This is a genomic window from Pseudomonas sp. Larv2_ips, from assembly GCF_963879675.1.
Taxonomy (GTDB): domain Bacteria; phylum Pseudomonadota; class Gammaproteobacteria; order Pseudomonadales; family Pseudomonadaceae; genus Aquipseudomonas.
In genome coordinates this window covers 19,103-66,892 of sequence record NZ_CAWOAW010000043.1, presented here as the reverse complement: position 1 = coordinate 66,892, position 47,790 = coordinate 19,103, and the positions used below count along the sequence as shown (strand labels likewise).

Annotated in this window: 42 protein-coding genes; 19 read left to right on the top strand and 23 right to left on the bottom strand. The window is 60.9% G+C overall.

Translation table 11 applies throughout. From position 1 onward, the window contains the following. Positions 1–147: 147 nt before the first annotated feature. From pvdO to pvdM, 3 genes are read right to left on the bottom strand one after another with little or no spacing between them, the layout of a single operon-like run. The gene (pvdO, locus tag AACV02_RS30350) at positions 148–1,020 is read right to left on the bottom strand and encodes a dihydropyoverdine dehydrogenase (RefSeq protein WP_119735959.1); all 873 of its coding nucleotides are present in this window, start codon (positions 1,018–1,020) and stop codon (positions 148–150) included. A gap of 29 nt (positions 1,021–1,049) precedes the next feature. After that, positions 1,050–2,330, bottom strand: coding sequence for a pyoverdine-tailoring periplasmic protein PvdN (gene pvdN, locus AACV02_RS30345; RefSeq protein ID WP_119735957.1), 1,281 nt, complete (start codon positions 2,328–2,330; stop codon positions 1,050–1,052). Between the two features lie 18 nt (positions 2,331–2,348). Beyond that, positions 2,349–3,698 (bottom strand): pyoverdine-tailoring dipeptidase-like protein PvdM, encoded by a 1,350-nt coding sequence (pvdM, locus tag AACV02_RS30340; protein WP_119735955.1) that lies wholly within the window; start codon positions 3,696–3,698, stop codon positions 2,349–2,351. Between the two features lie 142 nt (positions 3,699–3,840). Between pvdM and pvdP the strand changes: the two genes are divergently transcribed. Beyond that, on the top strand, positions 3,841–5,460 hold the full coding sequence (pvdP, locus tag AACV02_RS30335) for a pyoverdine maturation tyrosinase PvdP (protein ID WP_119735953.1): 1,620 nt from the start codon (positions 3,841–3,843) through the stop codon (positions 5,458–5,460). Here pvdP and AACV02_RS30330 read toward each other — a convergent pair. Next, complete coding sequence (locus AACV02_RS30330; protein ID WP_119735950.1) at positions 5,453–6,400, bottom strand: DUF1853 family protein; 948 nt, start codon at positions 6,398–6,400, stop codon at positions 5,453–5,455. The genes pvdP and AACV02_RS30330 overlap by 8 nt on opposite strands. Before the next feature lie 144 nt (positions 6,401–6,544). On the opposite strand from AACV02_RS30330, the gene AACV02_RS30325 reads away from it, so the two are divergent. Genes AACV02_RS30325 through pepN form a run of 6 tightly spaced genes read left to right on the top strand, consistent with a single transcriptional unit; the run spans position 6,545 to position 13,045 of the window. After that, positions 6,545–7,435 (top strand): NAD(+) kinase, encoded by an 891-nt coding sequence (locus AACV02_RS30325; RefSeq protein WP_010210870.1) that lies wholly within the window; start codon positions 6,545–6,547, stop codon positions 7,433–7,435. Continuing rightward, complete coding sequence (locus AACV02_RS30320; RefSeq protein WP_164487985.1) at positions 7,432–8,406, top strand: metallophosphoesterase; 975 nt, start codon at positions 7,432–7,434, stop codon at positions 8,404–8,406. Before AACV02_RS30325 ends, AACV02_RS30320 begins: the two co-directional genes overlap by 4 nt. Beyond that, positions 8,403–9,272, top strand: a complete 870-nt coding sequence (locus AACV02_RS30315) for a rhomboid family intramembrane serine protease (protein ID WP_119735946.1) — start codon at positions 8,403–8,405, stop codon at positions 9,270–9,272. The genes AACV02_RS30320 and AACV02_RS30315 overlap by 4 nt, the downstream gene beginning before the upstream one ends. Before the next feature lie 14 nt (positions 9,273–9,286). Further along, positions 9,287–9,547, top strand: coding sequence for a YeaC family protein (locus AACV02_RS30310; protein ID WP_017138108.1), 261 nt, complete (start codon positions 9,287–9,289; stop codon positions 9,545–9,547). Beyond that, on the top strand, positions 9,544–10,374 hold the full coding sequence (locus tag AACV02_RS30305; RefSeq protein ID WP_119735944.1) for a DUF2797 domain-containing protein: 831 nt from the start codon (positions 9,544–9,546) through the stop codon (positions 10,372–10,374). Before AACV02_RS30310 ends, AACV02_RS30305 begins: the two co-directional genes overlap by 4 nt. Positions 10,375–10,387: 13 nt before the next feature. Beyond that, positions 10,388–13,045 (top strand): aminopeptidase N, encoded by a 2,658-nt coding sequence (gene pepN / locus AACV02_RS30300; protein WP_119735942.1) that lies wholly within the window; start codon positions 10,388–10,390, stop codon positions 13,043–13,045. A gap of 46 nt (positions 13,046–13,091) precedes the next feature. Here the strand turns inward: pepN and AACV02_RS30295 are convergent, their stop codons facing one another. Beyond that, complete coding sequence (locus AACV02_RS30295) at positions 13,092–14,138, bottom strand: aldo/keto reductase (protein WP_119735940.1); 1,047 nt, start codon at positions 14,136–14,138, stop codon at positions 13,092–13,094. A 160-nt stretch (positions 14,139–14,298) separates the two neighbouring features. Here AACV02_RS30295 and AACV02_RS30290 point away from each other — a divergent pair, with 160 nt between their 5' ends. From AACV02_RS30290 to zapE, 3 genes are read left to right on the top strand one after another with little or no spacing between them, the layout of a single operon-like run. After that, positions 14,299–15,015, top strand: coding sequence for a helix-turn-helix transcriptional regulator (locus AACV02_RS30290; protein WP_119735938.1), 717 nt, complete (start codon positions 14,299–14,301; stop codon positions 15,013–15,015). A 51-nt stretch (positions 15,016–15,066) separates the two neighbouring features. After that, entirely contained in the window at positions 15,067–15,402 is a 336-nt protein-coding gene (locus tag AACV02_RS30285) for a nuclear transport factor 2 family protein (protein ID WP_119735936.1), read from the top strand. Between the two features lie 15 nt (positions 15,403–15,417). Continuing rightward, positions 15,418–16,524, top strand: coding sequence for a cell division protein ZapE (gene zapE, locus AACV02_RS30280; protein WP_119735934.1), 1,107 nt, complete (start codon positions 15,418–15,420; stop codon positions 16,522–16,524). Between the two features lie 172 nt (positions 16,525–16,696). Here the strand turns inward: zapE and AACV02_RS30275 are convergent, their stop codons facing one another. The 4 genes from AACV02_RS30275 to AACV02_RS30260 form a co-directional block, all read right to left on the bottom strand. Continuing rightward, on the bottom strand, positions 16,697–16,918 hold the full coding sequence (locus AACV02_RS30275; RefSeq protein ID WP_106579740.1) for a hypothetical protein: 222 nt from the start codon (positions 16,916–16,918) through the stop codon (positions 16,697–16,699). Between the two features lie 143 nt (positions 16,919–17,061). Then, positions 17,062–19,299, bottom strand: a complete 2,238-nt coding sequence (locus AACV02_RS30270) for a TonB-dependent siderophore receptor (protein WP_119735932.1) — start codon at positions 19,297–19,299, stop codon at positions 17,062–17,064. A gap of 127 nt (positions 19,300–19,426) precedes the next feature. Further along, entirely contained in the window at positions 19,427–21,169 is a 1,743-nt protein-coding gene (locus tag AACV02_RS30265; RefSeq protein WP_119735930.1) for a phosphoethanolamine transferase CptA, read from the bottom strand. 151 nt (positions 21,170–21,320) lie between these two features. Then, positions 21,321–21,497 (bottom strand): DUF6026 family protein, encoded by a 177-nt coding sequence (locus AACV02_RS30260; protein WP_177413662.1) that lies wholly within the window; start codon positions 21,495–21,497, stop codon positions 21,321–21,323. A gap of 269 nt (positions 21,498–21,766) precedes the next feature. Here AACV02_RS30260 and gnd point away from each other — a divergent pair, with 269 nt between their 5' ends. Genes gnd through AACV02_RS30245 form a run of 3 tightly spaced genes read left to right on the top strand, consistent with a single transcriptional unit; the run spans position 21,767 to position 25,091 of the window. Next, positions 21,767–22,750: a phosphogluconate dehydrogenase (NAD(+)-dependent, decarboxylating) gene (gnd, locus tag AACV02_RS30255; protein ID WP_119735927.1), complete on the top strand. Its 984-nt coding sequence runs from the start codon at positions 21,767–21,769 to the stop codon at positions 22,748–22,750. Next, positions 22,747–24,270, top strand: a complete 1,524-nt coding sequence (gene zwf / locus AACV02_RS30250) for a glucose-6-phosphate dehydrogenase (protein ID WP_106579744.1) — start codon at positions 22,747–22,749, stop codon at positions 24,268–24,270. Before gnd ends, zwf begins: the two co-directional genes overlap by 4 nt. After that, the gene (locus tag AACV02_RS30245) at positions 24,267–25,091 is read left to right on the top strand and encodes an HAD family hydrolase (protein WP_119735925.1); all 825 of its coding nucleotides are present in this window, start codon (positions 24,267–24,269) and stop codon (positions 25,089–25,091) included. Before zwf ends, AACV02_RS30245 begins: the two co-directional genes overlap by 4 nt. A gap of 84 nt (positions 25,092–25,175) precedes the next feature. On the opposite strand, the gene AACV02_RS30240 is transcribed toward AACV02_RS30245, so the two are convergent. Continuing rightward, complete coding sequence (locus AACV02_RS30240; protein ID WP_106579746.1) at positions 25,176–25,436, bottom strand: hypothetical protein; 261 nt, start codon at positions 25,434–25,436, stop codon at positions 25,176–25,178. Between the two features lie 343 nt (positions 25,437–25,779). Here AACV02_RS30240 and AACV02_RS30235 point away from each other — a divergent pair, with 343 nt between their 5' ends. Beyond that, positions 25,780–27,105, top strand: a complete 1,326-nt coding sequence (locus AACV02_RS30235) for a sigma-54 dependent transcriptional regulator (protein ID WP_106579747.1) — start codon at positions 25,780–25,782, stop codon at positions 27,103–27,105. Between the two features lie 61 nt (positions 27,106–27,166). Here the strand turns inward: AACV02_RS30235 and AACV02_RS30230 are convergent, their stop codons facing one another. The 7 genes from AACV02_RS30230 to AACV02_RS30200 all read right to left on the bottom strand — a co-directional run bounded on the left by AACV02_RS30230 (position 27,167) and on the right by AACV02_RS30200 (position 33,139). Next, a complete protein-coding gene (locus AACV02_RS30230; protein ID WP_119735923.1) occupies positions 27,167–28,477 on the bottom strand; it encodes a transporter in 1,311 nt (436 codons plus the stop codon). Between the two features lie 49 nt (positions 28,478–28,526). Continuing rightward, positions 28,527–29,276 (bottom strand): hypothetical protein, encoded by a 750-nt coding sequence (locus AACV02_RS30225; RefSeq protein WP_119735921.1) that lies wholly within the window; start codon positions 29,274–29,276, stop codon positions 28,527–28,529. A gap of 37 nt (positions 29,277–29,313) precedes the next feature. Continuing rightward, positions 29,314–29,991 (bottom strand): C39 family peptidase, encoded by a 678-nt coding sequence (locus AACV02_RS30220; protein WP_106579750.1) that lies wholly within the window; start codon positions 29,989–29,991, stop codon positions 29,314–29,316. A gap of 62 nt (positions 29,992–30,053) precedes the next feature. Next, positions 30,054–30,749 carry a heme utilization protein gene (locus AACV02_RS30215; protein WP_106579751.1) on the bottom strand — a complete coding sequence of 232 codons (696 nt, stop codon included), beginning with the start codon at positions 30,747–30,749 and terminating at the stop codon, positions 30,054–30,056. Between the two features lie 66 nt (positions 30,750–30,815). Continuing rightward, positions 30,816–31,379 carry an adhesin gene (locus AACV02_RS30210; protein WP_119735919.1) on the bottom strand — a complete coding sequence of 188 codons (564 nt, stop codon included), beginning with the start codon at positions 31,377–31,379 and terminating at the stop codon, positions 30,816–30,818. Beyond that, on the bottom strand, positions 31,376–31,828 hold the full coding sequence (locus AACV02_RS30205) for a hypothetical protein (protein ID WP_119735917.1): 453 nt from the start codon (positions 31,826–31,828) through the stop codon (positions 31,376–31,378). Before AACV02_RS30205 ends, AACV02_RS30210 begins: the two co-directional genes overlap by 4 nt. A gap of 315 nt (positions 31,829–32,143) precedes the next feature. Further along, a complete protein-coding gene (locus AACV02_RS30200; protein WP_119735915.1) occupies positions 32,144–33,139 on the bottom strand; it encodes a FecR family protein in 996 nt (331 codons plus the stop codon). A gap of 154 nt (positions 33,140–33,293) precedes the next feature. Between AACV02_RS30200 and AACV02_RS30195 the strand changes: the two genes are divergently transcribed. Continuing rightward, a complete protein-coding gene (locus tag AACV02_RS30195) occupies positions 33,294–33,563 on the top strand; it encodes a PepSY domain-containing protein (protein WP_106579755.1) in 270 nt (89 codons plus the stop codon). A 19-nt stretch (positions 33,564–33,582) separates the two neighbouring features. Here the strand turns inward: AACV02_RS30195 and AACV02_RS30190 are convergent, their stop codons facing one another. Then, positions 33,583–38,739: a dermonecrotic toxin domain-containing protein gene (locus tag AACV02_RS30190; protein WP_119735913.1), complete on the bottom strand. Its 5,157-nt coding sequence runs from the start codon at positions 38,737–38,739 to the stop codon at positions 33,583–33,585. Between the two features lie 169 nt (positions 38,740–38,908). Here AACV02_RS30190 and AACV02_RS30185 point away from each other — a divergent pair, with 169 nt between their 5' ends. Next, positions 38,909–39,946, top strand: coding sequence for an Ldh family oxidoreductase (locus AACV02_RS30185; protein ID WP_119735911.1), 1,038 nt, complete (start codon positions 38,909–38,911; stop codon positions 39,944–39,946). Positions 39,947–39,995: 49 nt separating this feature from the next. Here the strand turns inward: AACV02_RS30185 and AACV02_RS30180 are convergent, their stop codons facing one another. Then, entirely contained in the window at positions 39,996–40,316 is a 321-nt protein-coding gene (locus tag AACV02_RS30180; protein ID WP_106579758.1) for a DUF883 family protein, read from the bottom strand. Between the two features lie 163 nt (positions 40,317–40,479). Here AACV02_RS30180 and AACV02_RS30175 point away from each other — a divergent pair, with 163 nt between their 5' ends. Further along, positions 40,480–40,734 (top strand): hypothetical protein, encoded by a 255-nt coding sequence (locus AACV02_RS30175; protein ID WP_003190904.1) that lies wholly within the window; start codon positions 40,480–40,482, stop codon positions 40,732–40,734. Here the strand turns inward: AACV02_RS30175 and AACV02_RS30170 are convergent. Then, positions 40,706–41,626, bottom strand: a complete 921-nt coding sequence (locus AACV02_RS30170) for a LysR family transcriptional regulator (RefSeq protein ID WP_119736112.1) — start codon at positions 41,624–41,626, stop codon at positions 40,706–40,708. The genes AACV02_RS30175 and AACV02_RS30170 overlap by 29 nt on opposite strands. Before the next feature lie 90 nt (positions 41,627–41,716). Here AACV02_RS30170 and AACV02_RS30165 point away from each other — a divergent pair, with 90 nt between their 5' ends. Continuing rightward, the gene (locus AACV02_RS30165) at positions 41,717–42,643 is read left to right on the top strand and encodes a carbon-nitrogen hydrolase family protein (RefSeq protein WP_119735909.1); all 927 of its coding nucleotides are present in this window, start codon (positions 41,717–41,719) and stop codon (positions 42,641–42,643) included. Positions 42,644–42,679: 36 nt separating this feature from the next. Here AACV02_RS30165 and AACV02_RS30160 read toward each other — a convergent pair whose 3' ends face one another. The 3 genes from AACV02_RS30160 to AACV02_RS30150 are packed head-to-tail and all read right to left on the bottom strand — an operon-like array spanning position 42,680 to position 45,138. Then, the gene (locus AACV02_RS30160; protein WP_119735906.1) at positions 42,680–43,237 is read right to left on the bottom strand and encodes a GNAT family N-acetyltransferase; all 558 of its coding nucleotides are present in this window, start codon (positions 43,235–43,237) and stop codon (positions 42,680–42,682) included. Further along, the gene (locus AACV02_RS30155; RefSeq protein WP_119735904.1) at positions 43,237–43,698 is read right to left on the bottom strand and encodes an LEA type 2 family protein; all 462 of its coding nucleotides are present in this window, start codon (positions 43,696–43,698) and stop codon (positions 43,237–43,239) included. Before AACV02_RS30155 ends, AACV02_RS30160 begins: the two co-directional genes overlap by 1 nt. A gap of 12 nt (positions 43,699–43,710) precedes the next feature. Continuing rightward, on the bottom strand, positions 43,711–45,138 hold the full coding sequence (locus AACV02_RS30150; protein WP_119735902.1) for a nucleobase:cation symporter-2 family protein: 1,428 nt from the start codon (positions 45,136–45,138) through the stop codon (positions 43,711–43,713). A gap of 232 nt (positions 45,139–45,370) precedes the next feature. On the opposite strand from AACV02_RS30150, the gene AACV02_RS30145 reads away from it, so the two are divergent. Next, positions 45,371–46,996, top strand: a complete 1,626-nt coding sequence (locus AACV02_RS30145) for a methyl-accepting chemotaxis protein (RefSeq protein WP_119735900.1) — start codon at positions 45,371–45,373, stop codon at positions 46,994–46,996. The last annotated feature ends 794 nt before the right edge of the window (positions 46,997–47,790 follow it).

Genomic DNA, 47,790 nt, shown 5'->3' with positions numbered 1-47,790 from the left:
ACCATTGCCGCGAATTTTTACCTGATGTACGCAAGGCAAAATGTGGGAGCGGGCTTGCCCGCGAAGGCGGTGGCCCTGCCGATACAGGGGTGACTGACACACCGCTATCGCAGGCAAGCCAGCTGCCACCTGTGAACGGTGCCGCGCCTAAAGCTCGCGCACTACCCGAAAGCCAATCCAGTCGCCGCGCGTTTGCGGGTAGATGTTGTTGCGGTTGCCCGAGCGCGAAAACACGGGCGCTTCGCCCCAGTCGTTGCCGCGAATCTGGTAGCTCTCGCAGTTAGGTTCCACCCAGGCGCTGCCGTCGGTGGGGGCGCCGATGTAGTTGGGGTGCTCGCAGTCGGCGACCCGCTCATAGACATTGCCATGCATGTCGTACATGCCAAACGCATTCGGCGGGTAGCTGCCGACCGGCGAAGAGTAGCTGTAGCCATCCGCCGGGCCGTAGGTGTTGGCATGTTCGGCGATGCTGTAACCCTTGCCCTCATCGAAAGGAAACGGAAACGGTCCGGCGGTGCCGGCACGCGCCGCATATTCGCGCTGCGCTTCGCTGACCATCTGGTACGTCTGCCCGGTCTTTTTCGACAGCCAGGCCACGTAATGTTTGATGTCGTCCATGTCCATGCACACCGCCGGCTGGCGCGGCCCTTGTGGGTAGCGTGGCTTGCTGGCGATGCATTCGCGCCCAGGGCGGGTGTCGCCGTCGGCGATCTTGACGCCGGTCTGGCGGATATAGCTGTCCCATTCACCGGCGGTGATATGGAAACGGCTCATGGCGAAGGGTTTGGCGAAGGTCACCTCATGCATCGGGCCTTCGTCGGGCTCGCGGCCGACTTCGTCTTCCGGGGTGCCCATGGTAAAGGTGCCGGCCGGCAGCACGACCATTTCCGGGCAGTCCTTGCAGTCTTTGAATACTTTGCCCGGTTGCGCGGTGGCGGCCTGGGCCAGGCCTGGCAACAGCGCGCCGCACAGGGCGGTCAGCGCCAGGGCAGTGAGGGGCTTGAGTCGGGATGGAGTCATGTGGGCATCTCGTTCAAAGGAAAAAGGGGTCACAGCCGTTGGCTCAGCAAGCTCATGAAACGCTGGATTTCATCCGAGCTGTTAAGCAGGCCAGGGGAGGTGCGAATCACGGGGCCGACATCACGGTCCACCGCATCGATCACCACACGGTTTTTCATCATGTGGGCGACCACGGCCTCGCTGTCCTGGCCCTTGACGCGGAAGAAGGTAAAGCCGGCTGAGAGAGCAGGGCTGCGCGGCGTCACCAGCTCGATTTGCGGGTGGCCCAGCAAACGGCCCTTCAATTCGCTGTTGAGCGCGTGAATACGCGCCTGCACTTGGGGCTTGCCCAACTGCAAATGCAACTTGAAGGCTTCGTCCACTGCCCAGCGATGCTCAAAAGCGTGGAAACCGCCGGGCGTCATGGTGGTGGCGAAATTGGTGTCTTCGGAGAAGGTCGGCACCATCGGCGTCACGTATTTGTTTTCGGCGTCGCGGGCGCACACCAGGCCGGTACCGCGCGGGCCGAACATCCATTTATGCGTGCCGGCAATAAAGAAGTCGCAGTGCATATCGGGGAAGTCGAGGTTTTCCACGCCGAAGCCGTGCACGCCGTCCACCACGTAGAGAATGCGGTCGTTTTCATCGCGGTTACGGTTGAGTGCGTCCACCAGCCTGCCGATCTCGCCAATCGGTAGTTTCACGCCGCTGCCCGACTGCACCCAGGTCATGCCCAGCACGCGGGTGTTGGGGCGAATACTGCGCTGGATATTGCCGAGGATTTCATCGGCAGACACGCGACTGGCGTCTTCGAACAGCGTGAACCTGCGCACCTGCGTGCCTTGCTTGAGCACGCGAAAATCCAGGGCGTTCTGGGTAGCGTAATGCTCGTGTACGGTGGTGAGAATTTCCTGGTCGGGCCGCAGCTTTATCCCGCCGTAGATCATCGCCAGCCCTTCGGAGGTGCTGCCGGTGAGGGCAATTTGCGCCGGCTTGGCGTTCAAGTAGCGACCGGCCCATTCCCGTACCTGGCCTTCGCGTTTCCAGGTTTCCTCAAGGCCCCAGTCCATCGCCAGCCCTGGGTTGCGGTCGATCTGCTGGCGGTAGCGGTCGATCGCCTCGCGCACCGGCTTGGGGTGCGAGGCCACCAGGAAATTGGAGAAGTGCAGGTAGTTCGGGTCCTGGTTGAACAGCTGTTTCAATCCCGTCCATGGGGCGTTCGCAGCGGGTGCCGGGCTGTCGGCCAGTGCTTGAGGCATCAGCGCAGCGCCCAGTGGCAGGCTGGCGGCGAAGACACCGGCCTGTTTGAGAAATGTACGGCGATCAGTCATGGACGTGCTTCTAGGTGGTTAGCGGTTGGCCAAGGGCTTGGCGGCTTTTTGTACCTGGTCCCATACGCGCAGGAAGTTGCCTCCCCACAGCTTGGCGATATCGGCTTCGGAGTAGCCACGCTGGATCAGCTCGGCGGTGACGTTGCGCACCTCGCCGACGTTCTCCCAGCCCTGGATGCCGCCACCGTCGTTGAAGTCCGACGAGATGCCGACGTGATCAATGCCGATCTTGCGCACGGTGTAGTCGATGGCGTCGCCCCAATCCTTGAGGGTGGCCTTGGGTTCTTCTTCGAGAATGCCGTACAGGCCTTGGGCGTACTGGCCGAACTTCTGCTCGGGCCAGGCGGCAATGATTGCGTCGCCGGGCATCAGGGCCATGGCCAGGTTGGGCAGCGGCGGCAAATCGAAACGCGCGCGCAGGGTGTTGAGCTTGTCCTGGGTCGGTTGGCTCAGCGGACGCAAATAGGCGGGAAAGCCCACCACTTGAACCACGCCGCCGCTGTTCTTGATCAGTTGCAGTTCTTTGTCGCTGAGGTTGCGCGGGATATCCACCGACGCCCGCGGCGCGGAGTGGGACGCCACCATCGGCGTACGGCTCAGCTGTGCCACTTGCTCCAGCGCCTTGGTCGACATTTGCGACACATCGATGATCACGCCCAGGTCATTGAGGCGATGCACCGCCTGCTGACCGATGGGCGACAGCCCTTCGAGGGCGTCGGTCGAATCGTTGAAAAACGGCAGTGGGCGCGACGAGTCTGACCAGGCGTTGTTGCCGATATAGCTGAAGCCGAACATGCGCATGCCGCGCGCCGCCCACAGGTCCAGTTGGTTCAGGTCATCGCCCAGCGGGTAGGCGTTGAGCATGCTGATAAACACCGCAAATTTGCCCTCACCGTGCAGGCGGCGGAAATCGTCCGGGGTGTAGGCGATGCCGACCTGGTTGGGAAAGTCGCGCACCATGCCGGAGATGATCTTGTAGCGCACCTCTTGCTCGTGGCGGGCCTCCTCGACAAAACCGTCGGTGGGCTTATGCGGCGCGTTGGTGCCGTTCCAGATTTCCGGCCAGCCGAAAATCGTCAGGGCGGCGCCCGACAAGCGCCCGCGTGCTGCCTTGGCCAGGTCGAACTGGCCGCTGCCATCTTTGTCGGCCTCATTGCCGGCCGTGCCGAAATCCATCGGCACCGTGATGTGGCTGTCGAACGACAGCAAGCGGTCCTGCATTTCATTGGCTTGCTTGATCACCTCCAATGGGTAACCGGCATTGCCGCGAAACCAGTGGTCCCAGACCAGAAAGCCAGCCCCGGCGCCGATGGCCAATGCCAGCGGCAGGCCGATCAACAGCGCCTTTTTCGAACGTGGTTTTGTCATTGCCATCTCAGTCAGTTGAGGCCTTTGCTATCAGGGAGGAACGAGCCATGGCCGGGGAAATTTAGGCCCGCTTCGCGCGGCGGTAAATTTGCGAAGGCTGCAAACGTTCTAGCTCTGATTAAGCCGTTTCCTAAGGTAGACAATGACGATCTCTCGACGTGGGTTCATCGCAGGCCTGGCGCTGACGGGCGCCGCCGTGCCGGCGGCCTTTTATGCCCATCGCGAGCTGACGCGCGAAGAAGAATTCCCCATCACCCCGGGCGAGGCCACGGTGGATTTGGCCGACACCGATGGCCAGCACTTGGCGAACATTTTGCGCGGTGTGTGGAGCCTGCGCCTGGAAGGCCGCGACGCCGGGCTAAAGGGCTTGCCGCTGCAAGGCCTGGAACTGCTGCTGGACATCGCCCCGCGTGGCCGTGGCCTGCGCGGCTACCTGGACACTACTGAAAACCTGCGCGCCGAAGGTGAACCGCGTTACCGCGTACTCGGTGATGTGCTGACAGGCGAGGGCGCCTTGCTTTACTGGCGCCTGATCGACCGCGAGGCGGCCGACGGCGCACCGGCCTATGAATTCAAGATGACACTCGATGAAGTCTGGGCCGACTTCGCTAACGCCGGCAGCAGCACCCTCAGCGGGCAGATCCTCAACCTCGACCGCCCCTTGGCATTCACCGAGCGTGACAACCGCTTTATCGCCCACAAACAGCTGTTTCCCGAAGCGCGCCAACGCATCGGCCTGAACTCGACACTGCTGGCCTGGCTGATTTCGCCGGAGCACCGCCTGTTTCACCAACTCTGGCACGCCACCCGCGACCAGTGGCACAAGCTCTCGGAGGAAAAGCGCGACGCCTTGCGCGGCATCGGCTGGCAGCCCGGCCCGCGCGGCCAGGAACGCGACGCACGCGGCAAACGCAAAGATCGCAACGGCTCGGGCATCGACTTCTTTTTCATGCACCGGCATATGCTCGGCAATGCGCGTTCCATGCAAGATTTGCCGTCGTGGCCGCAATTCCCCGAGCCACAGCCGGCGCTGGAACGCGACCGTCTGGGCTTTATGCGTTACTTCGATAACCACGACGGCTTCGCGCTGCCGCCCTGTTGGTCGGCGCCGGATGACAGCGAATACACCCAATGGGTCAGCGATATCAAGGCGGCCCAGACGTACCACAGCAACTTTCAGGTCTGGGAGTCCCAATACCGCGACCCACGTTACCTGGCCAAGCTGAGCCTTGGGCAATTGGGTTCCGAGATGGAGTTAGGCCTACACGACTGGCTGCACATGCGCTGGGCCTCGGTGCCGCGTGATCCGTCCAACGGCGCGCCGGTGCCGTTCGCCCGCGACCCGTCGGACTTTGCCGCGCGTTGGTATGCGCCGGAGAACGACTTTCTCGGTGATCCGTTTTCATCCCATGTAAACCCGGTGTTCTGGCATTTCCACGGCTGGATTGATGACCGCATCGAAGATTGGTTTCGCGCCCACGAGCGCTTCAACCCCGGTGAGGTCAGCCGGCTGCAAGTCAATGGCGTGAACTGGTTCGCGCAGGGGCGTTGGGTGGAAGTCGGCGATCCGTGGCTGGGGCCGGACACCCACGGCTGCAGCACCACGCCGGGGTTGCAGATGGGCAGGTCGATGGAGATGGACCCGGAGACCATGAAGCTGGCGCTGCGTATTACCTTTGCCGCTGAGGACGAAGGCTTGCAGGCATTGTTCAAGCGTGTGCCGAGGCGGCCCTGGTACGCACGGCACTTGAAGGTCAAGTAACGCCTGGGACGTTGGGCCAGAGATCGGCCACCAGGAACAGGCGTTCGGCTTCTTCCCAATCCTCGCCATTGCGCACAAGGCGCACCAACAACTGCGCGGGTGCCATCGGGTCCAGCGCTGCCAGCCAGCCCTGCATCTGCTGCTCACTCCAGACCTCAGCCTGCGCGTAGTGCGCCGGTGCCAGCCAGGCATGCCTGGGCAGCGGTTGCCAGCGCCCCGGCGGGCTAGCACTGACCAGCGCCGGCCAATCGCGCTGATGCAGCCAGCGCCCCCGCAGATGCTGCGGATGGGCGCCATGCGGTGGCTCGGCCTGGCCGGGCCACGGATAGAGCAAATACCCGCCAAGCCACAAATGCGCATCGAACTGCTGGATATCCAGCGCCGCCAGCGCCTCGCGGCTTTCCGCGCGTGCCGAAATCGGCAGTTGGTGCTGGGCCAGATGCGCCAGCTTGCGGTCCAGCCGGTCATGGCATCCCGGCCCCAGCCATTGCGCGGTATCCAGACCGTTGCCGTCCTGCGGCCCGAGATACAGTTTGATCGCCAGTTCCAGGTGGTGCACGCCATCGCGGTCGCGCAGCAGCATGTCCAACTCGCCCAAGGTATGCCCGGCGCGGCGGATCGGCAGGTTGGCGGCCAGCAATTCCACGCCCGGCGCATGCTGCACAGCGAATTGCCACAGGCGCTCGTAGTACAGGCCCAAGCGCCGTGTGCGGGCAAGGCTTAGCCAATGCTGCAAAGCGCTGCTGTCTTGGTCGAGTGCGCGCAACCACTGCTCCAGCAGATGCGGGGCCTGCACCCAATCGCTGCCGGCCAGCGGGTGGCGCTGAGGCCAGGGCGTTTGCGCGAGCATTGGCGGGGCGAGCATCACCCACGCCAAGTCGCGCACTTCGGGGTGGCGCAGTTGGCGGGGCAGGTTGTGCAAATCCGGGAACACAGTCATGGTCCGAGCATAGCCGTTTAACGTCTGTTGGGGTGGCTGAGAACCATTGTCATCAAGGGTTCACGGCGACAAAGGATTTTGCCTGACGCGGCCTTTCGCCCATAATCGTTGTTTTTGCCACACCCCACATCCCGCAGGAGCCCCATGGAGCAATTTCGCAATATCGGCATTATCGGTCGCCTGGGCAGTACCCAGGTGCTGGACACCGTCCGCCGACTGAAAAAGTTTCTGCTCGAGCGCCACCTGCACGTGATCCTCGAAGACACCATCGCCGAAATCTTGCCGGGCCATGGTTTGCAAACCTCATCGCGCAAAATGCTCGGTGAAGTCTGCGACATGGTGATTGTGGTCGGCGGCGACGGCAGCCTGCTCGGCGCAGCCCGGGCGTTGGCGCGGCATAACGTGCCGGTGCTGGGGATTAACCGCGGCAGCCTGGGCTTCCTGACCGATATCCGTCCCGATGACCTTGAAGTTGAAGTGGCCAAGGTGCTCGACGGCCATTACCTGGTCGAAAACCGCTTCCTGCTGCAGGCCGAAGTGCGCCGCCACGGCGAAGCCATCGGCCAGGGCGACGCGCTCAACGACGTGGTGCTGCACCCCGGCAAGTCGACGCGCATGATCGAGTTCGAGCTGTATATCGACGGCCAGTTCGTGTGCAGCCAGAAGGCCGACGGCCTGATTGTGGCCACGCCGACCGGTTCCACGGCGTACGCGCTGTCGGCCGGCGGGCCGATCATGCACCCCAAGCTGGATGCCATTGTGATCGTGCCGATGTACCCCCATATGTTGTCCAGCCGGCCAATTGTGGTCGATGGCAACAGTGAGCTGAAAATCGTGGTGTCCAAAGACATGCAGATCTACCCGCAAGTCTCCTGTGACGGGCAGAACCATTTCACTTGCGCCCCCGGTGACACCATCACCGTGAGCAAAAAGGCGCAGAAGTTGCGGTTGATCCACCCGCTGGACCACAACTACTACGAAGTGTGCCGCACCAAGTTGGGCTGGGGCAGCCGCTTGGGGGGTGGAGGCGACTGATGCTCGATCCCGCGCGTAGCTACGACCTGATTGGTGACGTGCACGGGTGCGCTCATACCCTTGAGCACTTGCTCGACCGGCTGGGCTACCACAAACAGGGCGGCACCTGGCGCCATCCGACGCGAATGGCGGTGTTCCTCGGCGATATCATCGACCGTGGCCCACGCATTCGCGAGGCGCTGCATATTGTCCACGACATGGCCGAGGCCGGTCAGGCGCTGTGCATCATGGGCAATCATGAATTCAACGCGCTGGGCTGGAGCACGCCCGCGCCGCCGGGCAGTGGCAAGCAGTTTGTGCGCGAGCACAACCCACGCCACGCGCGGTTGATCCACGAGACCCTGACCCAGTTCGAGCACCACCCGGCCGACTGGCACGACTTTCTCGGCTGGTTCTATGACATGCCGCTGTTTGTCGATGCCGGGCGTTTCCGTGTGGTGCACGCGTGTTGGGACGAGGGCTTTATCCAGCCGCTGCGCGCGACCTTTCCGGATGGCTGCATCGACCAGCACTTTTTGCAGGCCGCCGCCGTGCCGGGCAGTTTTGCCTGCAACGCCTTCGACCGCTTGCTGCGCGGCACCGACATGCGCCTGCCGGACGGCCTGACGCTGACCGGTGGCGATGGGCTGACGCGCTCGTTCTTTCGCACCAAATTCTGGGAAGACGACCCGAAAACCTACGGCGACATCGTGTTCCAGCCCGATGCGCTGCCGGAACCGGTGGCACGTACGCCGCTGTCGTCGACTGAAAAAAATTCCCTGCTGCGCTATGGCATCGACGAGCCGTTGCTGTTCGTCGGCCACTACTGGCGCAGCGGCAAACCCGCGCCGATCCGGCCGAACCTGGCCTGCCTGGATTACAGCGCCGTGCTGTACGGCAAGCTGGTGGCGTATCGGCTGGACCAGGAAACCCAGCTGGATCCGCGTAAATTTGTATGGGTCGACGTTGAGCGCCCTGAGGTTATTTCATGAGCACCGTAGCTGTTTTGCGCTTGCCGCTGAGTGTCGATCTGGCGGGTTTCGTCAAGTTGCTGCAACGCATGCAAGTTCCCCATCGTGTCAGCGAAGAGGCCGGCGAGCAGGTGTTGTGGGTGCCCGAAACCATCAGCGAAGACGTGCGCGTGTTGTACCAACGCTTTCCCGCCGGTGACCCGGACCAGCAACTGGACATCCCCGAGCGGGCGCCCGTTACGCGCCCCAGTTTTGTTCAGCAGGTGCGCCACAGCCCGGTGACGGCGCTGGTACTGTTGGCGAGCATCATTGTCGGCGCGGTGACGTTGCTGGGTGAAAACCTGCAAACCATGAGCTGGCTGACGTTTCTGCCGTTCCATGTGACGGGCGAGTACCTTCAATTCACGCCCTTTGCCGAGACCATGGCGTCGGGGCAATGGTGGCGGTTGGTCACGCCGATGCTGATCCACTTCGGCATCCTGCATTTGGCCATGAACGGCATGTGGTACTGGGAACTCGGCCGGCGCATTGAGGTGCGCCAGGGCAGTATCAACCTGCTGGGCCTGACCCTGCTGTTCAGCCTGGTGTCCAATTACGCGCAATACGCCTATGGCGGCCCGAGCCTGTTTGGCGGCCTGTCCGGCGTGTTGTATGGCTTGCTGGGGCATTGCTGGATTTTCCAGTTGCTGTCGCCCAACCCGGCTTATCGCCTGCCTCGCGGGGTGCTGGCGATGATGCTGATATGGCTGGTGCTCTGCATGTCGGGGCTGATCTCGATGATCGGTTTCGGCGAAATCGCCAACGCGGCTCATCTGAGCGGCTTGGTCATCGGTTGCCTGACGGGTTTGCTGGGTGGGTTGTACAACCGCCGCAAAACCTCCATTTGATAAGGAAGAGCCTAATGTCCTCTTTTGCTGAAATGATCGAAAACATCACCCCGGACATCTATGAGAGCCTCAAGCTCGCCGTGGAAATCGGCAAGTGGTCCGACGGCCGCAAGCTCACCGCCGAGCAGCGCGAGCTGTCGCTGCAAGCGGTGATCGCCTGGGAAATCCAGAACCTGCCCGAAGAGCAGCGCACCGGCTACATGGGCCCGCAGGAATGCGCGTCGAAATCGGCACCGGTGCCGAACATTCTGTTCAAGTCGGATGCGATCCATTGATTGAAATTGGTCGCGGTGCAGTCAGCAAAATGTCGGCGCAACTCGGTGAGCCGACCGTTCAATACGCGTTTCGCCTTGGCGATACCGAGGTGCCGGTCAACCCGTTGATCGGCACGCACGTGCGCCTGGAATACCTCGGCGCCATCCATTGCAGCCATTGCGGGCGCAAGACCAAAACCAGTTTCAGCCAGGGTTACTGCTACCCATGCATGACCAAACTGGCCCAGTGTGACCTGTGCATCATGAGCCCCGAGCGTTGCCACTACGACGCCGGCACTTGCCGTGATCCGGGCTGGGGCGAGCAATTCTGCATGACCGACCACGTGGTCTACCTGGCCAATTCGTCTGGCATCAAGGTCGGCATCACCCGCGCCACCCAGCTGCCGACACGTTGGCTGGACCAGGGCGCCAGCCAGGCGCTGCCGATCATGCGCGTGGCGACCCGCCAGCAATCCGGCTTCGTCGAAGACCTGTTTCGTAGTCAGGTGGCCGACAAGACCAACTGGCGCGCGCTGCTCAAGGGCGATGCGGTGGCGGTGAACCTGACCGAAGTGCGCGATGCGCTGTTTGCCTCGTGCGCCGAAGGCCTGCAGAGTTTGCAGGAACGCTTTGGCCTGCAGGCCATCCAAACGATTGCCGACATTGAACCGATCCAAATCCGCTACCCGGTCGAGCAGTATCCGACCAAGATCGTCAGCTTCAACCTGGACAAGAACCCGATTGCCGAAGGCACGCTGTTGGGGATCAAGGGCCAATACCTGATCTTCGACACCGGCGTTATCAACATTCGTAAGTACACGGCCTACCAGCTCGCCGTGCATCAGTAAAAGGATGCCACCCATGCGCACCGAACAACCGAAGATGATTTACCTGAAGGACTATCAGGCGCCGGACTACCTGATCGAAGAGACGCACCTGACCTTCGAGTTGTTCGAGGACCACAGCCTGGTCCACGCGCAGCTGGTGATGCGCCGCAACCCCGAGCGTGGTGCGGGCCTGCCGCCGCTGGTGCTCGATGGCCAGCAGCTTGAACTGCTGACCGTCAACCTGGGCGACCGTGAGCTGAGCGAAGCCGACTACCAGTTGACCGACAGCCACCTGACCCTGCACCCGACCAGCGAGACCTTCACGGTCGACACCAGCGTGCGCATCCACCCGGAAACCAACACCGCGCTGGAAGGCCTGTACAAATCCAGCGGCATGTTCTGCACCCAGTGCGAGGCCGAAGGTTTTCGCAAGATCACCTATTACCTCGACCGCCCGGACGTGATGAGCACCTTCACCACCACGGTGATCGCCGAGCAACACAGCTACCCGGTGCTGCTGTCCAACGGCAACCCGATTGCGAGCGGCCCGGGTGAAGACGGGCGCCACTGGGCGACCTGGGAAGACCCGTTCAAGAAACCGGCCTACCTGTTCGCGCTGGTGGCCGGCGATTTGTGGTGCGTCGAAGACACCTTCACCACCATGACCAGCCGTGAAGTGGCGCTGCGCATCTACGTCGAGCCGGAAAACATCGACAAATGCCAGCACGCCATGAACAGCCTGAAAAAATCCATGCGCTGGGACGAAGAGACCTACGGCCGCGAGTACGACCTCGACATCTTCATGATCGTGGCGGTCAACGACTTCAACATGGGCGCCATGGAGAACAAGGGCCTCAATATCTTCAACTCCAGCGCCGTGCTGGCGCGCGCAGAAACCGCCACTGACGCCGCGCACCAGCGCGTCGAGGCGATCGTCGCGCACGAATACTTCCACAACTGGTCGGGCAACCGCGTGACCTGCCGCGACTGGTTCCAGCTGTCGCTGAAGGAAGGCTTCACGGTGTTCCGTGATTCCGGCTTCTCCGCCGACATGAACTCGGCCACGGTCAAGCGCATCCAGGACGTGGCGTACCTGCGTACTCACCAGTTCGCTGAAGACGCAGGCCCGATGGCGCACGCCGTGCGCCCGGACAGCTTCATCGAAATCTCCAACTTCTATACCTTGACCGTGTACGAAAAGGGCTCGGAAGTGGTCGGCATGATCCACACCTTGCTCGGCGCTGAAGGCTTCCGTAAGGGCAGTGATCTCTATTTCGAGCGCCATGACGGCCAGGCCGTGACGTGCGACGACTTCATCAAGGCCATGGAAGACGCCAACGGCGCGGACCTGACCCAGTTCAAACGCTGGTACAGCCAGGCCGGTACACCGCGTCTGGCGATGAGCGAGTCCTACGACGCCGCTGCCAAGACCTACAGCCTGACCTTCCGTCAAAGCTGCCCGCAAACCCCGGACAAAGTTGAAAAGCTGCCGTTCGTTATTCCGGTGGCGCTGGGCCTGCTGGACGCCAACGGCGCCGGGATTGCCTTGCGCCTGGCCGGTGAGGCCAGCGCTGGCGCCACGTCCCGAGTGATTTCGGTGACCGAAGCCGAGCAGACCTTCACGTTCGTCGATATCGCCGAACAACCGCTGCCGTCGCTGCTGCGCGGCTTCTCGGCGCCGGTGAAACTGAGCTTCCCGTACAACCGCGACCAACTGATGTTCCTGATGCAACACGACAGCGACGGGTTCAATCGCTGGGATGCCGGCCAGCAACTGTCGGTGCAAGTGCTGCAGGAGTTGATTGGTCAGCATCAAGCGGGTCAGCCGTTGAAGCTGGACCAACGCCTGATCGACGCGCTGCGCACGGTGTTGAGCGATGAAAGCCTGGACCAGGCTATGGTCGCCGAGATGCTCTCGCTGCCAAGCGAGGCCTACCTGACTGAAATCAGTGAAGTGGCGGACGTCGAGGCCATCCACGCCGCCCGTGAGTATGCGCGCAAGCAACTGGCCGACAACCTCTACGAATCGCTGTGGCTGCGCTACCAGGCGAACCGCGAGCTGTCCAAGCAGACACCTTACGTGGCGGCGGCCGAGCACTTTGCCCGTCGCGCCCTGCAGAACATTGCGCTGTCGTACCTGATGCTCAGCGGCAAGCAGGAAGTGCTGGCGGCAACGCTGGACCAGTTCGACACCAGCGACAACATGACGGAGCGCCTGACGGCGCTGGCCGTGTTGGTCAACTCGCCGTTCGAGTCGGAAAAGGCGCAGGCGTTGGCGGTGTTTGCCGAGAACTTCAAGGACAACCCGCTGGTCATGGACCAGTGGTTCAGCGTGCAGGCCGGCAGCACCTTGCCGGGCGGCTTGGCGCGCGTCAGGGCGTTGATGGAGCACCCGGCGTTCACCCTCAAGAACCCGAACAAGGTGCGGGCGCTGGTCGGCGCGTTTGCCGGGCAGAACCTGATCAACTTCCACGCCGCCGATGGCTCGGGCTATCGTTTCCTGGCCGATTTGGTGATCCAGTTGAACGGGTTCAACCCGCAGATCGCTTCGCGCCAATTGGCGCCGTTGACCCGCTGGCGCAAATACGATGGTGCGCGCCAGGCGCTGATGAAGGCGGAGCTGGAGCGCATTCGTGCCTCCGGTGAACTGTCCAGTGATGTATTCGAGGTGGTCAGCAAGAGCCTTGCGTAAAGTCTGCGATTAAAAAAACGGCCTGCTCAGGCCGTTTTTTTTCGCCTTAGATAACCGGTGGGCGAGGGGCGTCCAAGCCGGTGTCGATTGGGAAACGCTCGGCAATGATGGTGTGCGGAACGCCCAGCGGCTGGGCACTGGCGCCATCCAGGCGGGTCACGTGTTCGGCCGACAATTGCACGTTCAGCGCACCCAGGGTTGCATCGAGCTGCGCGCGGGTGCGTGAGCCCAGGATCGGGATCAGCGCGGTGGTCGAGCGCCGGGCTTTTTCGCGCAGCCAGGCAATGGCGACGTGGGTTGGGCTGGCGTCGAGTTCGCCAGCGACTGCCAGCAGGGTGTCGAGTACTGCGGTTTCGCGGGCGCTCTTTTCCGAGTGGATCAGCATGCCCAGTTTGTTGGCGCGGTTGTCGTCCTGCGTTTCACGGTATTTGCCGGTGAGGAAACCACCGCCCAACGGCGACCACAGCGTGGCGCCCAGGCCCAACGCTTCGGCCATCGGCAGCAACTCGCGGTCGGCGCTGCGCTCGGCCAGGCTGTATTCCACCTGGACGCCGATGATCGGCGCGAAGCTGCGCACTTCGGCCAACAGATCCGCGCGGGCAATGCGCCAGGCGGGAAAGTTGGACAGGCCGGCGTAGTGGATTTTGCCGGCACGCACCAAATCATCGAAGCCGCGCAGGATCTCTTCCATCGGCGTGACGTTGTCGCTCATGTGCGCCCAGAGCAGGTCGATGCGGTCGGTGTTCAAGCGCTTGAGACTCTCTTCGACGGCACGCACCATGTTTTTGCGGTTGTTACCGAGCTTGAGCGTGCCTTCATCGGAAGGCTGGGTGCGCAGGCTGTATTTGGTGGCGACCACCAGGTTGTCGCGCTCGGCGGCGATAAATTCCCCCAGCAGTTTTTCGGCCTGGCCGAACTGGTAACCGTTGGCGGTATCCAGGAAGTTGCCTCCTGCTTCGAGATAGCCATCGAAGATCTGCCTGGCTTCGTCGCGCTCGGCGCCATGGCCCCAGCCTGTGCCGAAATTACCGGTGCCCAGGGCCAGTTCCGATACCTGCAGGCCGCTGCGGCGACCAAAGACTTTATTGCGCATACAAAGACTCCTGTGGGGTGATTTTTTACATGTCTTGAAACATGTATTTAATATGATTCGCGTAATTTATTCGGTCAAGAGGCTTTTTTACTGCTGACGTTTTCTGACAGGGGGCTCTGTTAAGCTGCGGCACTTTTTTCCCTTTCTCGGCGGGTTTGACGTGTCGCGTACCACACGGTTGCTGACGTTGTTGCAGGCCCTGCGGGGCAAGAAACGCCCGGTGACTGCCGCCGTATTGGCGGCGCAACTGGAGGTGTCCGAGCGCACGCTGTATCGCGATATCGCTGAATTGACAGCGCTGGGCGCACCGATTTTTGGCGAGGCCGGGGTAGGGTACGTGCTGCGTAGCGGGCTGTTTCTGCCGCCATTAATGCTGAACGCCGAGGAAACCGAAGCGATCGTGCTGGGCCTGCGTTATGTCGATCAACGTGGCGACGATGTGCTGAGCCGCGCCGCGGCCAATGCGTTGGCGAAAATCGCCGATGTGCTCGATCCCGCCGCCCAGGAAGCGTTGCGCAACCCCACGCTGCTACCTGGCCCTCCGGGGTTCGGCTACCCGGAAAACCGCGCGCCGCTGAATGTGTTTCGCGAGGCGATCCGCAATCAGGCCAAGCTGCACATCGATTACGCCGACGCCAGCCAAACCCAGAGCCAGCGCCTGATTTGGCCGCTGGCCCTGGGGTTTCTCAATGAAGTGCGCGTGATTGTGGCGTGGTGCGAGTTGCGCGGCGCTTATCGCACCTTTCGCACTGACCGAGTGGCCGCGGCCGACGCTCAGGGTGATCGTTACCCTGGCCGACGCAGCGACCTGTTGCGAGCCTGGCGCAAGCTGATGGAGCAGAACGAGTCCGGGCCGTTTACTCCTGACAAAAACTGACACAACCCTGGCTTAGCATGGCGTCATACATCATTAAAAAGGAGCTGCGCCATGTCCCTTCCTGAATTGGCACCCGCGATTGTGGCCTACATCGCCGCGACCAATACTCGCAACACTTCAACCATTGACCAGTGTTTTGCCGCCGATGCCAATGTATTTGATGAGGGTGAGCATCAAGTCGGCACCGCCGCGATTGTGCGCTGGATGGAGGACACCGGGCGTCGCTATCAGCCCCGGGTTGAAGTGCTGAACGTGCAGCATCGCACCGGCAAAGTGTTGGTGAGCAATGTGGTTTCCGGTAATTTCCCCGGCAGCCCGCTGGCGCTGCGCTATACCTTTCGACTGAACGAGCAGGGCAAGATTTCACGGCTGGATATCTCTGTGTAAGTCATACTGGCGCGCATGACGTTCGACTCGCCACTCGCCGCTTATCAACACGCCACCACCCAGCAAGGTTTCGTGCCAGACGAGGCCCAGTGCCGTGCGGTTGAAACCCTGCAACTCTGCCACGAAGCCCTGCACCAGGGCCGTTCGCCCGTGACCGGTGTTTACCTGTGGGGGCCGGTGGGACGGGGCAAGACCTGGTTGATGGACCAGTTTTATCAAAGCCTGCGGGTGCCAGCACGCCGTCAGCATTTTCATCATTTCATGGGGTGGGTGCATCAGCGTCTGTTTCAACTCACGGGTATCCAGGACCCGCTGCAGGCATTGGCCCGCGAGCTGAGCCAGGAAGTCCGCGTGCTGTGTTTTGACGAATTGTTCGTCAATGACATTGGCGATGCGATCATTCTCGGCCGTTTGTTCCAGGTCATGTTTGATCAGGGCGTGGTGATGGTCAGCACGTCCAATCAACCGCCAGATCAGCTCTACGCCGACGGCTTCAACCGCGAGCGCTTTGTGCCAGGCATCGAGGCGATCAAACAGCATATGCAGGTGGTGGCGGTAGACGGTGGCGAAGATCATCGTTTGCATCCCGGCGTGGGGCTGCAGCGCTACTGGGTGAGCCAGCCAGATGCGCTCGCTACGTTGTTCAAGCAATTGAGCGCAGGGCAGGCGGTGCGCAGCGGGCCAGTCAGTGTCGGCTTGCGCTCGATTGTGGCGGTGCAATGGTGCGACACGGTGCTCTGGTGTCGTTACGCGCAGCTGTGCGAGCAACCGTTGGCCGCCATGGACTTCATGCTGCTGTGCGATCGCTTCACGGCCATCCTGTTGGGAGACGTCCCCTGCTTGAGCGCGCAACAACGCCCGGCAAGGATTGCCCGCGGCACCGAAGACGCGGCCCAACGCGTGGTGGCCGGTGACCGCGAGCTGCCGCAGCTGTCGGTGCACGATGACAGCGTGCGACGCTTTATCGCGCTGGTGGACGAGTGCTATGACCGCAAGGTGCCCTTATACATCGAGGCCCAGGTGCCGCTTGAAAGCCTCTACACCGAAGGCTACCTGGAGTTTCCGTTCCGCCGCACGCTCAGCCGCTTGCAGGAGATGCAACTGCAGCGCTTCGGCACCTAGGAGTTTTTTTGCGCAGGGCGCGTGTTGTTCCGGCATTGGGGCGCATCTCGTCCAGGAACAAAGCGCTTTGATAAATAAAAGTGCAAAAAAAGGCGCCATCGAATGGCGCCAAGTTGACCTTTGCCAACGGAGCGGGATGGCACAGGGTAATGCGGATTAACTAAGTATTAAATCAGCTGTTGGGTTGCGGTTCTTCACTGGATTGTTCAGCCGTGCGGGTCTTTACATTCTTGCCATCGGCAATCGCTGTTTGGTCAGTGGTGCCATGAGTCTTCTGTTGCATGAAGGTGAAGTTGTTATAGAACTCCTTCGAACGCTCTGAACCGCCTTCTGCAAAGGCGGCTACGGAAGTCAGGGTCATCAGGCTGGCAAGCATCAAGGTCGAAAGTTTCATGTGAGGTGTCCCCATTAAGTGTGATCGGTATCCGCCTCGTCCGTGATCAGATTCATGGGGCGATTGTGGGGCGATCTTATTAAGTGGGAATTAACGGGTTGGCGCCCCAAAGTTAACGATTTTGTTAACTTCGGGACCGCGATTTAAAGCCTCCAGTCCAGCGCAAGTGTGAGGGCGCGCGGGTCGCCCCAATACACGCCATTATAAAAGCCGACACGCTCGTAATACTTTTTATCAAATAGATTGTTGATGTTAAGCGACGCTGAAACATGTTCGTCGAATTGGTAGCGCGACATCAGGTTGACCACCGTGTAGGCCTGTTGGGTGATTCTGGTGCTCTGGGTGTTCAGGTCGCCTTCCGCGTTGCGGCCGCCTGTCGGTCGGTTAGCGAAAGCGTAAAAATCGCTCTGCCAATTAACCGCACCGCCCACCGTCAACCCGCGCCACTCACCCGGCAGGCGATAGGCCGTCGAGATTTTCAGCAGGTTGAGCGGCAGGTTGGTGTTGTTGCGCTGCTTGTCGCCGTTCGCCGAGTGGGTATAGGTATAGCCTGCCGACAGATTCCAGTCCGGCATGACCTCGCCCGAGACCTCGACTTCAAAGCCCTGCACCTTGTTGCCTTGGCCGCTGGCGGTGTAGAACTGCTCGCGGCTGACCGGGTCCGGCGCGGCGTTATTGTCCAGTTCGGCCACGTTATCCTGAGTGCTCCAGAAATACGCCGTCGCCAGATTCAGGCGTTCGTTCAACAGGCTGCCTTTGAGGCCTATTTCGTAGTTGCTGCCCACCACCGGTTCCAAGTACTTCTTGCTGGAATCACGCGCGGTTTGCGGGTTGAAAATATCGGTGTAGCTGGCGTACACGGTGTATTCGGGTGTGAGGTCGTAAAGCAGGCCAGCGTAAGGCGTCCACATGTCATTGTGGGTCTGGCGCGTTTTAGTGGATTGGGTCAGTTGGTTATCGGTGTTGTATTCAGGTGAGACGCTTTCGATTTCCCAACTGCCATAGCGGCTGCCCAATACGGCATGCAGCCGGTCGGTCAGGCTCAGGCGTGTGGCGAGGTAGCCCGCCTTCTGTTTTCGGCTGCTGTGTTCGCCCTTGAGGCCAGTGGTGCGGTCCGGGAACTTGGCGATGCCACTCATGTGTCGCCAATCTTCGATGTCCGTGTAGCCCTCGGGAATATTGATGCGCTGAAAGGGCGCCGTATCGCGCTGTTCGGATTCGCCATACCCGACCATCAATTCATGCTCGCGCCCCAGCAGCGAATAAGAACCGGCGATATTCAAATCCACCACGTCCATTTTCGATGTGCCGACCATCTGGTTGGTCCAGGCCGTCATGCCGCTGCCATCCGGATTGGGAAAGCCGGCGCCGCCGTAATACACCTTGCCGTCCGTGTCGCTTTGACGATGGGTGTAGGCAGCTTTAAGGCGCCAGTCTGCGGACAGTCTGTGATCGATGGAGGCAAAGGTGGTTGTGTCTTTGAGTGGCCAGGAGCTCCAGTCGGTGGCCAGGTTGGCGGAGCGGGACAGCCGAGCCTTGCTGCCATCGCTGTTCCAATAGGGCAGGGTGCCCCAGGAGCTGCCTTGCACATGCTTGTTCTGGTAGTCCACGCCCACGGCAACAACGGTGTTGTCCGTCAGATCGGCTTCGAGGATGCCGTAGCCCACTTCCCGCTGCATCGCATAGCTGTCGCGAAAGGATTGGCTGTCACGGTACGCCAGCACTGTGCGGCCACGCAGGCGTCCGTCAAACGCCAGTGGGCCGCCTACATCGATGTAGCTGTAGTAATTGTCATGGCTGGCACCGCTGACGCCGGTCTTGGCTTGCCACTCTGTGGTGGGGCGCTTGCGGATCATGTTGACGGTGGCAGAAGGGTCGCCCGCCCCGGTCGTCAGGCCGGTGGCGCCGCGCACAACCTCGATGCGGTCGTAGATGATGGTGTCGGCGTCGGACTTCATGCGGCCAAAGGTATTGAGCATGCCGTCGATCTGGAAGTTACTGATCGAGTAGCCGCGGGAAGAGTAACTCGCCCGGTCCGAATCCAGGTGCTGCACCGTAACGCCGGTGGTCTGGCGTAAGGCATCGGTGAGGGTATTGAGATTGAAGTCATCCATCTGCTGGCGGCTGATCACCGAAATGGATTGCGGGGTTTCCTTGATGGACAGGTTCAGCTTGGTGGCGGTGCTCATCGATCCGGTCGTGTAAGCCCCGGTGTGCTCGGTGGTGGTGCCCAGGCCTTCGGCGGTGATGCTGGTCGCACCCAGTTCATAGGCTCTGATCGGCGGGTGTTCGGGGTCTGTTTCAGCCATCAGGTCCGGGCTGGCAACGGCGCCGAACAGGCCAAAGGTGAGGGTCATGGAACGGGTAAAAGGTGCGAACATCGCAGCGGACTCCTTGTCGTCTTTGATGCCATCCCGGAAGGGAAGGCATGGCTCAAAGACGAAAGGAGCGGGGGAACTTTAGACTTAAACGAGAATGATTGTTATCTTTGTGTTGCAACGCCGGTGACTATTTGACCACCACTTCGGCGGCATCGACCTTTTTCGGCTTGATCAAGCTGAAATCAATAAGGCCTTTTTTCTGGCCTATATACGGGTCGCCAATCATCCGCGGGCGCGCCTTGAAGCTGTCATTGACCAGGCTTTTGCTGCGGTCCCATTCATCAAAGCTCAGCCCGGCCATGTCCGCCCAGGTGTGAATCAGTTGCGAGCTGCTGTAAGGGCGTTGCAGGTCACTGGCGAAACTCCAGTCGTGGGTTTCGCGCCACTTGGGCGAGGCGTACGCCATGAACGGAATGGTGTACATCGGTGCCGTCGGCTTGCCTTCGTTGCGCCCCAGCGTGCCATGGCCGGCGGAGTCGAAGACATCTTCGCCGTGGTCCGACAGGTACAGCAGGAACCCGTTGGGGTCGGTCTTGGCGTAGTCATTGATCAGGCTTGATACCACGAAGTCGTTGTAAAGCACCGCGTTGTCGTAGCTGTTGTAGGTCGGCAGCTGCTGGTCGCTGATGCCTGGCGGTACGCCCTGACGATCGGTGAATTTGTCAAAGGTCGGCGGATAACGGTACTGGTAGCTCATGTGGGTGCCCAGCAAGTGCACCACGATGAACTTGCGCTCGGTGGGGTCGGCCAGGGCCTTGGCGAACGGCGCCAGCACGTCGCCGTCGTACTGACGGGCGTTCTGGTTGCGGTTGTTATTGAGGTACACCTGTTCGTCGGCCTGTTCGGAAAAGGTCGTGAGCATGGTGTTGCGCTTGGTCATCGTCTGCTGGTTGGTGATCCAGTAGGTTTTGTAGCCAGCCTGTTTCATCACGCTGACAATCGACGGTGTCTTGAGGTACAGGTCAGGGTTTTCTTCGTCGGCGAAGGTCAGCACCTGCTGCAGCGCTTCAATCGTGTAGGGGCGCGGGGTGATGACGTTATCGAACACCGCCAGTTGGTCGCGCAGCTTGTCCAGTTCCGGTGTGGTATTGCGCGGGTAGCCGTAGAGGCTCATGCGCTGGCGGTTGGTGGACTCACCGATTACCAGTACCAGGGTCGACGGCTGGCCGGCCATGCTGTCCTTGAGGTTCTTCAGGGGCGGGATCTGACTGGCGCTCGTGAGCATGCCTTGCATGCTGTTCAACTGTTCGGTGTAGCGGCGATAGGCGACGATCATCTGCCAAGGCACGGCAGGCTCTACCCGCGACTCGAAGCCATCGATGGCCAGTTCCATGGTGGGGTTGGTTGCAATCTGTTTCACCAACGGATAACCGACCACCGCCAGGACAATCGCCGTGGCCGCCAGGATCGACTGACCACGCGGCAGGTAAACCGGACGCAGGCGAGTCCACAGGAAAATCGCCAGGGCGGTGTGGGCAATGAACGCCAGCACAATCCACCAGGCAAAGTATTGAGTGGCGTATTCGCCGGCTTCAGAAATGTTCGACTCGAACATGATGAAGATGACGCTTTGGGAAAATTCCTGCTGGTAAATGAAGAAATAACCCAGGCTGGCCATGGAGCAGGCCCACAGCACAACGCCGATCAAGGCGGCGAGCAGGCGCGTACGGCGCGGGAACAGCAGCATCGGCGCAAGCCAGAACGCACTCAGGAAAAAGGCTTGGCGAAATCCGCTGAAGCCGGAAGTGCCGGTCAGCTGGATCAGTAGTTGGGTAATGCCCGAGAAATACCAGAAAAACAGAAACAACCAGCCGAGGCCGGCCCAATCAAAGCCTTTCGCAGACTTCGTGCTGCGTTTGAACATCGCCATCCAGCGCTCCAACCCGATAATTGCCAGTTGCCGCGCAGGAATACGCGCAGCAGAGGGCTACCGCATGTGGGTGGCCCTATTCGGCGGGAGTATCGGGAGGAGGATGTGAAAACTTCGTGAGTTATTCCTGAATGGTTCGTTCAGCCCACGTTCAGCAAAGTGCGGGCTGGGGCCCGGACGTTTGGTTGATTTGCGCTTGAAGGTGTGAGCGCAGGCGCAGGACTTCCTGCTGCAGCTGATCGCGCTCGTCTTTCAACTGGCGCAGTTCGTCGCGACGGACGGTGACATAGAGGGTCTGTGGCAGGCGGATCGTCTGTGCTGTGCTCATTGCTTACCTCGCAAATAGCCGGTAGATCGCGGTGCCGGAACGCTTAATCGAGGTCCTCGGCAACAGTCGCAGCGATTCTGAATTCTTTTTTGAATCAATGGAACTTTTTTATTTTTGATGGTCGTTGTGACTTTTACGGCCGTGATGCTGAAACGATGGCCATTTTTTTGTCATGAAACTACAAGGATCCGCTCTGGACTAACCCTCATTAGCCTCATTGCGCTATAAACTATGTCACACATTTATTTGGCAGTTAGGAGCATCAGCACATGCAACTGGGGATTATCGGACTAGGCCGCATGGGCGGTAACATTGCGCGGCGCCTGATGCTCAATGGGCATACCACCGTTGTATACGACCGTAACGAAGCCTTCGTCAAAGGCTTGAGCGAGGAGGGCGCCACAGGCGTTGCCGACTTGAAGGCCTTGGTCGCAGGGCTGCAAAAGCCTCGCGCCATCTGGGTTATGCTGCCTGCAGGCGACCCGACCGAAAACACCATCAATGAACTCAGTGAGCTGCTTGAAGACGGTGACGTGATCATCGACGGCGGCAACACCAACTATAAAGACGACGTACGTCGTGCTAAAGCCCTGTCGGAAAAAGGCCTGCACTACGTCGACGTCGGCACCTCCGGCGGCGTCTGGGGCCTGGAGCGTGGCTACTGCATGATGATCGGTGGCGACGCCGAGACCGTGAAGCGTCTCGACCCGATCTTCGCCAGCCTGGCCCCGGGCCTGGGTAATATCCCTCGCACCAAGGACCGTTCCGCCTCGGCTGACAGCCGCGCCGAGCATGGTTATATCCATGCGGGTCCAGCGGGCTCCGGGCACTTTGTGAAGATGATTCACAACGGCATTGAGTACGGGATGATGCAGGCCTTTGCCGAAGGCTTCGACATCCTCAAGACTAAAAACTCGGAAAACCTGCCGGAAGATCAGCGCTTTGATCTCAACGTTGCTGACATCGCCGAAGTCTGGCGCCGTGGCAGCGTGGTCTCGTCCTGGTTGCTGGACCTGACCGCCGACGCGCTGGCCACCGATCCCAAGCTTGACGGCTACTCAGGTTCCGTGGCCGACAGTGGCGAAGGCCGTTGGACCATCGAAGCGGCCATGGAGCAAGCGGTGCCGGTACCGGTGCTGTCCACCTCGTTGTTTGCTCGCTTCCGTTCCCGTCAGCAGAGCACCTACGGTGACAAAATGCTGTCTGCCATGCGCTTCGGCTTTGGCGGCCATGTGGAGACTTCCAAAAAATGACCGCTAACGGCAAGAAACCCAAGGCCGAACCCGCTCCGCCCACCACGCTGTTTCTGTTTGGCGCCCATGGCGACCTGGTCAAGCGCCTGCTCATGCCGGCGCTGTACAACCTGAGTCGTGACGGGCTGCTGGGCGAAGGCCTGCGCATTGTGGGCGTTGATCACAACGCCATCAGCGATGCCGACTTCGCCAAGAAACTCGAGGACTTCATCCGCACCGAGGCCGCAAGCAAGGTCAAGGGCAATGGCGAAAACGCCCTCGACCCAGAGTTGTGGGCTCAGTTGGCCAAGGGCATCAGCTACGTCGAGGGCGATTTCCTCGACGACAGCACCTACGCCGACATCGGCAAGAAGATCGCCGACAGCGGCACCGGTAATGCGGTGTTCTACCTGGCGACTGCGCCGCGCTTCTTCAGTGAAGTGGTGCAGCGCCTGGGCAGCGCCGGCTTGCTCAATGAAACCGACGATGGCTTCCGTCGTGTGGTGATCGAGAAACCGTTTGGTTCCGACCTCGCCACCGCCGAAGCGCTGAACGCATGCCTGCTCAAGGTGATGAGCGAGAAGCAGATCTACCGCATCGACCATTACCTGGGTAAGGAAACGGTGCAGAACATTTTGATCAGCCGTTTCTCCAACGTGCTCTTTGAAGCGTTCTGGAACAATCATTACATCGACCACGTGCAAATCACCGCGGCCGAGACCGTCGGCGTGGAAACCCGCGGAAACTTCTTTGAAAAAACCGGCACCCTGCGCGACATGGTGCCCAATCACCTGTTCCAGTTGCTCGCCATGGTAGCCATGGAGCCGCCGGCAGCGTTTGGTGCCGATGCGGTGCGTGGTGAAAAGGCCAAGGTCGTCGGCGCTATCCGGCCGTGGTCGTTGGAAGATGCGCGGGCCAACTCGGTACGCGGCCAGTACACCGCTGGCGAGATCGCCGGCAAGGCGCTTCCCGGCTACCGCGAAGAAGCCAACGTCGCGCCCGACAGCAGCACCGAGACGTTCGTCGCCCTCAAGGTGATGATCGACAACTGGCGCTGGGTCGGGGTGCCGTTTTACTTGCGCACCGGCAAGCGCATGAGCATTCGCGACACCGAAATCGTGATCTGCTTCAAGCACGCGCCGTACGCGCAGTTCCGCGATACCGAAGTGGATGAGCTCAAGCCCACCTACCTTAAAATCCAGATCCAGCCCAATGAAGGCATGTGGTTCGACCTGTTGGCCAAAAAGCCTGGGCCCACCCTGGAGATGGCCAATATCGAATTGGGTTTTGACTACAAGGACTTTTTCGAGATGCAACCGTCGACGGGTTACGAAACCCTGATCTACGACTGCATGACCGGTGACCAGACCCTGTTCCAGCGCGCTGACAACATCGAAAACGGCTGGCGTGCGGTGCAGCCGTTCCTTGACGCCTGGAAAGAGGACGGTGGCATTCAGGCCTATAAGGCCGGTGAAGATGGCCCGGCAGCGGCCGATGCCTTGCTGGCCCGCGATGGCCGTACCTGGCATAGCCTGGGATGAATGATGCCGCGATCCATCCCATCCGATTTGTCCTGAGCGATATGGACGGGACGCTGCTGCGTCCCGACCACACGCCCAGTCAGCGCACCATTGATACGGTGCGCGCCATGCGCGACGCCGGCGTGTTCTTCAGCCTGGCCAGCGGGCGGCCGCCCAAGGCCATGATGCAGATGATCGAAACGTTCGGCATCGACGTGCCGGTGGCAGGCTTTAACGGCGGCACGTTGATCAATCCCGATGGCAGCGTGCTGCTGGCCCATCACCTGCCGGCGGAGGCGGCGCTGGTCACATTGGCGCTGTTCTCCGGGCAACCGGGCGTGGAAGTCTGGCTGTTTGCCGACGGCGAATGGCTGCGGCGTGACCCGCCTGGGCCCATGGTGGCGGTTGAAGCTGCTGGCCTGGGGTATGGGCCACTGGTCGTGGAGAGTTTTGAGCCGTACCTGGATCGGGTCGACAAAATTGTCGCGGCCAGTCGCAACGCTGAGTTGCTGGTCGAGCTTGAAGCGCAGTTGCAGCCCAAGGTTCAGGGGCTGGCCCATGTGTCGCGTTCGCAACCGATTTACCTGGACGTGACGGCGATGCAGGCCAACAAGGGTGATGCCCTGAAAGCCCTGGCTGCGCACCTGGGTGTACCGCTGGAGCAGACGGCCGCCATTGGCGACGGCGGCAACGACCCGGCGATGTTTCACGTGGCCGGTTTGTCGATTGCCATGGGCCAGGCAGAAGAGGCCGTCAAACGTCAGGCCAGCGTCGTCACCGGCAGCAATGTCGAGGATGGTGCTGCACAAGCGTTAGAACGGTTTATTCTGGCGGCGCAGTAAGCGCCGTCACGCGCAATGCGTATGCACTGAACTTCCGATCATTGTTTTTACACCAGGGCAATGATCGGAAGTTGCTGTGTTGTCTTACTTGGGCATTGCCCAGGACTGCAACTTATAGCCATCTTTGTCGAGTTCGGCGCGGGCCTGCAACAACAGATCTTCCAACTGAGCCGGGTCGGTGTAGGCACTCGAGGACAGCTGTTTGCTGCCAATACGCGTGTTGGTGCGGTCGATGACGCTCAGGCTGAGGGCGCCATTGCCATCGTGCCAGGCCACGCACTGGAAGGGTTGGAAAGCACGGTCTGCGATCAAAAGAGCTTCGTTGATGCGGAGCGGGGCGTTCATGTGGGTCTTCTCTCTAATGCCCATTCAAGTGAGTGCCGTCGGTTGGGCGAGCCAGACGGCGAGTTACTTGTACTGATGCTCGATGGCGGGGTACGGGTCACATGCTAGAGCAAGAAATTTCAACTTTCCGTGATCAACGTCATGTAAGCGGCTGTTTTGAAAGCTGAATAACCGTTGCGGTGCACGGCACTCTTTTACCCGCAAATTTTCAGCGCTGGCTTTGTGCCAACACTTATAGCGAAATGGTACAAGGCGCGCGTCAATACCTTGCTAGTGTTAGCGCCAGACCTCACAAACCTTTGTTTCTAAATAACTTTAATAATATTGGCGCCAAGGAATAGTCATGGTTGTTACACCTGTCCAGCGTCGTCTGCTTGTGGTCGATCCGTGTGATGACTGTCACGGACTGCTGCCCGGTTTGCGCACCGCCGGATGGGAAGTCGACAGCTGTGCCCTTGGCACCGTCGGCGATCGGTCCTGCGATGTTGGCCTGCTGCGCTTGCAGCCCTATCACCTTGAGCGCCCGGAAGCGGTCAAGGAGTTGATCAGCCGCAGTGGCACCGAGTGGATCGCGGTGCTCAGCCAGGACGTTTTGCGCCTGCAAAATGTCGGAGATTTCGTCTGCGAGTGGTTTTTCGACTTCCACACCTTGCCGTTTGACGTGGCGCGCGTGCAGGTCACGCTGGGGCGTGCGTTCGGCATGGCCCGTTTGCGTGGCAAAGGCCATACGCTGATCGATGAGCCCGAACACGAATTGCTGGGTGACAGCCGGCCGATTCGTGAACTGCGCAAGCTTTTGGCCAAGTTGGCACCGACGGAATCGCCCGTGTTGATTCGCGGTGACAGCGGCACCGGTAAAGAGCTGGTGGCCAAGACCCTGCACCGCAAGTCCCAGCGCCACGCCAAGCCATTTGTGGCCATCAACTGCGGTGCAATTCCCGAACACCTGATTCAGTCCGAACTGTTCGGCCATGAGAAAGGTGCGTTTACCGGCGCACACCAGCGCAAGGTCGGACGCATCGAGGCGGCTCACGGAGGCACGCTGTTTCTGGATGAAATCGGTGATTTGCCGATGGAGCTGCAAGCCAACCTCTTGCGCTTTTTGCAAGAGAAGCAAATCGAACGTGTCGGCGGCAGCCAACCCATCCCTGTGGATGTGCGGGTATTGGCGGCAACCCACGTCGACCTGGAAACCGCAGTTGAAAAGGGCACCTTTCGTGAAGACCTGTATTACCGCCTGAATGTGCTGCAGGTGGTCACCGCGCCCTTGCGTGAGCGCCATGGCGATGTAGCCATGCTGGCCAACCACTTTTCACGCTTCTACAGTCAGGAAACCGGGCGCCGCCCGCGCAGCTTCAGCGAGGATGCGCTGGTAGCCATGGGGCAGCACCCTTGGCCGGGCAACGTGCGCGAGTTGGCCAATCGCGTCCGCCGCGGCCTGGTGCTGGCCGAAGGGCGGCAGATCGAAGCGGCGGACCTGGGTTTGCTGGGCGAGCAGGCAATTGCGCCACCGATGGCTACACTGGAAGATTACAAGCACCGCGCCGAACGCCAGGCGCTGTGCGATGTGCTCAATCGGCACAGCGACAACCTGAGTGTCGCAGCCCGTGTGCTGGGGGTTTCCCGGCCGACGTTCTACCGATTGCTGCACAAACACCAGATCCGCTAGGGCGGGTAAAACGAAAGCCCCGCAACGACCCTCATCGTTGCGGGGCTTTTCCTTGCGCGGCTTAAAAGTAGTACGGGAATTTCAGGCTGAACGTAAAGTCCGGCGCATCGTCCGTCATGCCGATCGACAGGTTCGGCACGATGGTCAGGTTTTCCGACGCGGCAATGGTCATGCCCACGTTGAAGTAACCGGCGTTGGCATCGCTGGACACCACTGACTGCCAGTCCTGGCCGTTTTGCTTGATCTTGCTTTTGCGCTGCACCAGGTCCGACACGGAAAACGACATGCTCATTTTTTCGTTAAGGGCAAAGGCGACCCCCAGGCCAAGTTGGAAGCTGTCGCCCAGGCTGATTTTGCCGGGGACTTTCTGGTTGACGTTAGGGCTGATATCGCCGAATGACTCCTCGAAGTTATGCGTATACGACAGCGAGCCGAACAGCACCGCCGGATCGAAGGTCTTCACCAGGGAGATGCCTGGCGTCACCGACCACACACCGTTACCCGTCGGCAGGCTTTCCGGCACGGCCAGGTTATTGTTATTGATTTGCTCGATCAGCTTGATGCCGTAGGGCTCCTGGCCGGTCGGGGCTTTGACGCGCACTGACACCACGGCATCCGGCAGGTTGGCGCTTTCATCCAGAAACTTGTAAGCAATGCCGAAGTTGACATCGCCGATGGTTGGGTCTCGGGTCACCGACGCTTCGGACGTGGCGTTGGAGTCGCCGTTGGCGCCGCCCGACTGATAGGTCGACTCGCGGTACACCACCGGCACGTTCAAGTCGAACTGCCAGCGGTTATCCAGGTTGTAGCGCCCGGTCAGGTCCAGGGTCCAACTGTCGGATTTGATTCGGTCCAGGTTAATGTTGCCGAGGAAGATCGAGTCCAGGGCCAAAAAGCCGTTGAGGGAAAGCTGGCGGGCATCGTAGCGGGCATAGGTAAGGCCGGTTTCGAAGCTGAACTTGCCATTACCGAAGAAGCCGCTGGCTTCGTTGTACAGGTTGCTCACGCTTTGTGCCGGGGCCGAGTCGTCCTTGAGGCTTTGCCCGTAGGAACTGCCGCCGCCGGCGCCACCCGAGGCCGCCGCCGCACCTGTGCCAGGCGTATGACCGGCCACGGTGGTGCCGCCTTTCTGGAAGTCGGCGGGGGATTTGGCCAAGCGTTTGGGGGTGGGAGTTGCGGGTTGGTCTTCTACTTGTCGTACGCGTTGTTCCAGTACGGCCAGTGCTTTTTGCTGCACTTCATAGCGTTGTTTGAGTTCCAGCAGTTCCTGTTTCAAGCCCTCAATGTCGGCATCGGGTGCGGCGTATAGCATTGATGCGGGCAAGAGCGTACTCAAGCAAACCACGGCACGTAACGATAGCGATCGATGCATGAAATAAGCCGTCCCTTTCTAATGCGTAAGTGTCGTGGCTCAGCGTAGTTCAATAACCGGAGGGGCGTAGGCCTTTGAGTTGATCAAGATTGAGGTTCTGCGTGAGGTTGTTCAGACCGTTGTTGCCCAGCACCACATTCAGTTGGGTCATGTTGTTCACAAAGTTGCTGTTGCCTTGAATGACCGTGCCCTGCAGGACGTTGCCGCCACCAATTTGCTGCACCACATTGCCCTGGTTGTTACTGGCCTGTAGCGCCATTTGCAGCCCGCCGTTATTGGCCGTGACCGTCACCTGGCCAGCAGCGGTGCCGCCGGTGATCGGCTGGCCAGCCATCAGCGCTTGCCCTGATTGCACGTAGTTGGCAGGCGCCAGGCCGTTTCGGGTGACGTTGATGTCCACGCCGTTGCTGGCGGTATTGCCGTCGCCCGCTGCGCGCACGCTTTGCGTCACGCCCTGGCCCGTGCCCAGGCCTGCGCCGCCGATGACCGTGCCGGTGCCTTGGGGTTGCTTGGCGATGCCGGTGCCATCATTGCCGGTCACCTGCACATAAAACTGAGGGGTCACGGTGGCTGAGCTGACCTGCATATTGGCCGTGCCAGTGACGGTTGCACCGGCGGCATTGGTCCAGGTGCTGCTCATGACGATCCCGAAGCTGATAATCCGCCCCGGCATGACATAACGGCCACGCAGCTCGGCCATTTCCGAGTCCTTGAGTTCGATCGGCTTGAACGCCGAGGAAGCATAAGCAGGTACTGAGGCTGCCAGGCACATGACCGTCAGCCAGCGTCGAGTGTTCATCGTGTGCTCCTGGAGCGTCCTGCTCCTTATTGCGCTTCTAGAAGAAGTCGCTCTGGATAAAACCGAAGTCCATCAATTCACTGTCACGTACGGGGCTGAATTCGTTCAGCTGGCTCTTGGCGGTCAGTGGGTTGGGCGGCGTGAGCAGGGCGTTGGCCTTGTCGTAGCCCTCGCCGATAACCGCGAACACAATGCCGTTCCAGCCTTTGACGAAATCGTCTTTGGCATAACGCTTGTTACCCAGCACGGGGTCGCCGATATACACCCAGTCCTTGTCGGCCCGCTGCAACACCACGAAGTGCTTGTAGCCACGAATATCCAGCAACACCACCACCGGCACTTTTACGGTGATCAGTACTTGCGGGGTGATCCGGTAGCCCTTGGCGCGCATGTGGATGCTTTCCAGGTAGCGCTTCATGTCCAGCATCGAGAAGCCCTGGGTGCGTACGAGGTTCTGGTCGGCGTTGACCAGCATGCCCTTGATGACGTGGTCTTCATCCACGTCCATCCAATAGGCTTGGCGCAGGATGGTCGCCAGTGCGGCCGCGCCGCAGCTGAAATCGGTTTTCTGTTCCACCAGGTTGGCGAACTTGCGCTCGCGGATGCTCTCGACCTTCTTGTAGACCACCGCGCCGTTGGGCATGACCACTGCCATTTGCGCCGCCCAGGTCGGGCCGGTGAGTGCCAGCAGCAGAAGGAGGGCTCCGAAGCGCATGATCGTAGGACCTGTTGGACACTGGAAATAAAAAGGGCCTTGTTGCCAAGGCCCTGTCTGCATCAGAAGCGAGTGATTGCGACGTTGTTCTGACCCTGGTTGTTGCTGCCCGACAGAACGTTGGAGTTCGACACCCCGGAGCTGAAGTTCATCGAGTTGTTCACGCTGGCGTTGTTGACCACCGGTTTGCTGCTCCAGCCGTGGCCGCTGCTCAGGTTCTGCGTCAGGTTACCCGACACGTCCTGCACGCCGGCGACGGTTGCGGCGCCGCTGTCGCCATTACCCGAGGCGATTGCCACACTGCTGCTGCCCTGGTTGGAGGCGCCCGATGCGGCGTTCAATTGAATCACGCCTGAAGCGTGGTTACCGCTGTCGTTGAGGGACGCGTTGTTTTTGGTGCCGCTGTTGACCACCAGGTTGCCGGTGTTCGACTGTGCGGTGCCGGTGCTGGCGAATACGAAGTCGGCGTCGCCGGATACGATGGCGACATCGTTTTTGCCTTGGTTGTTGTCGCCGCTCAGCACGTTGCCGTTGGCCACGCCGCTGATGTTGTTGTACGAGTCATTCGCCGAAGCGTTGTTCTTGGTTTTGTCATTGAGCACCACGTTGCCGTGGTTGCTTTGACCGTCTTGGGTGGTCGCCGCTGCGGTCGTTGGCGCAGGCTGTGGATGATGGTTGGGTTGACCCGCTTGAGCAGCAACAGCCATGAGCGCAGCGAGAGCGAAAGCCAGTGGTTTGAGGGCCATTGTAGTTTTCATGGTGTATCTCCTTGCTTCTATTAGTTGGTTAAGTGTTGGTACGTTCCAGCTACCGACTCAGCTCCATCAGTTGAGTCGTAAGTTCAGGGTGTTAGCCACTCGGTTCCCCACCCCGGCGCTCTGGTTGACCTGTACCACTCCACGGCTGCCGGTGAAGGCCTGGTCGCTGGTCACGACCTGGCGGCTGCCAGTGGTAGAGGTCAATCCTGAGTCGGTTGCAAGCGCAACGTTCTGTTGCGACATGACGCTGTCGTCGATGCTCTGCGGGCCAGCGCTGACGCTGATTCGCACGGCATTGATCATCTGGTTCTGGGCCCCGGCCGACTGATTGACACTCAGTGCGCCGTTGCCATTGCTGAAAGCGTTGCCCTGGATCATCGTCCTGGCGTTCAGCGCGCGGTCGGCCGCGGCGCCGCTGATTTTTTGCGTGACGGTCACCGTTGCCTGGGCGTTGTGGCCTACAGCGATCGCGACGTTGTTGCTCAACTGTTGCTGATCGCCTGCGGCCTGGTTGATCGAGACCACGCCGTTGTACTGCGTGCCCGAGTTATCAATGCTGGCGTTGTTGTTGCTGTCGGCCATCGCCGCTGTGCAACCGAGCGCCGCCAGTAGCATCCAGGTGCGACTCATTTCATCGCCCCCCCGACCATGCCGCCGATGTTGTTCAGCGGTGCGAGGCCGCTGGATATCGCGCCGTTGACCGTGCCCGAAATGCCGCCGCCACTGTGGCCGGCCGCGCTGCTGGCGCCCAGGCCTGGACCGTTGCCGATCGTGTTCAAGCCAGTGATGTCGCCATTGGGCATGATGCTGCGAGTAATGCTTGAGCCGCTGCTGATGCGCCCAATGTCGTTGTCGCTGAGTTCATTGGTGGAGGCGCGCAGGACTTGTGCCGACGGGTTGGCATTGACGGTGTTGGGGTAGGGGTCGACGCCGCGTGAGCGACCGATCACATACGGTTGAACCTGGCGCTCAATCACGATCACGCCATCACCTGCCGCGAGCACTGGAAGGCTTGCGCCGGCACTCAGAACGCAGCTGATCAGCAGGAGGCTCAGTGAGCCTGGATTGTGTGTGTCCACGGCAGTGTTCCTTATTCTTCGCGCTGACCCTAAACAGCGCTGTAAGGAAGAGAGCAGAACGCGTGCCGCTTTTTATTTGTTTTTCAAATTCAGGGGGTTGGGGTTAAAGCCGGGCGAAGTGATGGCCGTGCTGTATCAGCGTTGAGACAGTGGCCCTGTGGCCGTGCATGTACGGCCCCGCCTCAAGGTTGTCTCATGGCTGTAACAGTCGGTGTGACCGAACGGTGAATCCGCTCAGCACGGGCGGTTCAGGGCAGGGAAGTGTTTCAAAAATGGACACTCAGGGCGCAAGCGAGCCCGTTCGTGCAAAGAACATCAGCCTTTGGGGGCTTTACGGGGAATCGAATTGAGCACGGGGTTGCCGTCCTGGTTTTGGGTCAGGTAGACCGGCAAAACCCTGGGCAGGGAGGGGACGAGGTTGTTGACCTCGCTGATGTTGTAAATGCCGCCGATGCGAATGGTCCCGGTGGTGGTGTCTGCCAGCATCACGGGCTTATTCAGGTAGCGGTTGATCAGCGGCAATGCATCGGCCAGCGCCAGGTTGTCGAGCACCAGTTTGCCCTGGCGCCAGGCAAGCGCGGAGTCATTGACGCTGATCGCGGCGATTTGCGGCGTGGCATCGCCTGTGTGGTAGCTCGCCTGCATGCCCGGAGTCAGCGGCACGCTGCCATGCACGGCGTCGCTGGCGATCTGTACCGAGCCTTCAAGCAACGTTACCCGCACCAGGTCTTCGTATTTCCAGACGTTGAATTGCGTGCCCGTGACCCGCACCTGGCCGTCGCCAGCGCGCACGATGAAGGGATGATGGCTGTCGTGAGCGACCTTGAAAAACGCCTCGCCCTTTTTCAAGGTGGCCCGGCGTTCGTCCTTGTAATGGCTGTAGACCAGCTCGGTGCCCAGGTTCAGCTCCACCTGGCTGCCATCGCCGAGGGTGACCTTGCGCAAGCCCTGGGTGGCTTCGAAGTGTTCATACGAGCTGGGCAACCAGCCCGCTTCCCAGCCCGTGAGGGCGGCCAGCGGCAAGGCCGCCAGGCACACGGCGGCCGCAACGGCGTAGGCGCGCAGCCGTCTGCGCGGCTTGAACGCCAGCACCGCTGGCGCAGGCTCGCTGCGTGGCAGGTGATCGGCCACATCCCAGATTTCCAGCATGGCTGCGTATTCGAAGGCGTGCAGGGGATGGGCGTCGTGCCAATCTGCAAAAGCCTGACGCTCGCCTGCCGTGCAGTCATCGGCATGCAAGCGCATGCACCAATGCGCGGCGGCGTCGGTGATGGCGTCATATTCGGCTTCTGAAAGGGACTTTTCGCTCATTAACTCATCCTGATTTCGCACATTCTAACCTCCCGAGGCGGATGGCGAGAACAGCCATCATGGCGATTGCACATCAATTGGAACTTATTCTCGTTTGGGAACATCAGAAAAACAGAGGACATGAGTCCGTCATTCCCCCCAATGGAGTACGAAAATGCTGAAGAAAACCTTAGTCGCCCTGTGTGCAACCACCGCGCTGCTCAGCGCTGGCGCAGCCCTGGCGGATAAACCGGGTGCGGGCTGGATCACCATCGAGAAAGCCATTGAAACCGCCAAGGCCAAGGCCGGGTATGTCGAAGTCTACAGCGCCGAAGCCGATGACAAAGGCTACTGGGAAGTCAAAGGGCGCAAGTCCGATGGCGTCGTCTATGAAGCGCGCATTGATGGCGCTTCGGGCAATATCCTGCGTGACCAGAAAGACTGACGTCCCGCCGGGAGCCTGCTCAGGCTCCCGCATCCAGCGCTCGGCCCAATTGGCAGATCAAGTAAGTCACCGAGTCGGCATTGGCCAGAATGGTATCGATGCGTTTGTCCGGGTCGCTCATGAAGATCGCCCTGGCATCGCTGAGCGTGCGCGCACCGGTGGTGTTCAACACTTTATTCTTTAAAGCTCGGGTCCAGGGACGGTCACCGAAATCCTCCCATTGCTCGCTGAACACATCCCAGGTCTTGAACAGCATCGTCGCCGGCGTCAAGGTTGACAGCGCTGTGTCGCGCAGGTGAGCAAGGTCCATCAACATCACCGGCGCGCCGCTGATCTGTACATTGATCAGGTCTGTGAACGGTCGCATGGTGTCCAGGTAGGCCAGATCTTCGGTCGCGGAGATCAGGTGCGTTATCTCGTGAATCAACGTCGTCGCGCGTGCGTGCGCCGAAATGTCGAACGGCGCGATCAAGCGGTTTTGATAGATGTCCATGCGTGGGTCGAAGAACCGGTCCAGCAGGTAGATCTTCTTGTCGGCATCGTTGGGCAAGACGAACGCGAAGGTGTCGTGCGGGCTGTACCGGTGGATGCCGCTGACAAAGCGCGTCGAGTCGGAGGCGGTCAGGGTGGGGTTGACCAGTTCACCGAGCACTTCGTCGACTCGCCGTTCAACCCTGTGCACCTGTTCAGCGGTCAGTGTGATGACGCCGAACAACTCACTTAAAAAACGTCCGACCCGGCTGTTCGGGGCTCTTTGCACGGCAAAGTTGACGATGTTGCGCTTGCAGGTGACCGCATAGTAGGTCGCGACGTTGAGTGCTTCATCGATACAGCGCGCCTTCCAGCTGGACAGCGCGGCGATTTCCCGCAACCCCACGGCCTCGATATTGATGGCTTCCCGCTCGGCTGCACGGGTGGAAAGCCTGCCTGCGTAGCGGCTCAAGGTTTTACCAAAGCGCGGGTGATGCCGGTCGAGGTCCAGCACCCACTCGCCCAGCGCGTTGCGCTGCAAATAAGGGCCGTGCTGTACACCGTAGCTGATGCGCCAGTGCTCACCGGCTTTTTTCACCGGGTAGACTTTGCCGGCCAGCGGCACCAGGCTGAGAGCGCCGAGGTCATCGTGGTACACGTGGCTGTAGGCGCTTTTTGTCAGGTCGGCCAGGGCCATGTCGTGGTGTTCGAAGGTTTGCAGTTGCGTACGCAGCGGCGCTGTCAGGTCTTGCTCCGCCAGGCTGGTCGCGGTGGGGGCAGGGGCCTTGAGCCAATGCTCCAGCGTCGGTTGCTCCGCGGGTGTTGGCACATCGGGCAAAACCCTGTCCAGGCTTGTGCGCAAGGTGGCCATTTCGGCCACGCCTAATGCAAAGGTTTTCAGGGCGTGCGCCCAGCGCTGTTGCTGCAAGTCTTCGGCCGACAGTTTGAACAGTTTGTAGCTGCGCCACACCACCAGCGGGTACGTGAGTTTGCCCGCCATCAGTTGCAGGGTCTTGGGGATTTCGCTGGTCAGCAGGCTGATGATCGCCTCCCATTGTGTTTTGCCCGTGGGCGTGAACTGGCAGCTCAGCATCCGATTCAGCATCTCGCTGTTGTCCGCAAACAGACGGTTGAGCAGATGACCGCGGATGGGTGATGAGCCTAGGCGAATCTCCGCGTTCTGCTGACGCCCTTGCGGCAGCAGCAGATGGCGGTAAGTCGCCTGATGGGCTGTTTCCAGCTGACCCACGATCCACTCCTGCAAGGCGCCGGGCGTACTGAACTCAGTGAGCAGGGCGGCTTCGTTCGCGTATTCCCTCAATACATGGTGGGGGCTGTAGGGCGCGTACAGCACCACAGGGCCGGAAGCGTTGGCGTGCGGGCCGATCAGGTAGCAACCCAAAGCCTTGACCAGGGCTGCACCCTCGGTGGCCATCAGTTCCAGCGGGCGAATGGTTGCCGTCACACCGCGCACGGTGGCGCGAGCCACGGCGTCGGGCATATCCAACACTTGGCGGATAAAGCCCCAGGCCGAGCCGGACAGCCGCCCATCCAGTTTTTGTTCATGGGCGTATTGCAGCAGTTGCCAGGGCAACTGCTGACAGAACAGGTGACGGCGCTGGCGCGTGTCTTCGGTTTGACCGCCCATGTGAATGGTCAGCAATGGCTGGTAGAGGCTTTTCAAGTCCAGCTGCCGAACCAGTTGCACCACGGCATGACCATCCAGCGTGGACGGCAGCGGGGTGGCAGTGCGTGAGGTCGGGCGGATCTGCTCGGCGCGCAACGCGGGCAGGTGCCGCAGGGCGAAATCCGTCAGCGTTTGAATGTTGCCTTCGCGTTCGATACGCGCAGGAATCAGGATGTTGTCCGGGTTGACCACCTGCCCGGGAAAGCGCGCATTGAGCAGGGTTGAAAGCGTGCTCATGACCTGTTCGCGCAGGGGCGTGATGCTGTGCAGATAGTCACGCTCGTCCGGCGCACTGAGGCGATATTGTTCCAGCAGTTCGGCGTGCAGGATCTGCTCTGACGGCTGCGCCATGCCCAGCCATACCGGCAGCGCCTGCTGGTTGACCAGGGCGCGGGTAAGCGTGACAGCCCTTTCCAGGTTGGACGGCGGCGCCCGCCGAATCAGCGCGTCCATGCAGTCCTGAAAGCGTTGTACGCCCACTGTCATCGACAGCAGGTGATCAACCTCGCCCGACAGGAACTGGCTGTAGGACTGTTGACGGTTGTTGAGCAAATGATCGTCGATGCGTTGCATCGGGCCCAATTGAAGACGTTGATGAGGCACACGCCTGGAGGCCGGCAAGTTTTCGACAAGGGGCAGGCGCGCCCGCTCATCCTGCAAGCGTCGTCCCACTGCGTCGCGCAAGGCCTTGATCGAATCAAACGCCTCATAGCCGCGACTCACCGTCCAGAGCAACGCCGCACCGGAATGAAGAACGTCCAGGCCGCCGCGTTCCGACAGCACAAAACAATTGGCCAGGGGCTGCAGCGCGTTCTGCGTGCCGACCTTCAAGGTCAAGCCATAGGCATCCGGTATAAAGCCGTTCAGGCCGTGGCGCGTCAGCCTGTCCATGCTGTCGGCATTGAGCACGCTGCCCAGCAGCCCGAGATGAGCCTGCGGCAAGGTCTTGGACAAGCGCCTCAGCTCAGCTTCGCCACTGAGGCCCTGAAACATCGCCTGGCTGAGATGCGAAGGGTGAGTGTCCAGCAGCAGGTGAGGCAGCGCGCGCAAGCCTTGCGTAAACGTGCTCAACACCCGCTCGATGACCGCGTTGAACGTGGCCACGGTCAAACTGGGCACTTGGTGGGCGACACCTTTGCGCCGCTGGTAAAACCCGCTCCGGCTGGAGCCGGTCAAGGCACTGGCCTGCCGGGCGAGGCGCGCGATGAAGTGTTCAACCATGTTCAACGAGGCCTGCGGGGGCCGCTCTTCGCGCTCCAGCGCCGTGGTGGCGTAGGTGTTGATCTCAATAGCGTCGCCACTCAGCGGCAGGTGCCTGCTGGCCAACTCTGCCTCCAGGGCGTGGGCTGCCAGCGCGCGAAGGGGCCTGTATTGACTGCGTTCAAGCACCAGCGCGGCATCCACCGCCTGCAGCCGCTGCAAGTGCGCCCTGGCCTTTTCCGCGATGACCGTGCTGGGCTGTCCACTGCCCGTAGTGATGGGGTGAACGCTCCAGCGCCCGTCGGTTTCCTGCTCCATCAGCCGGCTGTCGAGCAGGGTGCGTACGTCCAGCGCACTGTCGAGCAGAGCGGCCAGGTCGATGCTGCCCGCGCCTTGCCGATAGAGGCCCAGCGCATGCTCCAGGTTGTTGAACTGTTTGGTCGCGATGTCTTCGATCATCTCCTCGAAGACGTTGCCGACCACGCGATGGCCCGTGACGTGCAACGGGTCCAGACCGACAAACAGACTGCGCTCATCCAGGGAGACGACGTTAAGCAGCTCATCTTCATGCCCGGCGGTCCTGAGCATGACCCGCAGCGTGTCGTTAAGGTCATTCAAGTCCTTGAGCACCTGCAGACCGCGCGACTGGGTGTAGAGATAGGCGTGGGTATAGCTGATCAGCAAGGTGCTGGCCAGTTCCACCGTCTGATGATAGGGCGCTTGAATACGCACTTTTTCCACGCTAAGGGTGCTGGCGTAGGCGGTGCGGGCGGTCTGGTCCGAGAGAAACAGCGCGCGCAGCGCCTGGCTTTCTTCAGTGCTCAGGATCGTATTCTGGTGTTTGAACAACAGGTCGGCGCGAAACTTGTCACTCATCACCCGGGCAAAAAACCGCAGGCGTGATTGCCCACCGTCGAAGTCTTCGTTCCAGTAGGTCTGGAGCAGGCTGTGCAACAGCTTTGAAAGGAGACCGCTGGTTTGTTCGACGAGGCTGTCCCAGCGTTGTTGGTCTTCGGCCAATTGCGCCTCGGTAAACGCGCGGGTGTCATGGCCGATGTTGAAGAACGTGTGTGTCTGCCCCGAGGGCCAGGCTTGCTTGACGTAAAACTGCAGCAGCGCATCGCGCAGTGGCATCGAGGCGACCCAGCGACGGTCCGCTGCCGCCGAGGCCTGGCTGAAAAAATTAACCCGCGTATCGCTCTGCGTGAGGCCGGGAAAGCAGGCGCGGGCCATGATGGCGAGCAACGTGTCGAGCATCCAACCCAAGCTGGGGAGCTTGCGTAACTGGTCGAGCATCGCGGTCACATTTTTTTGTTGCCCGGCCAGGATGGCCTGCTCCTGGTCTTCCATGACCGCGCCCGGGATGACGGCGGTACTCACCGTCAGGTGCAGATTGACCGGCAGTGCATCACGCTCGCCGATGGATACAAACTGCATCAGCTCTTCGCGCTTGGCCGGATGCGCCAGGCGTTCCTGCACCTCAATGAGCAGGTCGGCGCGGCTGTCGAACAGCTCAAGGCCGCCATAGGGGCTGTAGAGCACGGCCTTACCGGCATCGGGTGTGGGGCTCATCATAAACGCCCCGGCCAGCACAATGGCGGGCTTGCCCCCGGCGTTGGCCAACAGCCTTTCCACCTTCATCGGGTAGCCGTGCACCGCCTCATTCTGGCGCGCTGCATCGGTGGCGTAGTAGAGCGTGTGCAGCCAATCGAGGTCCTTGACCGAAAACCCCAGCGCGCGCTCTCGCGCTGACGGGGTTTTGCGTTTGACGGTCTGTAGGAACTCATCGAAAAAGTACGGTGGTGTCACTTGCGTCATGGGGCGTTCTCCTTTCACGCGGCGGTCATCAAGCGCCAAAGTAGGAGGTCGCGCAGCACGCTGGGCGGTAGATAACGCAAGCGCCCGTTGACAGCAGGCACAGGAGGCGTTGTTTAATCGGCGGTCTGGATTCTTGTTGTCTCTTCCAATTATAAAATCGGAGCTACAGATGTCTGCCCAGTCCCCGCTCGTTGACAGTCCTGCAGCATTCATCGGTTTCGATGACCTGGTGGGATTGCTGCACGCGATATTCGTCAAGCACGGCACCTCACCGCAGGTTGCCTCGATCCTGGCGCACAATTGCGCCAGCGCCGAGCGCGACGGTGCGCACAGCCACGGCATTTTCCGTATCCCCGGTTACCTCAGCACGCTGGCCAGCGGGTGGGTCGACGGCAAGGCCACGCCCGTGGTCACGGATGTGGCGTCGGGCTTCGTGCGGGTGGATGCCGGCAACGGGTTCGCCCAGCCGGCCCTTGAAGCGGCGCGCGCGTTGTTGGTAGACAAAGCTCGCAGCGCCGGCATCGCACTGCTGGCGATTCACAACTCTCATCACTTTGCTGCGCTGTGGCCGGATGTCGAGCCCTTCGCCGAAGAAGGGCTGGTGGCGTTGAGCGTGGTCAACAGCATGACTTGCGTGGTGCCGCATGGCGCCGACCGGCCGTTGTTTGGCACCAACCCCATCGCCTTCGCCGCACCGCGTGCCGACGGCTCGCCCATTGTCTTCGACCTGGCCACCAGCGCCATTGCCCATGGCGACGTGCAGATTGCCGCGCGCAAGGGCGAGCGCTTGCCGCCGGGCATGGGCGTTGACAGCCTCGGCCAGCCGACCCAGGACCCCAAAGCCGTGCTCGAAGGCGGCGCGCTGTTGCCCTTTGGCGGGCACAAGGGCTCGGCCTTGTCGATGATGGTCGAATTGCTGGCGGCGGCGTTGACGGGAGGCAATTTCTCGTTTGAATTCAACTGGGCCGATCATCCGGGCGCGCGTACACCCTGGACCGGGCAATTGCTGATCGTCATCGACCCGAGCAAGACGGCCGGGCAAAACTTCGCCGAACGCAGCCAGGAACTGGTGCGGCAGATGCATGCGGCGGGGTTGCGGCGGTTACCGGGGGATCGACGTCACCGCACACGGGCGAAGTCGCAGCAACAAGGTATTGAGCTGGACGCGCGCGAGCTGGCGCGCTTGCAGGCCTTGCTGGAGACGTAAAAAAGGGGCTGCGCCAACGGCGCAGCCCCCATGCATCAAGTACGGTGGATCAGTTACGGCGACCCAGCAACAACCCCACCACCAGGCCAAAACCTGCAGAGATGGCCACGGTCTGCCATGGATGGCCGCCGATGTAGGTTTCGGTCGCGTCGACCACCGGCTTGCTGCGCTCGCGCACGTTGGACACCGACTCCAGCGCTTGCTTGAGTTTGATGGCAACCTGTTCGCGCAGGGTTTCGCCTTCTTCGCCTACCAGGGAGGCGCTGCTCTTGAGCAGTTTGTCCGACTCTTCGATCAACGCCGTCAGTTCACTGAAAGCTTGATCCTTGATTTGATCTTCGACAGCTTGGGCAGCAGATTTGCGGGCCATTGTGTGACTCCTTGCAGGTGAATGTGACAGTGAACAATGGAGTGTCAGGCGGCGGCAAAAGTTGCAGTTTTTTTGCCGGGGCCTGTTTTTGGGCAAAATCCGAATCAGGATATTTCGACCTACAGTGTAAGATGTCGTCTATTTGTGCAGCAGGTAATTCCACATGAGCTTCAATCTCGCCAACAAAACCCTCGCCGAACGCGCCGAGCTGGAAGATGAAAAGTCACGCCTCTACGACCTGTGGCAGACCAACCTGGGCAAGGCCAAGGGCGAAGCGGCGCGCTTGTTCGGCGAGCGCGCCAAGCGCAAGGGCAAGTGGGCTGAATGGGTGCGCGCAGAACTCGACGGCATGTCGCCGCCGGAGTTTTCCAATATGGTGCGCAGCGAAGTCAACAAGCTGATGGCCGCGGCAAAATAAAGCACGCCACAATCGCCTCGCGCACCTTGAGCAACAGCGGATCAAGCTGCGCCTGGGTGCGCCAGCCGAGTTCTACCGGGTAAACCGGCAGCGCCAACGGGCAGGGCAGTACACGCAAGCCGGTCATGCGCGCGATGGCCTGGGCCGCATGGCCGGGAATCGTCGCCACGGCCGTGCTGCCTTTGAGCAGATACGGCAGCGCGGCAAAGTGGCTGGTGGACGCGCACACCTGGCGGCTCAGCCCTTGCGCCGCCAACCCTTCATCAGTGATCCCGATAAAACCGCCCGACGACACCAGCACGTGCTCGCGCGCGACGAACTCATCCAGGCTGATAGCGTGCTGGCTGGGCGCCAGGCTGTCCGGGTCGACCAGGCAGCGGTAATCCCCTTCGCCCACTACCTGTCGACTCAGCCTGCGTTCGGCAAACCCGCCCGCGGTGATCGCCAGGTCCAGGCTACGGTCAAGCAGGGCCGCGGCGACGATCTGGCTGTGGGTCTGGCGGAAGATCACCCGCAGCTTGGGCGCACAATCGGCGATGGCTTCCATCAACCGACGGCCGTAAGCAATTTCGAAGTCATCGGATAAACCCAGGACCACTGAGCGCCCTTGGTAGTCGAGATTGTCCGGATGGACCATGGCCAGGCTTTGTCGGCAGCGGTCCAGCGCTTCGCTGATCACCGGCTTGAGCTGATTGGCGCGCAACGTCGGTGCCAGGCCGCGGCCGGTGCGCACAAATAATGGGTCGCCATACACGTCGCGCAAACGTCGCAGGCCTGCGCTGATCGCCGACTGGGTAACGCCCAGGCGCAACGCGGCGCGGCTGGCACTGGACTCGTCGTGCAGGGCTTCGAAGGTTTTCAGCAGGTTCAGGTCAACCTGGGCGATATTCATTTGGCTCATATCATTCAGCATTGAAGTGGGCTTTATTCATGATCACGGCTGGCCGGAGAATGGGCAACCCCCTCATTTGGAGTGATCGTGATGGCCCTTTCTACCGTGGCTGCCTTGCAAATCGGTGCATTGCCAGAAGGCAAAGCGCAAACCCTGGCGCAAATCCTGAGCTATGAGCACGAGATTCTGCGCAGCGGTGCGCAATTGGTGGTGATGCCTGAGGCCTTGCTGGGCGGCTATCCCAAGGGCGAAAGTTTCGGCACGCAGCTGGGTTATCGCTTGCCGGAGGGGCGCGAAGCCTTTGCCCGTTATTTTGCCAACGCCATCGACGTGCCGGGCGTCGAGACGCAAACGCTGGCGGGGTTGTCTGCCCGTACCGGTGCCAGCCTGGTAATCGGCGTGATCGAGCGCAGTGCCAGCACGTTGTATTGCACGGTGCTGTATTTCGAGCCGAACGGCGGGCTGGTTGCCAAGCACCGCAAACTGATGCCCACCGGCACCGAACGGCTGATCTGGGGCACGGGCGATGGTTCGACCTTGCCGGTGATCGACACCGCTGTAGGCCGTATCGGTGGGGCGGTGTGCTGGGAAAACATGATGCCGCTGCTGCGCACCGCGATGTACGCCAAGGGCGTGGACGTGTGGTGCGCGCCGACCGTGGACGAACGCGAAATGTGGCAGGTGAGCATGCGCCATGTCGCCCATGAAGGGCGCTGCTTTGTGGTCAGCGCCTGCCAGGTGCAGGCCTCGCCTGCGGCGCTCGGCGTGCAAGTGGCCAATTGGCCGTCAGACCGTGCGTTGATCGCGGGCGGCAGTGTGATTATCGGGCCGATGGGCGATGTTCTGGCCGGGCCGTTGGTGGGAGAGGCCGGGTTATTGACCGCGCAGATCAATACCGAGGACCTCGTCCGGGCACGTTATGACTATGACGTGGTGGGGCATTACGCGCGGCCGGATGTGTTTGAGCTGGTCGTGGATGAGCGCGCCAAACCCGGCGTGCGCACCCTCACCGAGTGAAGCCGGTCAAGCCGCAGGCGCCGGCAAGCCTGGCGCCTACGGCGTGGCAGGTAGCGTGTTGAGCCACTCTTCGCGGGTTATTTCCCAAATGTCGCGCGCGAAGGTGCCTTCCACAAACCGACCTTCCTGCGACCTGATCAAGCGCATGCCGGTGCGCTCGGATATCCGCCGTGAGCCAATATTGGGCGCCGCCTTGGGCACACGCAGCACGGGGCGCTTGAGTACCTCGAACCAGTACTCGGTCACCGCCGCACTGGCTTCGGTCATCAAGCCCTGGCCTTGCCATTGCGGGCCCAGCCAGAAGCCGCGGTTATCGTCCGGTTCGTCCATCAGGCTGATAGTGCCGATCAACTGCTCCGGTGCACTTTTGAGGCGGATCGACCAATGCCACTGCTCGCCCCGTGCCATGGCCGGCAGAGCGACCTGTTCCAGGTAGCAACGCGCGCCATCGGCCGGGTAGGGCCAAGGCACTGCGGCGTTGAGGTAGCGCACCACGTCCCAATGCGCAAACTGCCGCTGGATGGCCTCGGCATCCGCAAGCACCAGCGGACGCAGGATCAGTCGTGGGGTCAACAGTACCGGTTGGCGGGCCATCACCAGGTCGCCGTGTTCGGCAGGTCCAGCGTGCCGCGCTCGACAAAACGCTGGGTGCCAAACAGGCCACCCGCCAGTTTGCCGCGCAGCACATAGGGCAGGTTGTTCAAGCTTTGGGTCTGGCTCAGGCCCAGGGTCTGGCGCAATACGGAAAACGCCGAAACGCTCACCGGCACACTCAGCACGGTTTCAGAAAACCGTGGGATCGAGCCGGACTGGTCACTGACCCCGGACGCCAACGGCCGGCCATTGACGTCCAGATCCAGGGCTACGCCGCTGTAGTCGATCGCCGTTTCATTCGGGTTTTGCACCCGCAGTTTCACCGCAAATCGTACTTCCAGGTCCTGGCTTTGCAGCGGCTCGATGCCGACCACGCTGATGTTGACCGGGTCGCGATTGGGGAACAGCGCACAGGCGCTCAAGGTCAGCAGCAGTAACGATAGAACCATGAGCTTGCGCATTCAAAAGTGCTCCTATTTCGTGACGTCAGGGTCCTGCATGACCTTGAGGGTAGAGGACTCCGGATCAAATTCATCTTCTTCCAGCTCTATGAACTCTTCGGGCAGGAAAATGTTCAGCAGGATTGCACAGAACGCGCCCACCGTGATCGGCGACTCGAAGATGTTGTGCAGCGCCTTGGGCAGGTCGCGCAGCACTTCCGGCACGGCGGCCACACCCAGGCCCATGCCCAGGGAAATCGCCACGATCAGCACATTGCGCCGGTGCAGTCCGGCCTCGGCAAGAATCTTGATCCCGGCCACGGCCACGGTGCCGAACATGATCAGGGTGGCGCCGCCGAGCACCGGCTTGGGCATCAATTGCAGCACCGCGCCGATCATCGGGAACAGCCCCAGCAGCACCAGCAGGCCGGCGATGAAATACGCCACGTAGCGGCTGGCCACGCCGGTCAACTGGATCACTCCGTTATTCTGCGCGAAGGTCACCATCGGCAGGCTATTGAAGGTGGCGGCCATGGCCGAGTTGAGGCCGTCGGCCAGCAGGCCCGACTTGATGCGTTTGATATACAGCGGGCCTTTGACCGGTTGTTGCGAAATCATCGAGTTGGCAGTCAAGTCGCCAGCGGCTTCCAAAGGCGAAATCAGGAAGATCACCGCCACCGGGATAAACGCCACCCAATCAAACGAGAAACCGTACTTGAACGGTACCGGCACGCTGATCAGCGGCACTTGAGGCAGGGCTGCCAGGTCGACCCGGCCCATCCACCAGGCCACCACAAAACCCAGCGTAAGGCCGATCACAATCGAACCCAGGCGCAGGAACGGGTTGCTGAACCGGTTGAGGACCACAATAGTCAGCAGCACCAGCGCCGCCAGCCCCATGTTGCCGGCCGCGCCCAAATCGCTGGAGCCGTAACCGCCGGCCATGTCGGTGACCGCCACTTTGATCAGCGACAAGCCCATCAGGGTAATGATGGTGCCGGTCACCACCGGGGTGATCAGCTTGCGCAACTTGCCGATGAACTGGCTCAGCACCACTTCGATAAAGGCTGCGAAAAAGCAGATACCAAATAGCGTCGAGAGAATTTCATCGGTGCCGCCGCCTCGGGCCTTGACCATAAAGCCGGCGCTGAGAATCACGCTGATAAACGAAAAGCTGGTGCCCTGCAGGCACAACAGGCCCGAACCGATCGGGCCGAACGTGCGCGCCTGCACAAACGTGCCGAGCCCGGACACGAACAGCGCCATGCTCACCAGGTACGGCACTTCGCTTTCAAGGCCCAACACGCCGCCGACGATCAAGGTGGGGGTGATGATGCCGACAAAACTGGCGAGCACATGTTGCAGTGCGGCAAAAATCGCCGCAGTAAAGTGCGGGCGATCTTCCAGGCCGTAGATCAGGTCGGATTTATAGCGGGGGCGAGGGGTTTGAGTGTCAGACAAAATACAGGCCCGTTAGGGAAAGGGGCGCGCAGGATGCCAGAAAGTGCCGGCCGTCAGAAGTGTGTAAAAATATTTCGAAACATCCTGCATTAAATCCCGGCACCTGCCGATACCGTATTCAAGCCCACCCAACTCTTATAACAGTGGTGCCCAAAGATCAGAGCGGTGCGTTGGCGCCGACTGATCGTGTCGCGGCAGGGACGCTCGCCCACTATCTCTCGAGAGCAGCCCTATGTCCCTTCGTAATCTGAATATTGCCCCGCGCGCCTTCCTCGGTTTTGCGTTCATTGCGTTGCTGGTCGTGATCCTTGGCGTATTTGCCGTCAACCGCATGACACAGATTCGCCAGTCTTCCCTGGACATGGGGACCAACCAGTTACCCAGCGTGAAATTTCTCGGCAACATGACGGAAAACGTGCTGCGCTTGCGCATCTTGTCGTTCCGGATATTGATCAACCGTGAGCCCGCCGCCCTTGAGGAAGCCAAGACCCGCGTGGCGGTGTTGGTCGACAAGGTCAAGCAGGCCCAGGGTGCTTACGCGGTTATGCCGGCAGGCCCGGAAGAGGCGGCGCTTTACAAAACTTTCGCCGCGACCCTCGACAATTACTTCGCGGCGCAGGCCGAGATGATGTCGCTGTCGCAGCAGAACAAAGTCGACGAAATGCGCAGCCTCATCAATACGCGGATCAAGGACGGTACGGATCTGATGGGTGAGCAGCTGAACAAACTGATCGCGATCAACAGCGCCGATGCCGACCAGGCCGGGCGGGATGCTGAAGGCAGCTACCAACAGGCCGTCAGCGGCATCATCATCGTTTCGGTGGTGGCGGCGTTGATGACGGTGTTACTCGCCTGGCTGCTGACCCGCAGCATCGTTGCGCCGCTGCGCAAAGCGGTGCAAGTGGCCGAAACCATCGCCAGCGGTAACCTGACCACGCTCGTCGAAGATGATGGCAAGGATGAACCGGCCCGTCTGCTTGGCGCTTTGTCTGCGATGCAGACCAACCTGCGCCAGACCATCCAGCACATCGCCGGTTCGGCCACGCAACTGGCCTCTGCTGCCGAAGAATTGAGCGCGGTCACCGAGGAAGCCTCCAGAGGCCTGCAACAACAGAACAACGAAATCGACCAGGCCGCCACCGCCGTCAACGAAATGACCGCCGCCGTGGAAGAGGTGGCGCGCAATGCGGTATCCACCTCCGAAGCGTCCAGCCAGTCCAACCAGGCCGCGCGTGAAGGCCGTGATCGGGTAGTGGAAACGGTTGGTGCGATTCAAACCATGACCCAGGACGTGCAAACCACCTCGGTGATGATCGAAGGCCTGGCCACGCAGGGCCGTGACATCGGCAAGGTGCTGGACGTGATCCGCGCGATTGCCGAACAGACCAACTTGCTGGCGCTCAACGCAGCGATTGAGGCAGCCCGCGCCGGTGAAGCCGGGCGTGGCTTTGCGGTGGTGGCCGATGAAGTGCGGGCGCTGGCGCATCGCACCGCGCAGTCGACCCAGGAAATCGAGAAAATGGTCGCCGGCATTCAGACGGGCACCGGCGAAGCGGTGCAGTCGATGCAACAAAGCAATCAGCGCACCCAGAGCACCCTGGAAATGGCCCGTGCCGCCGGTGTGGCGCTGGAGCAGATTACGCAGTCGATCAGTTTGATCAACGAGCGCAACCTGGTCATCGCCAGTGCTTCTGAAGAGCAGGCCCAAGTGTCGCGTGAGGTGGACCGCAACCTGGTCAACATCCGCGACCTGGCGACTCAGTCGGCAGCCGGCGCCAACCAGACCAGCGCCGCCAGTCACGAGCTGTCGCGCCTGGCGGTGGATTTGAACGCGATGGTGGCGCGGTTCGTGATCTGATGATCGAAGAGCGTTGGGTGTGTGTTGCGACCTGTTTTCGCTCAGATTTCGCAACCACCCAGGCACCGACCTGAGGAGAGCAAGCACAAGCAGAGCGGCTTTACTGTGGGAGCGGGCTTGCCTGCGATGCAGGCACCTCGGCCCATCAGGTGCGTCGGGTTGATGCCATCGCAGGCAAGCCAGCTCCCACCTTTGACCGAGTACAAACGAGCAGCACCCATCTACCTGATGCACTGCGATCCAACTGTGGGAGCGGGCTTGCTCGCGAAGGCGGTGGTTCAGTCAGCTCATGTGTCACTGACATACCGCTTTCGCGAGCAAGCCCGCTCCCACAAGGTGACCGCGTTCAACTGCCAATAGCGCAGTGCTTGGCTCTTCTGTGGGAGCTGGCTTGCCTGCGATGCAGGCACCTCGGTGTATCGGGTACACCGGGTTGATGCCATCGCAGGCAAGCCAGCTCCCACCTTTGACCGAGTACAAACGAGCAGCACCTATCTACCTGATGCACTGCGATCCAACTGTGGGAGCGGGCTTGCTCGCGAAGGCGGTGGCTCAGTCAGCTCATGTGTCACTGACACACCGCTTTCGCGAGCAAGCCCGCTCCCACTTTGACCGAGTACAAACGAGCAGCACCCATCTACCTGACGCACTGCGATCCAACTGTGGGAGCGGGCTTGCTCGCGAAGGCGGTGGTTCAGTCAGCTCATGTGTCGCTGACACACCGCTTTCGCGAGCAAGCCCGCTCCCACAAGTTGACCGCGTTCAACTTCCAGTAGCGCAGTGCTTGGCTCTTC

What these genes read in the sequence shown, in the direction of transcription:
- AACV02_RS30170 (WP_119736112.1), bottom strand. Translation starts at nt 41,626, where the DNA reads ATGAATATCGCCCAGGTTGACCTGAACCTGCTGAAAACCTTCGAAGCC.
- AACV02_RS30195 (WP_106579755.1), top strand. Translation starts at nt 33,294, where the DNA reads ATGCTGAAGAAAACCTTAGTCGCCCTGTGTGCAACCACCGCGCTGCTC.
- AACV02_RS30175 (WP_003190904.1), top strand. Translation starts at nt 40,480, where the DNA reads ATGAGCTTCAATCTCGCCAACAAAACCCTCGCCGAACGCGCCGAGCTG.
- AACV02_RS30285 (WP_119735936.1), top strand. Translation starts at nt 15,067, where the DNA reads ATGTCCCTTCCTGAATTGGCACCCGCGATTGTGGCCTACATCGCCGCG.
- AACV02_RS30230 (WP_119735923.1), bottom strand. Translation starts at nt 28,477, where the DNA reads ATGCATCGATCGCTATCGTTACGTGCCGTGGTTTGCTTGAGTACGCTC.
- AACV02_RS30275 (WP_106579740.1), bottom strand. Translation starts at nt 16,918, where the DNA reads ATGAAACTTTCGACCTTGATGCTTGCCAGCCTGATGACCCTGACTTCC.
- AACV02_RS30325 (WP_010210870.1), top strand. Translation starts at nt 6,545, where the DNA reads ATGGAGCAATTTCGCAATATCGGCATTATCGGTCGCCTGGGCAGTACC.
- AACV02_RS30225 (WP_119735921.1), bottom strand. Translation starts at nt 29,276, where the DNA reads ATGAACACTCGACGCTGGCTGACGGTCATGTGCCTGGCAGCCTCAGTA.
- pvdN (WP_119735957.1), bottom strand. Translation starts at nt 2,330, where the DNA reads ATGACTGATCGCCGTACATTTCTCAAACAGGCCGGTGTCTTCGCCGCC.
- AACV02_RS30185 (WP_119735911.1), top strand. Translation starts at nt 38,909, where the DNA reads ATGTCTGCCCAGTCCCCGCTCGTTGACAGTCCTGCAGCATTCATCGGT.
- AACV02_RS30190 (WP_119735913.1), bottom strand. Translation starts at nt 38,739, where the DNA reads ATGACGCAAGTGACACCACCGTACTTTTTCGATGAGTTCCTACAGACC.
- pvdM (WP_119735955.1), bottom strand. Translation starts at nt 3,698, where the DNA reads ATGACAAAACCACGTTCGAAAAAGGCGCTGTTGATCGGCCTGCCGCTG.
- AACV02_RS30235 (WP_106579747.1), top strand. Translation starts at nt 25,780, where the DNA reads ATGGTTGTTACACCTGTCCAGCGTCGTCTGCTTGTGGTCGATCCGTGT.
- AACV02_RS30215 (WP_106579751.1), bottom strand. Translation starts at nt 30,749, where the DNA reads ATGAAAACTACAATGGCCCTCAAACCACTGGCTTTCGCTCTCGCTGCG.
- zapE (WP_119735934.1), top strand. Translation starts at nt 15,418, where the DNA reads ATGACGTTCGACTCGCCACTCGCCGCTTATCAACACGCCACCACCCAG.
- AACV02_RS30145 (WP_119735900.1), top strand. Translation starts at nt 45,371, where the DNA reads ATGTCCCTTCGTAATCTGAATATTGCCCCGCGCGCCTTCCTCGGTTTT.
- gnd (WP_119735927.1), top strand. Translation starts at nt 21,767, where the DNA reads ATGCAACTGGGGATTATCGGACTAGGCCGCATGGGCGGTAACATTGCG.
- AACV02_RS30310 (WP_017138108.1), top strand. Translation starts at nt 9,287, where the DNA reads ATGTCCTCTTTTGCTGAAATGATCGAAAACATCACCCCGGACATCTAT.
- AACV02_RS30265 (WP_119735930.1), bottom strand. Translation starts at nt 21,169, where the DNA reads ATGGCGATGTTCAAACGCAGCACGAAGTCTGCGAAAGGCTTTGATTGG.
- AACV02_RS30240 (WP_106579746.1), bottom strand. Translation starts at nt 25,436, where the DNA reads ATGAACGCCCCGCTCCGCATCAACGAAGCTCTTTTGATCGCAGACCGT.
- AACV02_RS30220 (WP_106579750.1), bottom strand. Translation starts at nt 29,991, where the DNA reads ATGCGCTTCGGAGCCCTCCTTCTGCTGCTGGCACTCACCGGCCCGACC.
- AACV02_RS30270 (WP_119735932.1), bottom strand. Translation starts at nt 19,299, where the DNA reads ATGTTCGCACCTTTTACCCGTTCCATGACCCTCACCTTTGGCCTGTTC.
- AACV02_RS30200 (WP_119735915.1), bottom strand. Translation starts at nt 33,139, where the DNA reads ATGAGCGAAAAGTCCCTTTCAGAAGCCGAATATGACGCCATCACCGAC.
- pvdO (WP_119735959.1), bottom strand. Translation starts at nt 1,020, where the DNA reads ATGACTCCATCCCGACTCAAGCCCCTCACTGCCCTGGCGCTGACCGCC.
- AACV02_RS30330 (WP_119735950.1), bottom strand. Translation starts at nt 6,400, where the DNA reads ATGACTGTGTTCCCGGATTTGCACAACCTGCCCCGCCAACTGCGCCAC.
- AACV02_RS30180 (WP_106579758.1), bottom strand. Translation starts at nt 40,316, where the DNA reads ATGGCCCGCAAATCTGCTGCCCAAGCTGTCGAAGATCAAATCAAGGAT.
- AACV02_RS30155 (WP_119735904.1), bottom strand. Translation starts at nt 43,698, where the DNA reads ATGCGCAAGCTCATGGTTCTATCGTTACTGCTGCTGACCTTGAGCGCC.
- pepN (WP_119735942.1), top strand. Translation starts at nt 10,388, where the DNA reads ATGCGCACCGAACAACCGAAGATGATTTACCTGAAGGACTATCAGGCG.
- AACV02_RS30165 (WP_119735909.1), top strand. Translation starts at nt 41,717, where the DNA reads ATGGCCCTTTCTACCGTGGCTGCCTTGCAAATCGGTGCATTGCCAGAA.
- AACV02_RS30160 (WP_119735906.1), bottom strand. Translation starts at nt 43,237, where the DNA reads ATGGCCCGCCAACCGGTACTGTTGACCCCACGACTGATCCTGCGTCCG.
- AACV02_RS30210 (WP_119735919.1), bottom strand. Translation starts at nt 31,379, where the DNA reads ATGAGTCGCACCTGGATGCTACTGGCGGCGCTCGGTTGCACAGCGGCG.
- AACV02_RS30295 (WP_119735940.1), bottom strand. Translation starts at nt 14,138, where the DNA reads ATGCGCAATAAAGTCTTTGGTCGCCGCAGCGGCCTGCAGGTATCGGAA.
- AACV02_RS30260 (WP_177413662.1), bottom strand. Translation starts at nt 21,497, where the DNA reads ATGAGCACAGCACAGACGATCCGCCTGCCACAGACCCTCTATGTCACC.
- AACV02_RS30245 (WP_119735925.1), top strand. Translation starts at nt 24,267, where the DNA reads ATGAATGATGCCGCGATCCATCCCATCCGATTTGTCCTGAGCGATATG.
- AACV02_RS30315 (WP_119735946.1), top strand. Translation starts at nt 8,403, where the DNA reads ATGAGCACCGTAGCTGTTTTGCGCTTGCCGCTGAGTGTCGATCTGGCG.
- pvdP (WP_119735953.1), top strand. Translation starts at nt 3,841, where the DNA reads ATGACGATCTCTCGACGTGGGTTCATCGCAGGCCTGGCGCTGACGGGC.
- zwf (WP_106579744.1), top strand. Translation starts at nt 22,747, where the DNA reads ATGACCGCTAACGGCAAGAAACCCAAGGCCGAACCCGCTCCGCCCACC.